The organism is Kitasatospora sp. NPDC101176 (assembly GCF_044768035.1).
Taxonomy (GTDB): Bacteria; Actinomycetota; Actinomycetes; order Streptomycetales; family Streptomycetaceae; genus Kitasatospora.
The window spans coordinates 1-56,685 of sequence record NZ_JBIWPA010000002.1; the positions used below are offsets into that span (position 1 = coordinate 1).

At 71.6% G+C, this 56,685-nt stretch carries 50 protein-coding genes and 2 tRNA genes (1 of these 52 only partly in view); 38 read left to right on the forward strand and 14 right to left on the reverse strand.

The window, feature by feature from the left end; translation table 11 throughout:
• Positions 1–632 precede the first annotated feature (632 nt).
• Entirely contained in the window at positions 633–830 is a 198-nt protein-coding gene (locus tag ACIRS1_RS02730) for a hypothetical protein (RefSeq protein ID WP_360211588.1), read from the forward strand.
• 33 nt (positions 831–863) lie between these two features.
• Here ACIRS1_RS02730 and ACIRS1_RS02735 read toward each other — a convergent pair whose 3' ends face one another.
• Positions 864–1,655 (reverse strand): DUF6348 family protein, encoded by a 792-nt coding sequence (locus tag ACIRS1_RS02735; protein ID WP_402836319.1) that lies wholly within the window; start codon positions 1,653–1,655, stop codon positions 864–866.
• 207 nt (positions 1,656–1,862) lie between these two features.
• On the opposite strand from ACIRS1_RS02735, the gene ACIRS1_RS02740 reads away from it, so the two are divergent.
• Complete coding sequence (locus ACIRS1_RS02740) at positions 1,863–2,423, forward strand: hypothetical protein (RefSeq protein WP_387897584.1); 561 nt, start codon at positions 1,863–1,865, stop codon at positions 2,421–2,423.
• Positions 2,424–2,525: 102 nt separating this feature from the next.
• On the opposite strand, the gene ACIRS1_RS02745 is transcribed toward ACIRS1_RS02740, so the two are convergent.
• Positions 2,526–2,596: transfer RNA gene (locus ACIRS1_RS02745), tRNA-Gly, on the reverse strand.
• 190 nt (positions 2,597–2,786) lie between these two features.
• On the opposite strand from ACIRS1_RS02745, the gene ACIRS1_RS02750 reads away from it, so the two are divergent.
• From ACIRS1_RS02750 to clpX, 5 genes are all read left to right on the forward strand, one after another.
• Positions 2,787–2,860: transfer RNA gene (locus ACIRS1_RS02750), tRNA-Pro, on the forward strand.
• A 294-nt stretch (positions 2,861–3,154) separates the two neighbouring features.
• On the forward strand, positions 3,155–4,546 hold the full coding sequence (gene tig, locus ACIRS1_RS02755) for a trigger factor (protein ID WP_360211582.1): 1,392 nt from the start codon (positions 3,155–3,157) through the stop codon (positions 4,544–4,546).
• A 280-nt stretch (positions 4,547–4,826) separates the two neighbouring features.
• On the forward strand, positions 4,827–5,444 hold the full coding sequence (locus ACIRS1_RS02760) for an ATP-dependent Clp protease proteolytic subunit (RefSeq protein ID WP_360211667.1): 618 nt from the start codon (positions 4,827–4,829) through the stop codon (positions 5,442–5,444).
• Between the two features lie 56 nt (positions 5,445–5,500).
• Complete coding sequence (locus ACIRS1_RS02765) at positions 5,501–6,163, forward strand: ATP-dependent Clp protease proteolytic subunit (RefSeq protein WP_359975274.1); 663 nt, start codon at positions 5,501–5,503, stop codon at positions 6,161–6,163.
• 249 nt (positions 6,164–6,412) lie between these two features.
• A complete protein-coding gene (gene clpX / locus ACIRS1_RS02770) occupies positions 6,413–7,702 on the forward strand; it encodes an ATP-dependent Clp protease ATP-binding subunit ClpX (protein ID WP_063347569.1) in 1,290 nt (429 codons plus the stop codon).
• 96 nt (positions 7,703–7,798) lie between these two features.
• On the opposite strand, the gene ACIRS1_RS02775 is transcribed toward clpX, so the two are convergent.
• Complete coding sequence (locus ACIRS1_RS02775) at positions 7,799–8,638, reverse strand: hypothetical protein (RefSeq protein ID WP_402836323.1); 840 nt, start codon at positions 8,636–8,638, stop codon at positions 7,799–7,801.
• A gap of 191 nt (positions 8,639–8,829) precedes the next feature.
• On the opposite strand from ACIRS1_RS02775, the gene ACIRS1_RS02780 reads away from it, so the two are divergent.
• Complete coding sequence (locus ACIRS1_RS02780; RefSeq protein ID WP_360211578.1) at positions 8,830–11,466, forward strand: valine--tRNA ligase; 2,637 nt, start codon at positions 8,830–8,832, stop codon at positions 11,464–11,466.
• 307 nt (positions 11,467–11,773) lie between these two features.
• The gene (locus ACIRS1_RS02785) at positions 11,774–12,298 is read left to right on the forward strand and encodes a hypothetical protein (RefSeq protein WP_387897589.1); all 525 of its coding nucleotides are present in this window, start codon (positions 11,774–11,776) and stop codon (positions 12,296–12,298) included.
• A gap of 25 nt (positions 12,299–12,323) precedes the next feature.
• Here the strand turns inward: ACIRS1_RS02785 and ACIRS1_RS02790 are convergent, their stop codons facing one another.
• The 3 genes from ACIRS1_RS02790 to ACIRS1_RS02800 form a co-directional block, all read right to left on the reverse strand.
• Positions 12,324–13,886: a chitinase gene (locus ACIRS1_RS02790; protein WP_402836325.1), complete on the reverse strand. Its 1,563-nt coding sequence runs from the start codon at positions 13,884–13,886 to the stop codon at positions 12,324–12,326.
• Positions 13,887–14,055: 169 nt separating this feature from the next.
• Positions 14,056–15,204, reverse strand: a complete 1,149-nt coding sequence (wecB, locus tag ACIRS1_RS02795; RefSeq protein ID WP_402836327.1) for a non-hydrolyzing UDP-N-acetylglucosamine 2-epimerase — start codon at positions 15,202–15,204, stop codon at positions 14,056–14,058.
• Between the two features lie 66 nt (positions 15,205–15,270).
• Positions 15,271–16,704, reverse strand: a complete 1,434-nt coding sequence (locus ACIRS1_RS02800) for a glycosyltransferase family 2 protein (RefSeq protein ID WP_402836329.1) — start codon at positions 16,702–16,704, stop codon at positions 15,271–15,273.
• A gap of 174 nt (positions 16,705–16,878) precedes the next feature.
• Here ACIRS1_RS02800 and ACIRS1_RS02805 point away from each other — a divergent pair, with 174 nt between their 5' ends.
• The 8 genes from ACIRS1_RS02805 to rodA all read left to right on the forward strand — a co-directional run bounded on the left by ACIRS1_RS02805 (position 16,879) and on the right by rodA (position 25,765).
• Positions 16,879–18,270, forward strand: coding sequence for a folylpolyglutamate synthase/dihydrofolate synthase family protein (locus tag ACIRS1_RS02805; protein ID WP_360211568.1), 1,392 nt, complete (start codon positions 16,879–16,881; stop codon positions 18,268–18,270).
• Position 18,271: 1 nt separating this feature from the next.
• A complete protein-coding gene (locus ACIRS1_RS02810; protein ID WP_402836331.1) occupies positions 18,272–18,622 on the forward strand; it encodes a DUF4233 domain-containing protein in 351 nt (116 codons plus the stop codon).
• Positions 18,623–18,731: 109 nt separating this feature from the next.
• A complete protein-coding gene (gene ndk, locus ACIRS1_RS02815) occupies positions 18,732–19,145 on the forward strand; it encodes a nucleoside-diphosphate kinase (RefSeq protein WP_360211564.1) in 414 nt (137 codons plus the stop codon).
• A 319-nt stretch (positions 19,146–19,464) separates the two neighbouring features.
• Entirely contained in the window at positions 19,465–20,490 is a 1,026-nt protein-coding gene (locus ACIRS1_RS02820) for a rod shape-determining protein (protein WP_030256393.1), read from the forward strand.
• Between the two features lie 95 nt (positions 20,491–20,585).
• Positions 20,586–21,533 (forward strand): rod shape-determining protein MreC, encoded by a 948-nt coding sequence (gene mreC / locus ACIRS1_RS02825; RefSeq protein WP_402836333.1) that lies wholly within the window; start codon positions 20,586–20,588, stop codon positions 21,531–21,533.
• Positions 21,534–21,536: 3 nt separating this feature from the next.
• Positions 21,537–22,178 carry a rod shape-determining protein MreD gene (gene mreD / locus ACIRS1_RS02830; protein ID WP_402836335.1) on the forward strand — a complete coding sequence of 214 codons (642 nt, stop codon included), beginning with the start codon at positions 21,537–21,539 and terminating at the stop codon, positions 22,176–22,178.
• Positions 22,179–22,235: 57 nt separating this feature from the next.
• Positions 22,236–24,569, forward strand: a complete 2,334-nt coding sequence (mrdA, locus tag ACIRS1_RS02835; protein ID WP_402836337.1) for a penicillin-binding protein 2 — start codon at positions 22,236–22,238, stop codon at positions 24,567–24,569.
• Positions 24,566–25,765, forward strand: a complete 1,200-nt coding sequence (gene rodA / locus ACIRS1_RS02840; RefSeq protein ID WP_402836339.1) for a rod shape-determining protein RodA — start codon at positions 24,566–24,568, stop codon at positions 25,763–25,765. The genes mrdA and rodA overlap by 4 nt, the downstream gene beginning before the upstream one ends.
• 122 nt (positions 25,766–25,887) lie before the next feature.
• Here the strand turns inward: rodA and ACIRS1_RS02845 are convergent, their stop codons facing one another.
• On the reverse strand, positions 25,888–27,180 hold the full coding sequence (locus tag ACIRS1_RS02845) for a M14 family zinc carboxypeptidase (protein WP_402836346.1): 1,293 nt from the start codon (positions 27,178–27,180) through the stop codon (positions 25,888–25,890).
• 480 nt (positions 27,181–27,660) lie between these two features.
• Between ACIRS1_RS02845 and ACIRS1_RS02850 the strand changes: the two genes are divergently transcribed.
• Positions 27,661–29,604, forward strand: a complete 1,944-nt coding sequence (locus tag ACIRS1_RS02850) for a TIGR03960 family B12-binding radical SAM protein (RefSeq protein ID WP_402836348.1) — start codon at positions 27,661–27,663, stop codon at positions 29,602–29,604.
• A 480-nt stretch (positions 29,605–30,084) separates the two neighbouring features.
• Here the strand turns inward: ACIRS1_RS02850 and ACIRS1_RS02855 are convergent, their stop codons facing one another.
• The 3 genes from ACIRS1_RS02855 to ACIRS1_RS02865 form a co-directional block, all read right to left on the reverse strand.
• The gene (locus tag ACIRS1_RS02855; RefSeq protein WP_402836350.1) at positions 30,085–30,930 is read right to left on the reverse strand and encodes a hypothetical protein; all 846 of its coding nucleotides are present in this window, start codon (positions 30,928–30,930) and stop codon (positions 30,085–30,087) included.
• Between the two features lie 441 nt (positions 30,931–31,371).
• Positions 31,372–32,085, reverse strand: coding sequence for a creatininase family protein (locus ACIRS1_RS02860; RefSeq protein ID WP_402836351.1), 714 nt, complete (start codon positions 32,083–32,085; stop codon positions 31,372–31,374).
• Between the two features lie 25 nt (positions 32,086–32,110).
• Positions 32,111–33,385, reverse strand: coding sequence for a tetratricopeptide repeat protein (locus ACIRS1_RS02865; protein WP_402836353.1), 1,275 nt, complete (start codon positions 33,383–33,385; stop codon positions 32,111–32,113).
• A gap of 284 nt (positions 33,386–33,669) precedes the next feature.
• Here ACIRS1_RS02865 and ACIRS1_RS02870 point away from each other — a divergent pair, with 284 nt between their 5' ends.
• The 4 genes from ACIRS1_RS02870 (at position 33,670) to ACIRS1_RS02885 (ending at position 35,708) form a co-directional block, all read left to right on the forward strand.
• Positions 33,670–34,020 carry an ATP-binding protein gene (locus ACIRS1_RS02870; RefSeq protein ID WP_402836355.1) on the forward strand — a complete coding sequence of 117 codons (351 nt, stop codon included), beginning with the start codon at positions 33,670–33,672 and terminating at the stop codon, positions 34,018–34,020.
• Positions 34,021–34,261: 241 nt separating this feature from the next.
• Entirely contained in the window at positions 34,262–34,642 is a 381-nt protein-coding gene (locus tag ACIRS1_RS02875; protein ID WP_402836357.1) for a hypothetical protein, read from the forward strand.
• Complete coding sequence (locus tag ACIRS1_RS02880) at positions 34,639–34,953, forward strand: hypothetical protein (protein ID WP_402836359.1); 315 nt, start codon at positions 34,639–34,641, stop codon at positions 34,951–34,953. The genes ACIRS1_RS02875 and ACIRS1_RS02880 overlap by 4 nt, the downstream gene beginning before the upstream one ends.
• Before the next feature lie 461 nt (positions 34,954–35,414).
• Entirely contained in the window at positions 35,415–35,708 is a 294-nt protein-coding gene (locus ACIRS1_RS02885; RefSeq protein WP_402836361.1) for a hypothetical protein, read from the forward strand.
• A gap of 80 nt (positions 35,709–35,788) precedes the next feature.
• Here ACIRS1_RS02885 and ACIRS1_RS02890 read toward each other — a convergent pair whose 3' ends face one another.
• Together ACIRS1_RS02890 and ACIRS1_RS02895 are read right to left on the reverse strand one after the other, a co-directional pair.
• The gene (locus ACIRS1_RS02890; protein ID WP_402836363.1) at positions 35,789–36,022 is read right to left on the reverse strand and encodes a hypothetical protein; all 234 of its coding nucleotides are present in this window, start codon (positions 36,020–36,022) and stop codon (positions 35,789–35,791) included.
• A gap of 840 nt (positions 36,023–36,862) precedes the next feature.
• Positions 36,863–37,651 (reverse strand): GntR family transcriptional regulator, encoded by a 789-nt coding sequence (locus tag ACIRS1_RS02895; RefSeq protein ID WP_402836365.1) that lies wholly within the window; start codon positions 37,649–37,651, stop codon positions 36,863–36,865.
• Between the two features lie 250 nt (positions 37,652–37,901).
• Between ACIRS1_RS02895 and ACIRS1_RS02900 the strand changes: the two genes are divergently transcribed.
• From ACIRS1_RS02900 to ACIRS1_RS02925, 6 genes are all read left to right on the forward strand, one after another.
• The gene (locus ACIRS1_RS02900) at positions 37,902–38,261 is read left to right on the forward strand and encodes a hypothetical protein (RefSeq protein ID WP_402836367.1); all 360 of its coding nucleotides are present in this window, start codon (positions 37,902–37,904) and stop codon (positions 38,259–38,261) included.
• On the forward strand, positions 38,261–38,467 hold the full coding sequence (locus tag ACIRS1_RS02905) for a hypothetical protein (RefSeq protein ID WP_402836369.1): 207 nt from the start codon (positions 38,261–38,263) through the stop codon (positions 38,465–38,467). Before ACIRS1_RS02900 ends, ACIRS1_RS02905 begins: the two co-directional genes overlap by 1 nt.
• Positions 38,464–39,768 (forward strand): FtsK/SpoIIIE domain-containing protein, encoded by a 1,305-nt coding sequence (locus ACIRS1_RS02910; RefSeq protein WP_402836371.1) that lies wholly within the window; start codon positions 38,464–38,466, stop codon positions 39,766–39,768. Before ACIRS1_RS02905 ends, ACIRS1_RS02910 begins: the two co-directional genes overlap by 4 nt.
• On the forward strand, positions 39,768–39,968 hold the full coding sequence (locus tag ACIRS1_RS02915) for a hypothetical protein (protein ID WP_402836373.1): 201 nt from the start codon (positions 39,768–39,770) through the stop codon (positions 39,966–39,968). Before ACIRS1_RS02910 ends, ACIRS1_RS02915 begins: the two co-directional genes overlap by 1 nt.
• Before the next feature lie 158 nt (positions 39,969–40,126).
• Positions 40,127–41,581: a replication initiator gene (locus ACIRS1_RS02920; protein ID WP_402836375.1), complete on the forward strand. Its 1,455-nt coding sequence runs from the start codon at positions 40,127–40,129 to the stop codon at positions 41,579–41,581.
• On the forward strand, positions 41,578–41,712 hold the full coding sequence (locus ACIRS1_RS02925; RefSeq protein ID WP_402836377.1) for a hypothetical protein: 135 nt from the start codon (positions 41,578–41,580) through the stop codon (positions 41,710–41,712). The genes ACIRS1_RS02920 and ACIRS1_RS02925 overlap by 4 nt, the downstream gene beginning before the upstream one ends.
• A 54-nt stretch (positions 41,713–41,766) precedes the next feature.
• Here ACIRS1_RS02925 and ACIRS1_RS02930 read toward each other — a convergent pair whose 3' ends face one another.
• On the reverse strand, positions 41,767–43,380 hold the full coding sequence (locus ACIRS1_RS02930; protein WP_402836378.1) for a recombinase family protein: 1,614 nt from the start codon (positions 43,378–43,380) through the stop codon (positions 41,767–41,769).
• A gap of 336 nt (positions 43,381–43,716) precedes the next feature.
• Between ACIRS1_RS02930 and ACIRS1_RS02935 the strand changes: the two genes are divergently transcribed.
• The 5 genes from ACIRS1_RS02935 to obgE all read left to right on the forward strand — a co-directional run bounded on the left by ACIRS1_RS02935 (position 43,717) and on the right by obgE (position 50,886).
• Positions 43,717–44,478, forward strand: a complete 762-nt coding sequence (locus tag ACIRS1_RS02935) for a TIGR03936 family radical SAM-associated protein (protein ID WP_402836379.1) — start codon at positions 43,717–43,719, stop codon at positions 44,476–44,478.
• 431 nt (positions 44,479–44,909) lie between these two features.
• Entirely contained in the window at positions 44,910–48,491 is a 3,582-nt protein-coding gene (locus ACIRS1_RS02940) for a ribonuclease E/G (protein WP_402836380.1), read from the forward strand.
• A gap of 228 nt (positions 48,492–48,719) precedes the next feature.
• Positions 48,720–49,037, forward strand: a complete 318-nt coding sequence (rplU, locus tag ACIRS1_RS02945) for a 50S ribosomal protein L21 (protein ID WP_188307842.1) — start codon at positions 48,720–48,722, stop codon at positions 49,035–49,037.
• A 14-nt stretch (positions 49,038–49,051) separates the two neighbouring features.
• Positions 49,052–49,309: a 50S ribosomal protein L27 gene (rpmA, locus tag ACIRS1_RS02950; protein ID WP_360211510.1), complete on the forward strand. Its 258-nt coding sequence runs from the start codon at positions 49,052–49,054 to the stop codon at positions 49,307–49,309.
• Positions 49,310–49,410: 101 nt separating this feature from the next.
• Positions 49,411–50,886, forward strand: coding sequence for a GTPase ObgE (gene obgE, locus ACIRS1_RS02955; protein WP_360211508.1), 1,476 nt, complete (start codon positions 49,411–49,413; stop codon positions 50,884–50,886).
• Between the two features lie 77 nt (positions 50,887–50,963).
• On the opposite strand, the gene ACIRS1_RS02960 is transcribed toward obgE, so the two are convergent.
• Positions 50,964–51,779 carry a hypothetical protein gene (locus tag ACIRS1_RS02960; RefSeq protein ID WP_402836381.1) on the reverse strand — a complete coding sequence of 272 codons (816 nt, stop codon included), beginning with the start codon at positions 51,777–51,779 and terminating at the stop codon, positions 50,964–50,966.
• A 305-nt stretch (positions 51,780–52,084) separates the two neighbouring features.
• On the opposite strand from ACIRS1_RS02960, the gene proB reads away from it, so the two are divergent.
• From proB to ACIRS1_RS02985, 5 genes are all read left to right on the forward strand, one after another.
• A complete protein-coding gene (proB, locus tag ACIRS1_RS02965; RefSeq protein WP_360221823.1) occupies positions 52,085–53,221 on the forward strand; it encodes a glutamate 5-kinase in 1,137 nt (378 codons plus the stop codon).
• 169 nt (positions 53,222–53,390) lie between these two features.
• Positions 53,391–53,915 carry a hypothetical protein gene (locus ACIRS1_RS02970; RefSeq protein ID WP_402836382.1) on the forward strand — a complete coding sequence of 175 codons (525 nt, stop codon included), beginning with the start codon at positions 53,391–53,393 and terminating at the stop codon, positions 53,913–53,915.
• A 181-nt stretch (positions 53,916–54,096) separates the two neighbouring features.
• Complete coding sequence (locus tag ACIRS1_RS02975) at positions 54,097–55,419, forward strand: glutamate-5-semialdehyde dehydrogenase (RefSeq protein ID WP_402836383.1); 1,323 nt, start codon at positions 54,097–54,099, stop codon at positions 55,417–55,419.
• 101 nt (positions 55,420–55,520) lie between these two features.
• Positions 55,521–56,093 carry a hypothetical protein gene (locus ACIRS1_RS02980; RefSeq protein WP_396316845.1) on the forward strand — a complete coding sequence of 191 codons (573 nt, stop codon included), beginning with the start codon at positions 55,521–55,523 and terminating at the stop codon, positions 56,091–56,093.
• Positions 56,094–56,197: 104 nt separating this feature from the next.
• Positions 56,198–56,685: the beginning of a hypothetical protein gene (locus ACIRS1_RS02985; protein WP_402836385.1), read on the forward strand. 574 nt of this gene lie beyond the right edge of the window; the window shows 488 of its 1,062 coding nt (coding positions 1–488); its start codon is at positions 56,198–56,200; its stop codon lies off the right edge, out of view.

The following is a 56,685-nucleotide window of genomic DNA, read 5'->3' on the forward strand; positions in this document are numbered from 1 at the left end:
TGACCTGCGCAATCTGGCACAACGACCACACTGGTCAGCCCGTCATGCGCTCGCTGACCGCCTACGACCACTAACCCTTCGCATCATTCATCTAGGACGCGTCCGGGACGGGTCCGGGACGCGTCCCGTGAACCACTGCCGGACCGCCGGAGCCGGCCCGGCCGCGGCGGCACATGCCGGGGGCAGGTGCTGTCAAGCCGGGCAGGTGATCTTCGGCCAAATCGGACGCCCCGTCGGCTGACCGGACCTGCCGCTTCCGTTACCCGCCGCCGGCCGCTTCCCGGCCGCTCAGCGCGGCCCCGCCGACGTTTCGTCAGAACGGCTCGGCTATCGTCCCGGTCGGCGGAAACTCGTCTCGCATCGCAGGATATCGGCGTTGGGCTGACTGTCAGACCTTTACGCAATCGGCACGGTCGACCACACTGAGTCCGGGCGGGACTGTTCAGGATTCGGGGGATTGGGGGCGCCACGTGCGGCACGGCAGACAACGTTCGACCGGACCGGGCCCCTTCGCCGGCGGCGTGCCGGTCGGTCCGGGATTCCGCCTCGGGACCGTCGGACAGGCCGGGGTCCGGCTTCGCAGGTGCCGCCGGGCGGCGGCACCACGCTATGAAACGAGGAAGTGAGTCCGGGTGGCACTCTCCGTCTCCGCGCTGGTCCTGTTCGCGATCCTGTGCATCATCTTCATCCGCAACAAGCAGATGAAGATCGCGCACGGCATCGTCGCCGCCCTGTTCGGCTTCATGCTGCACGAGACCACGGTCGCGGGCTCGATCAACTCCCTGCTGGCGAACCTCGCCCACAGCATCTCGAGCATCACCGGCGGCTGACCGGGCCGGGCCGTCCGCACCCCCGCGAGGGGATCACCGGCCGGCCCGTCTGGCCTCCCGCCAGCGGGCGAACAGCCCCCGGGGGCGGACCGCCGCCGGGGCCGGAGGACGCATCGGTGCGGGTGCCTCGGCACGCGCCGGCGCGGCCTCGACCGGTGCTGCCCGCTCGGCGGTGAGCAGGACGAACAGCCGCGCCCAGCAGAGTCGTTCGCCGCGCGGCCAGTCCAGCGCGCGCAGCGCCGCCGAGGCCGCCTCGGACACCTCGCCGTCGACCCGGACCTCGGCGACGTCGTCGCCGGCCTTCCCGCCCAGGAAGAGCTTCACCCCGACCGGCCCCGGCCCGGTCAACTGCGGCCGCAGCGCGGGCGCGAGGGCCGCCATCACCCGGTGCTCGGCGAGCCAGGCCGCCAGGTGCTCGTTGCCGAAGCCGAACACCGCCGCCGGCCCCTGCACGGCGTGCCAGCCCGGGAGTTCGGGGTGGTCCGCGTGGTCGGCGTAGACGCCGCGCCCGTCGGCCAGCTCGACCAGCACCGAGGCGGTGGTGGTCGCCCACATCCGCACCGCGTTGGCGAGCTTCTCCTCCTCGGTCTTGCCGAGGCCGGCCGCGCAGTCCCAGACCACCGGCCCGTCCGCGCGGCCCAGGTGCAGCACGTAGCCGAGGTCGACGTGGCCCGAGCCGTCGCCGCCGGGGTGCTCGCGCACCGCGACCGCCGTGGTCCCGGGGCCGCGCACCACCTCGCCGTCGGCGGTGAAGACGTGCCCGAGGCGTGCCATCTCCCGCGTCACGCAGCGCTGTATGACGGCCAGTCGCTCCTGGGGACGCACCGGGACTCCTCCACCTCGGAGCGCGGCGGGTGAGCTCGCGCTCGAACTGCGCTCGAACGCCGCCGAGGCTATCGGCCCGGAACCCAACCGGGAAACCGCCGGGGCCGTTCGGCCCTCCGGTCGCGGAAATGTCCTGAATGTCCCAGTTTGGAGAGCGTTGACCCCCCGGTTCTCGGGCCGGGGGCCGCCGTCCGGCTGGAGAGCCCCATGCCCCGCACCGACCTGACGCCCCCTCGACCCGTCCCGGCCCTCGCGCCGCCGTTCCCCGCCGGGCCGGACGGCTCCGGACTGGTCGCCGAGATCGAGGCCTACCTCGCCTCGCTGCCCGGCCCCGCGCGCCGCCCGGTGCCGTACGTCTGCCCGTACGGCGCCGCGCCGCAGCCGTGGCACGCCGGGTACCCGGAGCCCCGGGCCACCGTGGTCGACCGGGTGCTGCGACGCCCCGCCCGCCCGGTGCCGGTGACCGCGGCCGACCACCTGCGGCTCGCCTCCCGCTACATCGGGGCCGTCGGCTGGCTGCAGGGCGCGATGTGGGACGCGCGCGGCCGGGTCTGCCTGCTCGGCGCCCAGGCCGCCGTCCTCGGGCACGGCTACGGCACCCCGGCCACCGTCCGCACCGCCCGGGTGCAGCTGATGGAGGTGCTGCACGCGACCGGCCGCCCGGTGAGCTCCCCGGACGAGTACAACGACCGGCCGACCACCCGGGAGGCCGACGTCCACCGGCTGCTCGACCGGGCCGCCGCCCGGGCCGGCCGGCTGGGGCTCTGAGGAGGGCGGCGGGAGCGGTCGAGGGGGTGGGCCCGGGGGAGGGCCGCCGCGGAAACGACACCGGCCCCGGTGCGCGCAGGGCGCACCGGGGCCGGTTCGAGGAGCGGGCGACGAGAATCGAACTCGCGTGACTAGTTTGGAAGACTAGGGCTCTACCATTGAGCTACGCCCGCGCGATCCCCCGGACGTCTCCGGCCGGAAGTTCGGGGAACAGCGTACCTGGTCCGGTCGCCTCCGCGCACACCGCATTTCCCGTCCACCCGCTTCCGGGGCCTTCCGGAGTCCGTCCGAAGTCCTTCCGGGCCGCCCGGAACAACTCGGCGAGCCGCCAGGGCCCGGCGTGTACGCTTCCTCTCGGCACCACGGGGTGTGGCGCAGTTTGGTAGCGCGTCCGCTTTGGGAGCGGAAGGCCGTCGGTTCGAATCCGGTCACCCCGACAGTGCGGCAGGGTCTCGTCCAGGGGGCGGGGCCCTGTTCTGTGTGGGTGACGAGGTGGCGTCTGGCGTCCGCCTTTCGTGGTACCGGTAGGATGGGGCGCTGGCGGTAGTCCCTGCGGTCCCAACCCAGGTCCACCGCCCGAGGGCGAGGAGTCAACCTCACCGTCCGACCCCCGCGGGAGATGCAGCTCCAACCGCCCATCGCCCGTCTCGCCCGACCCGCTCGTACGGCCCCGGCCGGCCGCATGGGGACGGCGGAGGCAACCTGACCGCAAGCCCATAGGAGACCTAACCGTGAAGAGCGCCGTCGAGACTCTGAACCCGACCCGGGTTCGACTCACCGTCGAGGTGCCCTTCGAGGAGCTCAAGCCCAGCCTCGACGCGGCGTACAAGAAGATCAACCAGCAGGTCACGGTTCCGGGCTTCCGCAAGGGCAAGATCCCGGCTCGCGTCATCGACCAGCGTTTCGGCCGTGGCGCCGTGCTGGAGGAGGCCGTCAACGACGCCCTGCCGCGCTTCTACACGCAGGCCGTCGACGAGGGCAAGATCGAGGTCCTCGGCCAGCCCGACATCACCAACATCGAGGGTGTCGAGAAGATCGCCGACGGCGGTGACCTGAAGTTCACCGCCGAGGTGGACATCCGCCCGGAGATCACCCTCCCCGACTTCGCCTCCATCGAGGTGACCGTCGACCCGATCGCCGTCTCCGACGAGGACGTCGAGAAGTCCCTGGAGCAGCTGCGCGAGCGCTTCTCCTCGGTCAAGGACGTCGAGCGCGCCGCGGCCGCCGGCGACATCGTGGTCGTCGACCTCGAGGCCAAGGTCGACGGTGAGGTGCCGGAGGACGGCACCGCCACCGGCGTCAGCTACGAGATCGGCTCGGGCCGTCTGATCGACGGCATCGACGAGGCCGTGACCGGCCTGGAGGCCGGTGGCACCGCCACCTTCGCCACCGAGCTCAAGGGCGGCACCCAGGCGGGCAAGACCTCCGAGGTCACCGTCACCGTCACCGCCGTCCAGGAGAAGGAGCTTCCGGAGCTGGACGACGAGTTCGCCCAGCTGGCGAGCGAGTTCGACACCCTGGAGGACCTGCGCGCCGACTCCCGCAAGCGCCTGGAGCGCATGAAGGAGTACGACCAGGCCACCCAGGCCCAGGAGAAGGTGCTGGACGCGCTGCTCGGCCTGGTCGAGATCGAGTTCCCCGAGAAGCTGCTCGCGGACGAGATCCAGACCCGCAAGCACAACCTCGAGCACCACCAGCTCGAGCCGATGGGCCTGAACATCGACTCCTACCTGGAGACCCAGGGCAAGACCCGTGAGGAGTGGGACGCGGAGATCGAGGAGCAGGCGAAGAAGGGCATCAAGACCCAGTTCGTCCTGGACCAGATCGTCGCCGACGAGGAGCTGGGTGTTAACCAGGAGGAGCTGACCGAGCACCTCATCCGCCGCGCCGCCGGCTCGGGCCTCACCCCGGACCAGTTCGCGCAGCAGGTCGTCCAGGGTGGCCAGGTGCCGCTGCTGGTCGGCGAGGTCGCCCGCGGCAAGGCGCTGGCCACCGTGGTCGAGGCCGCCAAGGTCGTCGACACCGAGGGCAACGAGATCAACTTCGACGACGAGGACGAGACGGCCGAGACCGTCGAGGCCGCCGCCGAGGAGACCTCCGCCGAGGAGAAGACCGAGGCCTGATCGCCCCGGTAGCCCCTGAGGCGCGCAGCGGGCCCGGACGCCGTACGGTGTCCGGGCCCGCTGTCATTCCGCGTCATTCCGCCCGTGGCGGGGCGCGCGACCCTGCGCTCACAGCGAACAGTTCTGCGTGAGGGATTCTGCGGCCCGGCCTGCGCGTTAGGGTCCTTGGACAGCAACAATCACGACGTGATACCCGGAAGCTGTGCGACACCGTGACGGCCGCGGAGCGACCGTCCAAATCGACTGAGCAGGTGGCTAAGTGACGTTCCCGCAGATGCAGATGCCTGGCCCGATGGCGCCGCACGCCGCCTCTGGTGACGTGCTCGGCGGCCTGGGCGACCAGGTGTACAACCGGCTGCTCAACGAGCGGATCATCTTCCTCGGCCAGCAGGTCGACGACGACATCGCCAACAAGATCACCGCCCAGCTGCTGCTGCTGGCCGCGGACCCGGAAAAGGACATCTTCCTCTACATCAACTCCCCGGGCGGCTCGATCTCCGCGGGCATGGCGATCTACGACACCATGCAGTACATCAAGAACGACGTCGTCACCATCGCGATGGGCATGGCGGCCTCGATGGGCCAGTTCCTGCTGACCGCGGGCGCCAAGGGCAAGCGCTTCTCGCTGCCGAACGCCAACATCCTGATGCACCAGCCCTCCGCCGGCCTCGGCGGCTCGGCCACCGACATCCGCATCCAGGCCGAGCAGCTGCTCCGCACCAAGAAGCGGATGTCCGAGCTGATCGCCTTCCACAGCGGCCAGTCCTTCGAGCAGATCACCCGGGACTCCGACCGCGACCGCTGGTTCACGCCGGAGGAGGCCCTGGAGTACGGCCTGATCGACGCGATCATGCACAGCGCCGCGGACGTCCCCGGCGGCGGCGGCACGGGCGCCTGAGCCTCGGCCCGGCCCACGACACCACAGCCACAACGCCCCGGAGGACAAGGACCCCCATGAACATCCCCAGCCTGTCGGCCGCCCAGGCCCGCGTCGAGGACATGCGTGCCGAGGGCCGTTACATCGTCCCGCGCTTCGTCGAGCGCACCACGCAGGGCATCCGCGAGTACGACCCGTACGCGAAGCTGTTCGAGGAGCGCATCATCTTCCTCGGCTCGCAGGTCGACGACGTCTCGGCGAACGACATCATGGCGCAGCTGCTCTGCCTCGAGTCGATGGACCCGGACCGCGAGATCCAGATGTACATCAACTCGCCCGGCGGCTCGTTCACGGCCCTGACGGCCATCTACGACACGATGCAGTACGTGAAGCCGGACATCACCACGGTCTGCATGGGCCAGGCGGCCTCCGCCGCGGCCGTGCTGCTCGCCGCCGGCACCCCCGGCAAGCGGATGGCGCTGCCGAACGCCCGTATCCTGATCCACCAGCCGTACACCGAGACCGGCCGCGGCCAGGTGTCCGACCTGGAGATCCAGGCCAAGGAGATCTTCCGGATGCGCGAGCAGCTGGAGGAGATGCTCTCCAAGCACTCCAGCAAGTCGGTCGAGCAGGTGCGCGAGGACATCGAGCGCGACAAGATCCTGACCGCCGAGGAGGCCGTCGAGTACGGCCTGATCGACCAGATCATCTCCACCCGCAAGACCTCGCTGACCTCCTGAGGCCGGCACCCTCCGGAGCGGGGCGCGCATCGAGTCCGCGCGCCCCGCTCCGGCTCATCGGCGGCCTCCGTCACGGCATCTGTTCGGTATCAATTCGCCCAGGGCGTAGGGCAGACCCGGCGAAGAGGACGGAATCAGGGGCCCGGCAGAGTACCGTCGGATAGCGAGACCGATCGCCGACGGCGTTGACGGTCCACAGCACCAGGCCCCGGAACCCCTGCGGGGCCCCTGGCGAAGGGGAAGCACCTCGTGGCACGCATCGGAGACGGTGGCGACCTGCTCAAGTGCTCGTTCTGCGGCAAGTCGCAGAAGCAGGTGAAGAAGCTGATCGCCGGCCCAGGCGTGTACATCTGCGACGAGTGCATCGACCTGTGCAACGAGATCATCGAGGAGGAACTCGCCGAGACCTCCGAGGTGCGCTTCGAGGAGCTGCCGAAGCCGCGGGAGATCTACGAGTTCCTGGACCAGTACGTGGTCGGTCAGGACCTCGCCAAGAAGGCGCTGTCGGTCGCCGTCTACAACCACTACAAGCGGGTCCAGGCCGGTGAGGCGGGCCGCAGCGGCGGCAACGGCCGCGAGGACGCCATCGAGCTGGCCAAGTCGAACATCCTGCTGCTGGGCCCCACCGGCTCCGGCAAGACGCTGCTGGCGCAGACCCTCGCCCGGATGCTCAACGTGCCGTTCGCGATCGCGGACGCCACGGCGCTGACCGAGGCCGGGTACGTCGGCGAGGACGTCGAGAACATCCTGCTCAAGCTGATCCAGGCGGCCGACTACGACGTCAAGAAGGCCGAGACGGGGATCATCTACATCGACGAGATCGACAAGGTCGCCCGCAAGAGCGAGAACCCGTCGATCACCCGGGACGTCTCCGGCGAGGGCGTGCAGCAGGCGCTGCTGAAGATCCTGGAGGGCACCACCGCCTCGGTGCCGCCGCAGGGCGGGCGCAAGCACCCGCACCAGGAGTTCATCCAGATCGACACCACCAACGTGCTGTTCATCGTCGGCGGTGCGTTCGCCGGCCTGGAGCGGATCATCGAGGGCCGGGCCGGCGCCAAGGGCATCGGCTTCGGCGCCAACATCCGCTCCAAGCGGGAGTCGGACGCCAGCGACCACTTCCGTCAGGTGATGCCCGAGGACCTGGTGAAGTTCGGGATGATCCCCGAGTTCATCGGCCGTCTGCCGGTCATCACCAGCGTGCACAACCTGGACCGCGAGGCTCTCCTGCAGATCCTCACCGAGCCGAAGAACGCGCTGGTCAAGCAGTACCGCAAGCTCTTCGAACTGGACGGCGTGGAGCTGGAGTTCTCCCGCGACGCGCTGGAGGCGATCGCCGACCAGGCGATCCTGCGCGGGACCGGCGCGCGCGGTCTGCGGGCCATCATGGAGGAGGTGCTGATGTCCGTGATGTACGAGGTGCCCTCGCGTCAGGACGTCGCCCGCGTGGTGGTCACCGGGGACGTCGTCTCCAAGCACGCCATCCCCACCCTCGTCCCGCGCGACATGATCAAGCGCGAGCGGCGCGAGAAGAGCGCCTGACCCGCCCTCCGGACGGAGAGGGGCCCCGCACCGGACGGTGCGGGGCCCCTGCTCGTTCCGGGCCGGTGCGGCGTCGCCGCCGGCCGGCCCGGCGGGCTACTTGGCGACCTTCATCGCGTCGCGGATCGCCCGGGCCTTGTCGGCCGCCTGCGCCGGGGTGATCCCCTGCGCGCCGCCGGTCAGGCTGACCTTGCTGAAGGTGATCCGGCCGGTGGTGGAGTTGTCCGCCCACACGCAGATCGTCGGCCCGGCCTTGCCCGCGATGACGCTGACCACACCGCAGGCGAGCCGCGCCGAGGAGCTGTGGGCGTCCTGCGCCGGGTAGTCGGTCAGCGGGGTGGACCAGGTCGCGCCGCCGCTGTCCTTCTTGGAGTCGTCGATGACCTGCCCCGGGTCGCTGATGTCCCCGTAGACGCCGAGGATCGAGAGCGTGTCGAGCGGGTCCGAGCCCTTGGCGTAGCTGGTCGCCAGCGCGGTGAGGTTCTTGCCGAACTTCGCGGCCTCGGCCTTGCTCGGGTCGACGGCCTCCTCCTTGGAGGACTTCTGGACGTAGCCGTCCGGCAGCGACTGCGGCGCGGAGATCTTGTAGTTGCCGCCGGAGTCGCCGAGCAGGTACTTCCACGCGGCGAAGCCGCCGCCGCCCAGCACCAGCGCACCGACCACCAGGCCGACCACCAGACCGGTCTTCCCCTTCTTCGGCGGGGCCGGGTAGCCCGGCTGGCCGTACGGGGCCTGCGGCGGCACGCCGTACGGCTGCTGCGGGGCGCCGTAGGGCTGCTGGGGCGCGCCGTACGGCTGGCCGCCCTGCGGCGGGTAGCCGTACTGGGGCTGCGGCGCGCCGTACGGCTGCTGCGGCTGCGGCGGGCCGTACGGGGGCTGCCCCCCGTACGGCTGCTGGGGCTGTCCCTGCGGATACTGCTGTCCCTGGCCGTACATCTGCGTCTGTGCTCCCCCGCCGCACCCGCGGCCTGTCATGGTGTGGATCTGCTCCGTACCCGTGCGGCAAACCGGACGAGTGTCCGGGAACGGTACCGCACGGCGCCCGGCGGCGACCCGTTCGGGCGGCTCGCGTCCGAGGGGCGAAAGCGGTTCGTAACACGTGCCCGCGGTTACGTAAACTGTGCGTCGTGACCGACACGACGAACCAGCGCCCCGTGAGCACCACCGGGGACGAAGCAGCAACCCTCCCGACGACCTACACCCCAGCGGACGTAGAGGGCGAGCTGTACGAGCGCTGGGTGGAGCGTGGCTACTTCGCCGCCGACGCGAAGAGCGACAAGCCCCCGTTCACCGTCGTCATCCCCCCGCCGAACGTCACCGGCAGCCTGCACCTGGGCCACGCCTTCGAGCACACGCTGATCGACGCGCTGGTCCGCCGCAAGCGGATGCAGGGCTTCGAGGCGCTGTGGCAGCCCGGCATGGACCACGCCGGCATCGCCACCCAGAACGTGGTCGAGCGCGAGCTCGCCAAGGAGGGCAAGTCCCGCCACGACCTGGGCCGGGAGGCCTTCGTCGAGCGCGTCTGGAAGTGGAAGGCCGAGTCCGGCGGCCAGATCTCCGGCCAGATGCGCCGCCTCGGGGACGGCGTGGACTGGTCCCGCGAGCGCTTCACCATGGACGAGGGCCTGTCCCAGGCCGTCCAGACCATCTTCAAGAAGCTCTTCGACGACGAGCTGATCTACCGCGCCGAGCGCATCATCAACTGGTGCCCGCGCTGCCTCACCGCCATCTCGGACATCGAGGTGGAGTACCAGGACGACGACGGCGAGCTGGTCTCGATCCGCTACGGCGAGGGCGACGCCTCGATCGTCGTGGCCACCACCCGCGCCGAGACGATGCTGGGCGACACGGCCGTGGCCGTCCACCCGGAGGACGAGCGCTACCGGCACCTGGTCGGCACCGAGATCGAGCTGCCGCTGACCGGCCGTCGCATCCCGGTCGTCGCCGACGCCCACGTCGACCCGGAGTTCGGCACCGGCGCCGTCAAGGTGACGCCCGCCCACGACCCGAACGACTTCGAGATCGGCCAGCGGCACGACCTGCCGAACATCGCCGTCATGGACGAGCACGCGGTCATCACCGTGCACGGCCCCTTCCTCGGCCTGGACCGCCTGGAGGCCCGCTCGGCGATCGTCGCCGCGCTGCGCGCCGAGGGCCGGATCGTCGCCGAGAAGCGCCCGTACGTCCACTCGGTCGGCCACTGCTCGCGCTGCAAGACCACCATCGAGCCGCGGCTGTCCATGCAGTGGTGGGTCAAGGTCGGCCCGCTCGCCAAGGCCGCGGGCGACGCGGTCCGCGACGGCAAGGTCAAGATCCACCCGCAGGAGATGGAGAAGCGCTACTTCGACTGGGTCGACAACCTGCACGACTGGTGCATCTCGCGCCAGCTGTGGTGGGGCCACCGGATCCCGGTCTGGTACGGCCCGAACGGCGAGGTCGTCTGCGTCGGACCGGACGAGCAGCCGCCCGCCGGCGAGGGCTGGCACCAGGACACCGACGTCCTGGACACCTGGTTCTCCTCCGGCCTGTGGCCGTTCTCCACGCTCGGCTGGCCCGAGCAGACCGAGAGCCTGGCGAAGTTCTACCCGAACTCCGTCCTGGTCACCGGGTACGACATCCTCTTCTTCTGGGTCGCCCGGATGATGATGTTCGGCCTCTACGCGATGGACGGCACCCCGCCGTTCCACACCATCGCGCTGCACGGCATGGTCCGTGACCAGAACGGCAAGAAGATGTCGAAGTCCTTCGGCAACGTCGTCAACCCGCTGGACTGGATGGACAAGTACGGCTCCGACGCGCTGCGCTTCACGCTGGCGCGCGGTGCCAACCCGGGCGTCGACGTCCCGATCGGCGAGGACTGGGTCCAGGCGGCCCGCAACTTCGCCAACAAGATCTGGAACGCCACCCGCTTCGCGCTGATGAACGGCGCCACCGTCGAGGGCCCGCTGCCCGCGCCGGAGGAACTGACCGCGGCCGACCGCTGGATCCTGTCGCGGCTCAACAGCACCGTCGCCGAGGTGGACGGGCTGTACGAGGACTACCAGTTCTCCAAGCTGTCCGAGGCGCTCTACCACTTCGCGTGGGACGAGGTCTTCGACTGGTACGTCGAGCTCTCCAAGACCACCCTGGCCAAGGGCGGCCCGCAGGCCGACGCCGCGCGCCGGGTGCTCGGCGAGGTCCTGGACGTCACGCTGCGGCTGCTGCACCCGATCGTGCCCTTCGTCACCGAGACGCTGTGGACCACGCTCACCGGTGCGGAGTCCGTCGTCATCGCCGACTGGCCGACCGACAGCGGCTACCGCGACGCCGCGGCCGAGGCCGAGATCGCCACGCTGCAGCAGGTGGTCACCGAGGTCCGCAGGTTCGCCGTGAGCCAGGGCCTCAAGGACCGCCAGCGCGTCCCGGCGAAGCTGGAGCTGGACGGCACCGTGCTGGCCGTCCACGAGGACGCGATCCGCTCGCTGCTGCGGCTGACCGTCCCGGAGGAGGGCTTCGTGGCCACCGCCTCGCTGCCGGTCGCCGGCGCCACCGTCTCGCTCGACCTCTCCGGCACCATCGACGTCGCGGCGGAGCGCAAGCGCCTCGCCAAGGACCTCGCGGTCGCCGAGAAGGAGAAGGCGCAGACCACCGCCAAGCTCGGCAACGAGGCGTTCCTCGCCAAGGCGCCGGACGAGGTGGTCGCCAAGATCAAGGTCCGCCAGGAGGCCGCCGAGGCCGACATCGCCCGGATCACCGCCCAGCTCGCGGCGCTGCCGCAGGGCTGAGCCCGTACCGCCCGGTGAGGGGCCGCACTCCGCGACGCGCGGGGTGCGGCCCCTCGGCGTTCCCCGGCCCGGCGACCCGGCCGGGCCGCGCCCGTTCCCGTTACGCCTAATAGCGCAGCAACATTGCTCCCTTCCGGCGAATATTCATCCTGGACCGGGTGAGGTCTTATTCCGAGCGAATTCATTCCGGTCTTGCCCGCGCGGGTTCGCGGAAGTTTGCAGGTCGGATGTGTACGGTGTGCTCGGAGTTTCCGCTGAGCGTTTGTGCGGAGCGTTTCTGCTGAACGGACGGACGGGAGGGCATGGCGTGGTGGTGACCGAGGAGTTGGCCGACGAACTGCCTGCCGAGGCGGTCGAGGAGGCCAAGGCCAGGGCGGCGACCCTGCTGCTCGCCTTCCGGCACGGCAACCAGCTCGCTTTCGACCGCGAGCTGGACCAGCTGTTCGCCGAGCACGCCGGGCGCGAGGTGACCACCCTGCTCGCCTGGATCGCCGCCGAGGCCGTCCGCAAGGCGTACGCCCCCGAGGTCGGCGACCGGGTGCTGCGGGCGATGGCCCGGCGCGCCCCGGCCGACAGCGGTGCCGTCGCGGTGGACGAGGAGAGCGCGGACGCGGCCCGGCTGATCGAGGCGGTGGCGGCCGGCGAGGTGGCGGAGGTGCGCGGGCTGGTCGCCTCGACGGCCGACACCACCTTCCTGCTCGGCGGTCTGCTGCAGGGCGTGGCGATGATGCTGCCGCTGCTGCCCGAGGGCGAACTGGCCGAGATCACGGCCGAGCTGCGCCGCCGTCACGGGGGCGCGGTGCACGTCCCGGAGGCCCGGGCCGGGGTCTGAGGGCCCCGCCCCGGGCCCGCCGCCGTCAGGGCATGGCGTGCAGGTGCGCGCCGATGGTGGTGGCGACCGGGTTGCCCGCCCGGGCGTCCCAGTTGGTGGACCAGGTCATCGCCCCGCCGATGCCGGGCCAGGTGGTGTCCGGCCGGTAGCTGCCGCAGGCGGTGCCGGCCGCCAGGCAGTCCAGGGCGTTGGCGACGGTGCTCGCGGCGACGTACCCGCCGCCCGCCGCGCTGGTGGACGCGGGCACCCCGATCCCGACCTGGTCGGGCCGCAGCCCGCCCTTGAGCTGGATGCAGGCCAGGGCGGTGAGGAAGTTCTCGGTGCCCTGCGAGTAGACGTTCCCGTCGCAGCCGTTCATCGCGCCGGAGTTGTAGTACTGCATGTTGACGATGGTGAGGACGTCCTTCACGTTCAGCGCCAGCTTGAAGTACTCCGTGCCGGTCGACTGCATGTCGATCGTCTGCGGAGCCATGGTGAGGACGAATCCGGTGCCGGCCTTCGCCGCCAGGGCGTGCAGTGCCTGGCCCAGGTAGGCGGCGTTGACCCCGTTCTCCAGGTCGATGTCGATCCCGTCGAAGCCGTAGGACTGCATCAGTGCCCAGGCGGTGCTGGTGAAGGTCGCGGCGGAGGCCGCGTCGCCCACCCACACGGTGCCGTTCTGCCCGCCGACCGAGAGCACCACGCGCTTGCCGGCCGCCCGCTTGGCCGCGATGTCGGCCTTGAACTGGGCGTCGGTGTAGCCGCCGAGGCGGGTGGAGAGCGCGGGGTCGAGGGTGAAGCTCAGGCCGCCCCGGGTGGCGGTGGCGTCCGCGAAGGAGACCGCGATGACGTCGTAGGCCGCCGGGACGTCGCTGATCCGCTGGACGGTGGCGCCGTTGTCGAAGTTCTGCCAGTAGCCGGTGAGGATGTGCTTGGGCAGGCCGGGGGGCCGGCCGGTCGAGGTCGCGGTCGGGCTGCCGGTGGCGGTCGCGGTGGGGCTGCCACTGCCGGTGCCGGTGGGGGAGGGGCTGCCGGTCGCGGTCGGGCTGGGGGACGTGGTGGTGGTCGGGCTCTGCGAGGGCTGCGGCCCGCCGGGGCCGATGAGTGACACGTCGTCGGCCAGGAAGGCGGGCTGCCCGTACCAGCCGTGCAGGTAGACGGTGACGCTGGTGGTGCTCGGGCCGGTGGTGAAGCCGGTGCTGAGCCGGCCCCAGCCCGCCGAGGTGGTCCAGGTGCTGGGGTCGGTGCCGCCGGTGCCGCGGGCGCCCAGGTAGACGTACGAGCCCTGGACCCAGGCGGCGAGGGTGTACGTCGAGGAGGGCTTCACGGCGACGGTCTGGGTGCACTCGCCGGTGTCGCCCGCCCCGGGGGTGGACTGCAGGGCGTAGCGGCCGGAGTGCACGGTGGTGCTCTGGACGGCGCCGCTGCCGCAGGTCCAGCCGGCCGGGGTGCCGGTCTCGAAGCCGCCGTTGGTGATCAGGTCGGGGTCGGCGGCGCGGGCGCCGGGGCCGGTGGCGAGGAGGAGCCCGGTCAGGCCCAGGGCCATGGCGCAGGCCCCGGCGAGCAGGGGGCGGCCGGCGCGTGGGCGCCGGTGTCGGACAGGTGGCATGACTCCATCTCCGGTGGGGGAGGCCCGGCGGCGTCCCGGTGGTGGGGGTGGGATGCCGTCCGGGGTGTCGATGGTGCGCGTGCGGGAGCTACCGACAACTCAAGTCCCTGTCGGGGAAGGAGACTTGCCTCACAAGGTGGAGTAGACCAATCCGGCTGTCAAGAGGGCGCTACGCGGCCGCCAGCTGTACCGCGGCCTCGGCGGCCGACTCGGCGGCCGCGGCCGTCAGCGCGGCGATCCGGGCCGACGCGAGGCCGTCGCCGTACGGGCTCGGGGTGGCCGCGAGCCGGGCGAGCCGTTCGGGGGTGTCGGCCAGCCAGGCCCGGGCCAGCTCGCCGAGCTCCTCGCCGGGGCCCACCAGCGCGGCGAAGCCCGCCGCGACCGCCTCCGGGCGCTCGGTCGAGCGGCGCACCACGAGCAGCGGGCGGCCGAGGACGGTGCACTCCTCCTGCACGCCGCCGGAGTCGGAGACGAGCAGCGCGGCGTGGCGCGCCAGGCCGAGGAAGTCGGCGTAGCCGACCGGCCCGGTGACGGCGAGCCGGTCCAGCAGCCGCTCCAGGCCGAAGCGTTCGACGGCGGCCCGGGTGCGCGGGTGCATCGGGAACAGCACCGGGGTGCCGGCCCGGGCGATCCGGTCCAGCTCGGCCAGCACGGCGCCGAGCGCCCCGGCGGTGTCGGTATTCTCCGGGCGGTGCACGGTGGCCAGCACGTAGGCGTCCGGCCGCAGCCCGTGGGCGGCGAGCAGTGCGGCGCGGGTGGCGCCGTCCGGTAGCTGGCGGCGGACCACCTCGACGACGGTGTTGCCGGTGAGGGCGATCCGCTCCTCGGCGAGCGACTCGGCGCGCAGGTTGGCGACGTTGTCCCCGGTGGCGGCGCAGAGCAGGTCGGCGACGTGGTCGACCATCACCCGGTTGTGCTCCTCGGGCATCGCCCGGTCGAAGCTTCGCAGCCCGGCCTCGACGTGCACCAGCGGGATCCCGCGGGCGTTGGCCGCCAGCGCCCCGGCGAGGGTGGCGTTGGTGTCGCCCTGGACGACCACGGCGGCGGGTCGGTCTTCGGCGAAGGCGGCGTCCAGCTGGCCGAGGGACTGGGCGATCTGGCCCGCCCGCGGGCGGCCGCCGACGCCGGTCAGCAGCTCCGGACGGGGCAGGTCCAGGTCGCGCAGGAAGCGGCCGGACATGGCCTCGTCCCAGTGCTGGCCGGTGTGCACCAGGCGGGTCGCGTCGCCCAGCTCGTGGATGAGCGGGGCGAGCTTGACCAGCTCGGGGCGGGTGCCGAGGACGACGGCGACGCTGGCGGGGGGAAGACAGGTGCTCATGGGGGAGGGCTCCGCGGGGGTCGGGGGCTCGGGGGGCCGGGCGGGGGCCGGGGCGGTGGGGCCGGCTCAGGACTCGAGTGCGGTGGGGGCGCCGAGGGCGACCTTCTCGGCGTTGCGCCGGGTCTTGGCCCAGCCGTTGCGGCCGAGCGCGATCCGGACGGCGGCCCGGGTGGCGACGACGAACAGGTGGTAGGCGTACAGCCAGACCAGGACGCCCCAGAGCAGCCCGGTGAGCCGGCTGCGGTCGGGGTGGACGAGCCAGCGGTAGGCGAAGCCCCAGAAGACCATCGGCAGGGTGGCGATCACGAAGGCCAGCAGCATGTACGGCCCGAACCGGAGCTGGAAGTCGGCGGTCTCCGCGGGGAAGAGCACCAGTCCGGCCGCCGTGATCGCGAGCGAGAGCGGGGTCAGCAGGACGAGCAGCACGCAGACCACCGGCTGCAGGAAGGTGTACAGCACCTCGGCCTTGCCGGCCGGGGTGTAGTGGGGGGAGCGCAGCACCCGGCCGGTGTACCGCAGGCACTGCATGTTGCCCTGGGCCCAGCGGGTGCGCTGGGTGAGGAAGCGGCGCAGCGAGACCAGGCCCTCCTGGGAGACCTGGGTCTCGGTGACGTGGGTGAGCCGCCAGCCGGCCAGCCGGAGGTCGAGGCCGGACTCGTAGTCCTCCAGCAGGGCGCGCTCGGGCCAGGGGCGGCCGGCCCGGCCCTCCTCGGCGGTGAGCGCGTCGAGGGCGGTGAGGCGGACGAACTGTCCGTTGCCGCCGAGGCCGACGCTGCCGGTGCGGCGGCGCAGCAGCTGCATGCCGGCGTTGTTGGCCTGGAACTCGACGTCCTGCATCCGGACCAGGGCGCGGGCGAGCGCGTTGGCGGCGCGGCCGCGGCCGGGCAGCGGGAGTTCGTCGTCGGCGTTGCGCATGCGCACGCCGATCTGGACGGCGCCGGTGTCGGGGCGGCCGAGCGCCTTGGCGTTGCAGACCCGGGCGAGGGTGCCGGGGTCGAGCCGGCCGTCGGCGTCGACGACGCCGATCACCACGCGCGAGCGGTCGGCCGAGGCGGGGAGCCGGGTGGAGATCTCGCGGTAGGCGGCGTTGAGGGCGGCGCCCTTGCCGATCCGGGCGTGCGGGCGGCGGCGCTGGACGAGGTGGACGCGGTCGTCGTGGGCCGCGGCGGCGAGCACCAGCTCGCGAGTGGCGTCCTCGCTGTCGTCGTCGATCACCCAGAGGTGGGCCTCGGGTGCGCTCTCGCGCAGTCCGGCCAGGGTCTGGGCAACCACGGCCTCCTCGTCGCGGCAGGGGATCACCAGGTGCCACTGGAAGGCCGCGGGGTCGCCGGGCTCGGCGGGCCGGTCGTGCCGGAAGGCGTGCCGGGAGCCGGCCCAGTACACGAGGAAGCGCGCGAAGACGAAGGCCATGTAGCCGACGAGGGCCAGCGAGACGAGTCCGGCTAACCAGACCACGGAGTCCTGGCGGAGCACGATCCAGTCGTGCAGGGCGTCGGGCATGGCGCGGTTCTCCTCGTGAATCAAAGGCGGAGTGACTCCTCGGGGTGCGAATCGATGCTTCGTTGCGGATCAAATCGCCAAATCAATAGTAAAGGGGGCAAACTGGAAACACCGGCCAAAGTGGCCGTTCTCACCCCGTGAGGACCGCCCGCCGCCGCTCCGTAGACTGTGGTCGTGAGCGACAAGGCCGACCCGAACCCGTACACCCTCCGCCCCGCCGACGGCGACACCGGCGACGCCCTGCGCGACGTCGAGGTGGAGCTCTCCAAGCGCTGGCCGGAGAACAAGCTGGAGCCCTCGCTCGACCGGATCGAGGCGCTGATGGACATCCTGGGCCAGCCCCAGCGGTCCTTCCCCTCCATCCACATCACCGGCACCAACGGCAAGACCTCCACCGCCCGGATGATCGAGCAGCTGCTCAACACCTTCGAGCTGCGCACCGGCCGCTACACCAGCCCGCACGTGGAGACCGTCACCGAGCGGATCAGTCTCGACGGCGCCCCGATCACCCCCGAGCGTTTCGTCGAGGTCTACCGCGACATCGAGCCCTACGTGCAGATGGTCGACGCCCAGCAGCCCGTGCCGATGTCCTTCTTCGAGGTGCTGACCGGCATGGCCTACGCCGCCTTCGCCGACGCCCCGGTGGACGTCGCCGTGGTCGAGGTCGGCATGGGCGGCTCCTGGGACGCCACCAACGTCATCGACTCCGCCGTCGCCGTGATCACCCCGATCGGGCTGGACCACACCGACAAGCTCGGCGGGACCACCGGCGAGATCGCGGTCGAGAAGTCCGGGATCATCAAGTCGGGGGCCGTCGCCGTCGTCGCCCAGCAGCAGCTGGACGCCGCCCAGAACATCCTGCGGCGCGCCGTCGAGGTGGACGCCACCGTCGCCCGCGAGGGCATGGAGTTCGGTGTGATCCGCCGTGAGCTCGCCATCGGTGGGCAGCTGGTGACGCTGCGTGGGCTCGGCGGCGAGGAGTACGAGGACGTCTTCATCCCGCTGCACGGCGAGCACCAGGCGCACAACGCGGCGCTGGCGCTGGCGGCGGTCGAGGCCTTCTTCGGCGTCGGCGGCGCCCGCGGCGGGCAGCTCGACCCCGACAAGATCCGCCAGGGCTTCTCCGGCGTCTCCTCGCCGGGCCGCCTGGAGGTCGTCCGGCGCAGCCCCACGATCATCCTGGACGCCGCGCACAACCCGCACGGCGCCCGCGCCACCGTCGCCGCCCTCGGCGAGTCCTTCGGCTTCACCCGGCTCGTCGGCGTGATCGGCACTTCCGGCGACAAGGACGTGGCCGGCGTGCTGGAGGCCTTCGAGCCGATCCTCGCCGAGGTCGTCATCACCCAGAACTCCACCCACCGCGCGATGGACGTCGACGCGCTGGCCGCCCTCGCCGTCGAGGTCTTCGGCGAGGACCGCGTCCAGGTCGAGCCGCGGCTCGACGACGCCATCGCCGCCGCCGTCACCCTCGCCGAGGAGGAGGGCGACCTCGGCGGTGCCGGGGTGCTGGTCACCGGTTCGGTCATCACGGTGGGCGAGGCCCGCCTGCTGCTCGGGAGGAAGTGACATGAGGACGCTCTGTTCCTCGACGCTGATCGGCGAGGCGCTGCTGATCATGTTCGCCGCGCTGGTCGCGATGCAGCTCTCCGACGTCTCCACCGCCACCGTGTGGATCGTCAGCGGCATCGCGATGGCGCTCTGCGTGCTGCTCTGCGGCATGATCAACCGGCCCGGTGCGGTCCAGATCGGCTGGGCGCTCCAGATCGGACTGGTCGCCAGCGGCCTCGTGCTGCCGACGATGTTCGTGCTCGGCCTGGTCTTCGCCGGCCTGTGGTGGTGCTCGGTGCACTACGGCCGCAAGGTGGACGCGTTCAAGGCCGCCCGCGCGGCCGCGGAGGCGGCCGTCGCCGGCGCCTGAAGGTCCGGACCAGCGGGCGGACCCGCCGCTCACGCAAGGTAACCTCTGGCGTGTCGGCCCCCGCTCGTCGAACCGACTTCCGCCGAACCGAATCCCCAGGAGACGCACCGTGTCCCAGCGCACTCTGGTCCTGCTCAAGCCCGACGCCGTCCGCCGCGGCCTGGCCGGCGAGATCATCAGCCGCATCGAGCGCAAGGCCGGCTGGCGGCTCACCGCGGCCGAGCTGCGCACCTTCGACCGGGCGACGCTGGAGCAGCACTACGAGGAGCACGTCGGGCGCCCGTTCTACGAGCCGCTGCTGGAGTTCATGACCTCCGGTCCGTCGATCGCCCTGATCGTCGAGGGCGAGGAGGTCGTGAAGGGCATCCGGATGCTGGCCGGTGCGACCAACCCGCTGGAGGCCGGCGCCGGCACCATCCGCGGCGACTACGCGACGATCACCCGCGAGAACCTGATCCACGCCTCGGACTCCCCGGAGTCGGCCGAGCGCGAGATCAAGATCTTCTTCCCGGCCCACGCCTGAGCCGGTCCGGGCGACACGCCCGGGGACCTCGGGGCTGCCCCGGTCGGGACCATTGGCCCGGCCGGGGCATTCTTATCGTGAAATAAGCAACCAGGGGCGCCGACACGGCGTCCCAATGCTCGGAGAAGCGATCACGCTCCGGACAATGGACGGTATGCCCCACGTCGACGTCCGTACCGCGCGGCGTGACTACGATGGACGCGACTCAAGGGCCCGGTAAGGCAGCTCAGCTGGTCTCCGCCCCCGTGCGGGCGCGCGCTCTCGTCCACCCCCCATGAACTCCGAGCCCGGGAAGGCACCTCACCCCATGGCGAGCAACCTGTCGTTCATCGGCCGCGACTTGGCGATCGACCTTGGAACTGCCAACACGCTGGTGTACGTCCGGGGCAAGGGGATCGTCCTCAACGAGCCGTCCGTCGTCGCGGTGAACACCAACACCGGCGGCATCCTCGCGGTCGGCGCCGAGGCCAAGAAGATGATCGGCCGCACCCCGGGCAACATCGTCGCCATCCGCCCGCTCAAGGACGGCGTGATCGCCGACTTCGAGATCACCGAGCGGATGCTCCGCTACTTCATCCTCAAGATCCACCGCCGCCGCTACCTCGCCCGCCCGCGGGTCGTGGTCTGCGTCCCCTCCGGCATCACCGGCGTCGAGCGCCGCGCCGTCATCGAGGCCTCCTCCCAGGCCGGCGCCCGCCAGGTCCACATCATCGAGGAACCGATGGCCGCCGCCATCGGCGCCGGCCTGCCCGTCCACGAGGCCACCGGCAACATGGTCGTCGACATCGGCGGCGGCACCACCGAGGTCGCCGTCATCTCCCTCGGCGGCATCGTCACGGCCCAGTCCATCCGGGTCGCCGGCGACGAACTGGACAACGCGATCGTCCAGCACATCAAGAAGGAGTACTCGCTGCTCCTCGGCGAGCGCAGCGCCGAACAGATCAAGATGAGCATCGGCAGCGCCTTCGGCCTGGAGGGAGAGAAGGACGAGCACGCCGAGATCCGCGGCCGCGACCTCGTCAGCGGCCTGCCCAAGACCGTGGTCATCTCCGCCGCCGAGGTCCGCGAGGCCATCGACGAACCGGTCAACTCGATCATCGACGCGGTGAAGACCACCCTCGACCAGTGCCCGCCCGAGCTGGCCGGCGACGTCATGGACCGCGGCATCGTGCTCACCGGCGGCGGCGCCCTGCTGCGCGGCCTCGACGAGCGGCTGCGCCGCGAGACCGGCATGCCGATCCACATCGCCGAGAACCCGCTCGACTCCGTCGCGCTCGGCTCCGGCAAGTGCGTCGAGGAGTTCGAGGCGCTCCAGCAGGTACTGGACGCCCAGCCGCGCCGTTAGCACCGACGAGACATCCGACACTCAACTGAACGGGCCGCCGCCCGAGCCCCACAGCCCGGGCGGCCGGCCAGGTACGAAGGGGCAGTACCAGCACCGTGAGGGACACACGAGAGAGCCGGCTGCTGCTCATCCTGCTGGTGGCGGTCGCCTTCGCACTCATCACCGTGGACATCAAGGGCGGTGAGGACTCCCCGCTCGGCGGCGCCCGGCACGCCGCCGCCAGCGTCCTCGGCCCGGTCGAACGGGGTGCCGCCACCGTCGTCGACCCCGTCGCCGACACCGTCCGCGCCTTCCGCGACGCCGCCACCGACAGCGGCCGCACCGACCAGCTCGCCCGCGAGAACACCGAACTGCGGCAGAAGCTGGCCTCCTCCGACATGGCCACCGGGCGCACCAAGCAGCTCGACGACCTGCTGCGCACCGCCGGTGCCGGCGGCTACACCGTCAAGGCCGCCCAGGTCATCGCGATCGGCCCGGCCCAGGGCTTCTCCTGGACCATCACCATCGACGCCGGCAGCGACGACGGACTCGCCCGCGACATGACCGTCATCAACGGACAGGGCCTGGTCGGCCGGATCACCACCGTCGCCCCGACCACCGCCACCGTGCTGCTCGCCTCCGACCCCGGCTTCTCGGCCGGCACCCGGCTGGAGGGCAGCGGCGAGATCGGCTTCGCCTCCGGCGGCGGCACCAGCCCGATGAAGGTCTCGCTGCTCAACGGCAAGGCCCAGGTCAAGAACGGCGACCGGCTGGTCACCTTCGGCTCGCAGAGCGGCCGCCCCTTCGTGCCCGGCGTGCCGGTCGGCAAGGTGGTCGAGGTCGAGGCCACCCCGGGCCAGCTGACCAAGACCATCATGGTCGAGCCCTTCGTCCAGTTCACCCGGCTCGACCTGGTCGGCGTGGTGGTCGTACCGCCGCGCACCGACCCGCGCGACGGCGTCCCGCCGCCGGCCCAGGCCCAGAGCCCGGCCGCCGCACCCGCCCAGGGACAGGCCCCGGCCGCCTCCGCCGCCCCGCCCGCCAAGCCCACTGGGGGGAACTGAGCCATGCGCCTCGCCCGCATCCCCGTCTCCGCCGTCCTGATCCTGCTCGGCCTGATCCTGCAGGTCAGCGTCTTCGGGCGGCTCCAGCTGCCGGGGGCCACCCCGGACATACTGCTGCTCGTCGTGGTCGGCCTCGCCATGGTCTACGGGCCGTCCGGCGGCTGCCTGGTCGGCTTCTCGGCCGGCCTGCTGGCCGACCTCGCCCCGCCCTCCGACCACGCGATCGGCCGCTACGCCCTGGTGCTCTGCCTGATGGGCTACGCCGCCGGGCTGCTGCGCCCGGAGCACGGCCGCCAGCGGTCCGTCTCCAGCGCGCTGCTGGTGGTGGCCGCCGCGGCGGTCGCCTCCACCCTGCTCTACGCGATGGTCGGCGCCCTCGTCGGCGACACCGCCGCCCGGCACGTCGGCCTCGGCGGCCTGGTGATCAGCGCCCTGCTGTACGACCTGCTGCTGGCGCCCTTCGTGGTGCCGCTGGTCATGCTCGCCGGCCGCCGCTTCGGGCGCGACCCGGTGACCGCCGCCAGCGGCGACGACGAGGGCGGCCCCGGCCTGGGCACGCTGGCCCGCTACCGCACCACGCGCGAGGTCTCGACCGGCCCGTCCTACAAGAAGCGCCGCGTGCCCGGCTTCGCCAAGCGCCCGTAACCGGCCCCGCCCCGGCCCCCGACCTCCCGACTTCCCGCACCCAGGAGCGCACGAGACGTGAGCAACATCCCCGAGACCGGCCGTACCCGGCGGGTGACGATCCGTCTGGTGGTGCTGCAGATCCTGGTGCTGTCGCTGCTCGCCACCCTCGGCGGACGGCTCTGGTACCTGCAGATCCGCAACGCCAGCGTCTACACCGCCAAGGCGACCGGCAACCACATCCGCGAGGTCGTCGAACCGGCCGTCCGCGGCGAGATCCTGGACGCCTCCGGGCGGATCCTGGCCGGCAATGAGACCCGGCTGGTGGTCTCCGTCAGCCGCACCTCGCTGCTGCAGCAGAAGGACGGCGGCAAGGCCGTGCTCACCCGGCTCGCCGAGGTGCTGGGCATGCCCGCCAAGGACGTGCAGGAGAAGGTCCGGCTCTGCGACGCCAAGACCCCGCAGCCCTGCTGGAACGGCTCGCCCTACCAGCCGATCCCGGTCACCAAGGAAGCGACCACTCAGCAGGCGATGCAGATAATGGAGCGCCGCGAGGACTTCCCCGGGATCACCGCGCAGCCCACCGCCGTGCGCCGCTACACCGGTGCCGAGGGCGCCAACATGGCCCAGGTGCTGGGTTACCTCTCGCCGGTCACCGACGAGGAGGTCAGCAAGACCGCCGACAAGACCGGCCTGGACCGCTACCTGCCGGCCGACCAGATCGGCCGGGCCGGCCTGGAGTCGGTCTACGACCGCGACCTGCGCGGCACCGCCGGCATCACCCAGCTCGAGGTGGACAACCTCGGCCGGGTCATCGGCACCGCCGGCACCGCCGCCCCGCAGACCGGCAACAACCTGGTCACCAGCATCGACGCCCGGGTGCAGAAGGTGGTCGAGGACAACCTGGCCCAGGCGATGGCCGACGCCCGGAAGACCTTCGACAAGGTCACCAACCGCAACTACGAGGCCGACTCCGGCGCCGCCGTCGTGATGGACGTGCACACCGGGCGGATCGTCGCGATGGCCAGCGCGCCGACCTACGACCCCAACCTCTGGGTCGGCGGCATCACCGGCAAGGACTACCAGTCGCTGACCAGCAAGGACTCCAACTTCCCGCTGCTGAACCGGGCCATACAGGGTCAGTCCGCCCCCGGCTCGACCTTCAAGGTCATCTCCACCACCGCCGCCGTCCAGGCCGGCTACTCGCTCGACGGCCGGTACGACTGCCCGAAGAGCATGACCATCGGCGGCCGCGAGTTCAAGAACTTCGAGAGCGAGAACTTCGGCGCGATCTCCCTGGAGAAGGCCCTGGAGGTCTCCTGCGACACCGTCTTCTACGGCCTCGCCTACGACCAGTGGATGAAGGACGGCGGCATCAAGCCGAAGAAGGACCCGGGCGACTGGTTCTTCAAGACCGCCCACCAGTTCGGCCTCGGCGCCAAGACCGGCATCGACCTGCCCAGCGAGGTCACCGGACGGGTGCCGGACCGGCAGTGGAAGCAGTCCTTCTTCGACAACAACAAGGACGCCTGGTGCAAGCAGGCGGAGAAGGGCGGCACCAGCTTCTCCGACCAGATCGCCCGGGAGAACTGCGTCGACGGCTACCAGATGCGCGCCGGTGACGCCGTCAACTTCGCGATCGGCCAGGGCGACACGCTCGTCACCCCGGTCCAGATGGCCCGGATCTACTCGGCGCTGGCCAACGGCGGCACCTTCTACCGGCCGACCGTCGCCAAGGCCGTGATAAGCCCGAGCGGGGATCTCGTCCGCGAGATCGCCCCGCACGAGGACGCCAAGTTCCCCGGCGACCAGAAGCTGCTGAGCTACATCGACCAGGCCACCGCGGGCGTCATCACCAGCGGCACCGCGGCCTGGAAGTTCGCCGGGGCCGGCTGGCCGCAGAACAAGATCGAGCTGCACGCCAAGACCGGCACCGCCGAGGTCGAGGGCAAGCAGACCACCTCCTGGCTGACCACCTACAGCAAGGACTACGCGGTCGTCATGACGATAAGCCAGGGCGGCACGGGCTCCGGCGGCTCGGGTGACGCGATCCGACGGATCTACCAGGCCCTCTACGGCGTCGACGACAAGGGCAACATCGACAACGGCAAGGCGCTGCTGCCCGCGCCGCAGACCGAGCTGCCGAAGTTCAACCCGGACGGCACCGCCGTCATCAAGCCCGCCGCGTACACCGTCACCGCCGACCCCGCGCGCGGCACCGCCGCCGACCCGGCCCTGCCGGGCGCCGCGCAGGCCGCTCCCGCGCCGCTGACCCTGTCGGCCGTGCAGGACCTGCCGGCCGCGGCCCCGGCCTTCCTCGACCCGCCGCAGCCGGCCGACCGGCCCGTCCTCGGCACCGCGGCCGGCGACGCACTCGAACCGAACCGCGGCCCGGGAAGGGGGCGGGCATGACCTCCTACGGCTCGTACCGGCAGCTGCGGCTGGCCCCGCAGCGCCGCGGGGTCTCCAAGGCCCTCGCCAAGGACTCCCCGCTCTGGCGGCTGGACTGGATACTGCTGCTGGCCGCGCTGGCCCTCTCGCTCGGCAGCTCGCTGCTGGTCTGGTCCGCCACCCGCGGACGCGACTCGCTCACCCACGGCGACCCGCAGTACTTCCTGTACCGGCACCTCACCAACCTGGTGGTCGGGCTGGTCCTGTGCGCGGTGGTGATAGGCATAGGGAGTCGGCGCTTCCGCACGCTGGTGCCGTTCCTGTACGTCGGCGTGATCCTCATGCTGCTCGCCACGCTCAGCCCGCTCGGCTCGACCATCAACGGCGCGCACTCCTGGATCCAGCTGGGCGGCGGCTTCTCGATCCAGCCCGCCGAGTTCGCGAAGCTGGCGATCGTGCTCGCGATGGCGGTCGTGCTGTCGGACCAGGTGGACGCCGGGGAGCGGGAGTACCCCTCGCACCGGGCGGTGTTCCGCGGCCTGGTCTGGGCCTGCCTGCCGATGTGCATAGTGCTGCTGATGCCGGACGCCGGCTCGGTGATGGTGATGGCCGCGATCGTGCTGGGCATCCTGCTCGGCTCGGGCGCCGCCAACCGCTGGGTGCTCGGGCTGCTCCTGGCCGGCGCGGGCGGCTGCGTGGCCATCTGGAAGCTCGGCGTGCTCAGCAAGTACCAGATCGACCGCTTCGCCGCCTTCGCCAACCCGCAGCTGGACCCGTCCGGCGTGGGCTACAACACCGCGCAGGCCAGGATCGCGATCGGCTCGGGCGGCCTGACCGGCAAGGGGCTCTTCCACGGGACGCAGACCACCGGGCAGTTCGTCCCGGAGCAGCAGACCGACTTCGTGTTCACGGTGGCCGGCGAGGAGCTCGGCTTCGTCGGCGCGCTGGCGATCATCGTGCTGGTCGGCGTGGTGCTGTGGCGGGCCTGCCGGATCGCCCGCCAGGCGACCGACCTGTACGGGACGATCGTGGCGGCCGGGGTCATCGCCTGGTTCTCCTTCCAGGCCTTCGAGAACATCGGGATGTGCCTGGGCATCATGCCGGTGGCCGGCATCCCGCTGCCCTTCGTCTCCTACGGCGGGTCGTCGATGTTCGCGGTCTGGCTCGCGGTCGGGCTGTTGCAGGCGGTGCGCAGCCAGCGGCCGATAGCGGCCTGACCGGCCCGCCGGCGCGACCGGCCCGTTCACCGGGGCCGGTCCGGGAGTCCTCCCGGGCCGGCCCTCGGCGTTCCCGCCCCGGTCGTGCGCCCCCACGGGGGCCGGCGGCCGGGCGGGCGCGGTCAGAGCAGGCAGTCGGCGGCGGCCAGCACCGTCCTGGTCTGGTGGGCGACCTGCGTGCGCACCGGCACCCACTGTGCGCCGAACCCGGCCCGCAGCCGGTCCAGGCTCTCGGCGGCCACCGCCCCGGCGCGGACCCGGGCCGCCTCCACCGCCGGACCGCCGGTGTCCGCCAGCAACCGCAGCAGCATCGACGCCACCCGCAGCGGGATCCGGGCCGCCACGATCCCGGCCGCCGTCACCCGGGACACCGTGAGCGGCTCCGCGCACCAGCGCGCCACCCACTCGTCCGCCACCGCCGGGCAGACCTCCAGGGTGAACTCCGCCGCGCGCACCAGCTCGCCGTGCGCCGCCCGGGCGTGCGAGGGCACCAGCGCCAGCAGGCCGGACAGCTCCTCGGCGCGCTCGCGCAGCGTGCGGGCCGCGTCGCCGACCGTCCGCTCCACCGCCGGGTGCGGTCGGCCGTCGGCGACCGCCTCGACGGCCCACATCGGTACCTCCAGCACGGCCGTCACCCCGCCGTGGCGCCCGGCATAGGACCAGGTGGACAGCTCCGGGCGGTCCGGCAGCGCCCTGGATCGGTCGGCGCCGTCGGCCGAGGGCATCAGGTAGGTGCCCGGCGCGGGGCTGGCCCAGCCGATCGCGTCGAAGGAGTCGACGTCCGGCGGGATGCCCGCGCGGCGCACCGAGCAGGCGAACTGCTCGGGCAACCCCGGCACCGGAGCCGTCAGTTGGACGAAGGCACCGCCGAAGTCCACGCCGTGCAGCGAGCACTGCAGGAACGGGCGCAGCTCGTCGATCAGGCCGGTCAGCACCAGGCTCTCCGGCATCGGCGGGAGGCCGGAGCCGGGGGCCGGCAGCAGTTCGGGCTGCTCGGTGAAGGAGGGGCGGAAGAAGTGCTCGTAGTGCCGGTCCATGGTGAGCGGGCCGTCCAGCCAGCCCGCGTTGAGCGCGGCGCCGTCCGGGTCCAGGCAGAGCAGCAGGTGCCAGGAGACGCCCGGCCGGGCCGGGCGGTCCAGCAGCAGCCCGGCCAGCCGCAGCGCGCTGGCCGTCCCCACCGGCTCGTTCGGGTGCGGCCCGCCGACCACCAGGACCGCGCGTGGCCCCCGGTCGACGGAGAGCAGCAGCAGCGGGCGCCCGGCCCGGGAGCGGCCCGCCTCGCGCAGCCGGCACCGTTCGGGGTGGCGCAGCGCGAGCCGCCGTGCCGCGGCCTCCGTCTGTGCCGCGGTGGGGTAGCGGGCCGGCCGGGTGTCGAGGGGCCGGGAGGGACGGATCCGCCGGTCGGTGTCGGTCATGGTTCTCCTTGGGCGTCCTTCCGGTGCACCCGCGGGCCCCGGTCGCCGGGCCGCCGGGGAGCGGGCCGCACCGCTGGACGCGGCCTGCGCAGCCGGGGACGGGGGCGCTGCGGGCCGGGAACGGGTCGCCGGGGTGAGGGAGTCGGCGAGGGCCTGAGCGTACGGCCCAACTCCCCTGTCCGGAAGGGGTGCAGAGGTCTCTGACGGCGCCCTGTCAGTACCGCACGGGCGCTCCGGACATGTCAACGGCGGACGGCGCGGGCCGGCGGGCGCGCACTGCGCGTGCCGGGGGCGGGCGCCCGCGGGGAGGGTCGCGCCGGAGCGCGGGCGGGGCTCCGGCGCGGGAGCGGGGCGGGAGCGGGGCGCGGTGTGCGGCCGGAAGGCCGTTCCCCGGATTGGGCTACCCTTGAGGGTCACCCCTCCCAGCCGTCGCCTGTCGATGCGCGCGGCACCGAATCACGTCGTAAGGGTTCCTAGTACATGACTGTCGAATCGGTCTTCCCACGCCTGGAGGCCCTCCTCCCGCACGTCCAGAAGCCGATCCAGTACGTCGGCGGCGAGCTGAACTCGACCGTCAAGGACTGGGACGCCTGCGACGTCCGCTGGGCGCTGATGTACCCCGACGCCTACGAGGTCGGCCTGCCCAACCAGGGCGTCATGATCCTCTACGAGGTGCTCAACGAGCGCGAGGGCGTGCTCGCCGAGCGCACCTACAGCGTGTGGCCCGACCTCGAGGCGCTGATGCGCGAGCACCGGGTCCCGCAGTTCACCGTGGACGCGCACCGCCCGGTCAGGGCCTTCGACGTCTTCGGCCTGTCGTTCTCCACCGAGCTCGGCTACACCAACATGCTGACCGCGCTCGACCTGGCCGGCATCCCGCTGGAGTCCAGGGACCGCACCGACGAGGACCCGATCGTCCTGGCGGGCGGCCACGCGGCCTTCAACCCCGAGCCGATCGCCGACTTCATCGACTGCGCGGTCGTCGGCGACGGCGAGCAGGCCGTGCTCGACATCACCGACATCGTCCGCGCCTGGAAGGCCGAGGGCCGCCCCGGCGGCCGCGACGAGGTGCTGCTGCGCCTGGCCCGCACCGGTGCGGTCTACGTGCCGCGGTTCTACGACGTGGAGTACCTGGCCGACGGCCGGATCGGCCGCGTCGTGCCGAACGCCCCGGGCGTGCCGTGGCGGGTGTCCAAGCACACCGTGATGGACCTCGACGAGTGGCCCTACCCGAAGCAGCCGCTCGTCCCGCTCGCCGAGACCGTCCACGAGCGGATGTCCGTGGAGATCTTCCGCGGCTGCACCCGCGGCTGCCGCTTCTGCCAGGCCGGCATGATCACGCGCCCCGTGCGGGAGCGAAGCATCACCGGCATCGGCGAGATGGTCGAGCGCGGGCTCAAGGCGACCGGCTTCGAGGAGGTCGGCCTGCTGTCGCTGTCCAGCGCCGACCACACCGAGATCGGCGACATCGCCAAGGGCCTGGCCGACCGCTACACCGACGACAAGATCGGCCTGTCGCTGCCGTCCACCCGCGTCGACGCCTTCAACATCGACCTCGCCAACGAGCTGTCCCGCAACGGTCGCCGTTCGGGCCTCACCTTCGCCCCCGAGGGCGGCAGCGAGCGCATGCGCAAGGTGATCAACAAGATGGTGTCGGAGGAGGACCTGATCCGCACCGTCGCCACCGCCTACGGCAACGGGTGGCGCCAGGTGAAGCTGTACTTCATGTGCGGCCTGCCCACCGAGACCGACGAGGACGTGCTCCAGATCGGCGAGATGGCGAAGAACGTCATCCAGAAGGGCCGCGAGGTCACCGGCCAGAACGACATCCGCTGCACCGTCTCCATCGGCGGGTTCGTGCCCAAGCCGCACACCCCGTTCCAGTGGGCCCCGCAGCTGTCCGCCGAGGACACCGACGCCCGCCTGGCCAAGCTGCGCGACTCGATCCGCGGTGACCGCAAGTACGGCAAGAACATCGGCTACCGCTACCACGACGGCAAGCCCGGCATCATCGAGGGCCTGCTCTCCCGCGGCGACCGCCGGGTCGGCGGCGTCATCCGCGCGGTCTACGAGGACGGCGGCCGCTTCGACGGCTGGCGCGAGCACTTCTCCTACGACCGCTGGATCGCCTGCGCCGAGAAGGGCCTGGCCGGCACCGGCGTCGACGTCGACTGGTACACCACCCGCGAGCGGACCTACGAGGAGGTGCTGCCCTGGGACCACCTGGACAGCGGCCTCGACAAGGACTGGCTGTGGGAGGACTGGCAGGACGCCCTGGAGGAGGTCGAGGTCGACGACTGCCGCTGGACCCCGTGCTTCGACTGCGGCGTGTGCCCCCAGATGCAGACGGCCATACAAATCGGCCCGACGGGCAAGAAGCTCCTCCCGCTGAGCGTCGTCAACGGCGCTGACCAGCAGAAGTAGCCCGAAGCATGGGTGACACGGTCAGCGACCTGTGTGACTTAATTCACAGTCTCCCTGAGGGTGAGCGGCGGCTCGTCCTGGACGCGTTCAACCTGACGCGCGCCCCGGCCGAGCCCGCCACTCCCGCGAGGGAGGCCCGGCAAGGCGGCCAGAAGACCCCTCTGCCCGCCGCCCGGAGTGCCCCGGGCATCGAGTCCTCGATTGAGTGGGTCTGAGAAGCCGCAGGAGGCTCCTGTGGCGCCCTGAAATCCCGCCTGAGCCCCGAGTCAAGCAAGAAGCCCCCTGGCGTCGCTGGGGGGCTTCTGCGCGGCGCCCGTGCAGTCGCATCGTCGGGCGCGAGATCGTTACTCATTGTCGGCGTTGAGCCTGGCTGATTCAGCCTGCTCGTCGAATCCTTCCCCGCGCGTGCACTGGGATGCCCCATGAGGCCTTGGGCAGCAGACGCTAAGGCCGCAAGTCGGGTCCATCGTGTCAACGCCTTTAGGCGGCGGCTTGCTGGTTGTAGCGCTGCTCTTTTTTTTGGAGCGCCTGCTCGTACCTGCTCAGTGCGGGTACCGTGATTACGCGGGAAGTTATTACCGCTACGAGTAGGTTGTTTGCACTTTGTTGCCGATGAATGCCGCTCCGCATCATTATAGCTACCGGGGCGAGTAGTATCGCGTACCACAAGTTGCCTGAGGCGGCGGTGAGTGCGACGCTAAGGACGCCAATCGCCAATCCCACGTTAACTTTAAATGAGGCCTCGGAGGCCATGCGATCATAGTCCTGATATAGCTCTGGCTTCCCAATTTGGAGATGCATGGAGACGTCGGAAAGATTCTGAATGATGTCTTGCTCTGTGCCCTCCCAGCCCAGGTCTTCGCGCGCCGATCCCGCATAGAACTCAGGCGCAGCTTCCCGGGCCATTTCCCAAAGGTGGCCACGAAGATTATAAAGTGAACCATGATCAACAAAGGGAGGGACATGGCCTTGAAGGGGGACCTCAAGGGGAGGTTCATCCGGGCCCATGTCCTGGGCAAGTGGCACGCTTCGGAAGATCTTCCGGCCAAGGCTAAGGCCGCCCCATGTGAAGATCTGTTTGCGTAGCCTTCCCGGTGTAATTGACACGGAGCTGCCCACGACATACGCAACGAAGGAACCGGCTGCTAGCAGTGCCGGAGATCCGACGATGTCGATCAATTTATAGGCAGACAGTGCAATGCCGGTTGCTCCCTTTCGTGCCGGCGCGTGATCGCGGAGAAGAAACCACAGGCCAACAAGCCACACGTACCCAGCCGCAAGTGGCGTTCGCAAATCCCTGAGTCCAGGGAGGAGGTTCATCAGCACACTGGCATCATGGCGAACCCGCGGACGGCAAGGTGAGCATCTTGCTTAAACCGTAATCTTTGCTCACCCGCGTCGGAGCGCAGCCTCACACGGCCGACAAGCCTGTCCTCCTTCTCCGGCGGCTACCAGGGCTCCCAGGCGTCCTAGGCCGGGTAATGAGGGTGCTCCATCGGCCCTGCGCCCCTCTTTCGCAGAGCGTCTGCGGACGAGGGCCACGAGAGCCTCAGGGGCCCGGCCAGTAGTGTGCACCAGGAGCGCGGCCGTTCCGTTGCCGAGAGCCCCGATTTCATTCAGCACCTTCGGTCGGCTCGCGGAGTGGCATGCAGTTCCAGGACATGCGCTGAGGCCGATGGCCCTGCCCCGCGTCCTACCTCCGCCATCGTCCTGGTTGACATGTCCGCGCGACCTTGGTGTCCACTTTCGAGCCATACCAGGTTGTTCTCAGCTACCCCTTATGAGTGACAGGTGGGCGGCGGCCGACTTGGACAGGCTCTCCAGGATGGCTTTGCCCTTCTCGGCTGTTCCGAGCGACGGGCGGCCGATGATGCCGTTCTGGGTGTAGCCGGCCATGCCCAGAGTGAGGAGGTGGGGGCGCTCCGGGGCGTCGTGGTCGTCGCCCTCGATGCCGTCGCGGATGAGGTGGGGAGCGCCGTGGAGGAGTAGGGACACTTCCAGTTCGCCGCCGTGCATGTCCTCGGCGCCGGAGCTCTCCAGGGCGGCGGCCTCGCGGGCCTGGTGCCAGTCTTTTCGGACGGGGAAGAGGGCGACGCGCGGGCCAGCGGTGTTGGCTTCCTGGACGACGTTCGAGAGGACGTAGTTGCCGCCGTGGCCGTTCACGATCAGGAGCCCGGGGACCCCGGACGCCTGGAGGGACTTCCATATGTCGTTGATCACGGCGTAGAGCGTGGCGGCGCTGATGCTGACGGTGCCGGGCATGTGCGCGTGCTCATGCGAACAGGACATCGTGATGGGCGGCAGCAGGAACAGGTCGTAGTCGGTGGCGATCCGCTGGGCGATCAGGCTGGCGACGACGGTGTCCGTGGTGAGCGGCAGGTGATCGCCGTGCTGCTCGAAGCTGCCGACCGGCAGCACAGCGACCTTGGCGCCGCGTCGGCGTTCGTCTGCGGAAGTGGCGGCCGTGATCAGTGCGTCCATGGGCTCAGCCTCTCTCATCAAGTCGTCAGCGGTCGAGAGGGGTCCGCGCGCTCATCAAAGTCAAACGGCTGGTGAACATGGCTACTTCGGGTACCGAGTGCCAACGCTGGAGGGCTTTGCCTGCTGCCGATAGTTCGGACATGGCCCGGGCGGACTCGGTGTCGATGGCGATTGAGAGCGCCCGGCCGGCTGCGGTGGCTGCCTGCTCCGGCTCGCCGGTTCCCGCGTAGGCGCGTGCGAGTCTGGAGAGGTATACGCCTTGGTCGTTGCGGTAGATCGGGGGCAAGGATCGAAGTTCCGACTCGAACATGCCCACGGCCGTGCGCGGATCACCGAAGTCGATCAAGCAGTTCGCCCGTTGCATCTCGATGTAGGTCGGCGTGCAGTACGCCAGATCAAGCGCGTCGTCGGCGTGTGAGTCGTCCGGCTCGGCGGCGAGTTCGTGGGCCTCGTCGAACTTGGCCTGCGCGAAGCGGGGGTTGCCCATGATCGCGTGGCCCTGGGCCTCCTGCTGTGCGGCCAGAGCTCGGATGCGGTTCGTGGCCCCGACGGAACGTTGTGCGGCGCGAGCGAGGCTGACGGCCTTCTGGGCATTGCGTTGGGCGGTGGCCTGGTTGCTCTTCCTGAAGAGGACGTAAGCGGCCATGACGTCGTCGCCGCTCTCCTGGGCCCATTCCATCGCGCGGTCCGACCAGTAGAGGGCCTGGCCGAAGTCCCCGAGATCCTGGTTTAGCCAGCCCAGGAATTCCGCGGTGCGGGCGCCGATGGTCAGGAGTTCATCCCGGGAGCGGCCGCCGGCGTGCTGCTGGAGACGGTCGAGCAACTGGACGTGGCGGGTCACCGCGTCGAGCGCGTGGCGGGACCCGAGCAGGTTCGCGGCCCTGTAGTGGCCCGGCATGGCCGTGCGCAGGTGGCTGACGAAAAACTCCGGGTCGATCGGCGCGCTGAGTCCGTGGCCGCTGACGGCTGGCGCCTCGGCGTGGCCTCGGGGCCCAGCCGCCACGGCGTTCTGCTCCCACGCCCGGGAGGCCAATCCGAGCATGCGGCCCGGGATGTGCAGTCCGTCCGCGATGCGTTCGACAAGATCGATCTTCTCGATCTTGCGCTTGCCCGCCATGACTTCGCCGACCCGGCTGGGCGTCATGTCGCAGGCGCGGGCGATGAGCGAGGGGTAGATCCCGGCCAGCTTGAGCAGCCGGAAGACGGCGGCGAAGTCGCGTCCTCGGCATGCAGCGATCATCTCTGGGTTGGACAGCAGGACCACCGGGAGCCGGTCCGGATCGCGGGCCTCGGTCACCACTGCCCCCACTGTTGATCAGCAGTCGCCGCATGGAAGTTGATTACCTGTGAGTTTACCCACACTGGGTAATCAGCTTGGGTACGAAGTCCACATCCCCTCTCGGCAACCTGGTGTCAAAGGCCGGAACGTCCAGGTTCGGGCCTCCCTTTGGGCGCCGGGAGGTGGCGTGCGTGATCAGCTCGGGTGAACCCCAAGGCGGTACTGGGGCCGGCCAGCTGGCCGTTGGGACGTCCGTGTTCGAGGCGACACTCCCGCGGCATCGGTTGTCGGTTCCCAGGGCTCGTTTGCTGCTGCGGGACTTCATGATCGGCGTCCCGGGTGCGTCTGTGCTCCTGCCGGGCGGTCTGCTCGTGCTGTCTGAGCTGGTGACGAACGCCGTGGTGCACGCCCAGGTGCCCAAGGGGCGGCGCATCGCCGTCCGGTTCGAGCTGGTCTTTGACCACCTTCGGATCGAGGTGCACGACGCGAGCGGCGATCGGCCGGTGATCCGGCGGTCCACCTGCGCCGACCACGTGTCCGGCCGGGGGTTGTGCCTGGTGGAGGCCTTGTCGGTGGAGTGGGGCTGTCAGCCCCGGCCGGGTGGTGTCGGGAAGTTCGTTTGGGCTCTGGTGGGCCCGGAAGGTGGTGTGCGGTGAGGTTCGGGAGGGCGTCGGGGGTGGCGGGGACGCGGTGCTTCTACTGCGGTGCGGGGCTGCGGAAGGCGCTGGCGCGGTTCATCGTCGTGAACGGTCAGGCGGTTGGTGTGCACAGGTGGCACCCGCGCCGCGCGGGGGAGGTGGCGGCGTGACGGGCCTGCCTGTTGAGGCGGGTGCCGGGGCGCAGCCTCGTCCGGCTGATCGGTTTCCGCACCTGGCGTTCAGCCTGGGGCAGTGGCGGGTGGATGAGGCGTACTGGGCCGGGGAGGCGATCAAGGACGGGGTGCCGCTGGAGGAGATGGGGCACGCGGAGCTGCTGGCCACGGCCCGGGGCGCGCTGCTGCACGTGCAGTCCCTGGTCAAGCTGCTGGAGGCGGTGGAGCGCGGGTTCCCCGTCGACCAGCCGGCGACGCTGGGCGAGGCGATCGAACCGATCGGCGACTACCTGAGGTGGGCGCTGGACACGGACGCGCCGCTCAGGGGCGGTAAGGCGGCGCTCGTCGGCGAGGTGAAGCGGGTGCGCCAGCCCTCGGTGCGGGTCCGGGTCGAACTCGAAGTGATGGAACGCAAGCTCATCGGGCCGGCGTGCAAGCGCCGCGCGCGCAGGAAGGGAAGGTCATGACCGGAACCGGGCGCATCGCTCAGTTGAACGCGCCGTACCCGTTCCCGGTGGCGGTGGAGGTCCGGGGGGTCACGGAGACGGCGCGGTTCTCGCAGCTGTCGGACGCGCTGACCGCGTTGCTCGGCTCGCTGCGGGCGCTGCCGTTGGACGCGGAGCAGTGGAAGTACTTCGACGACCTGTTCGGACCGGGCGCGGTCCCGTCGATCGGGCACCGGCTTGCGATGTACGGGCAGGTTCGGGCGCTCGCGTTCGTCGGGATCACCCCGTACGTGGTCAAGCTCTACCCGGCCGATCCGGCGGTGCGCCCGTGATCCGGCACGACCCCCGTACCTGGTGGGGCAGGGTCGTGTGGTGGTGGTCGCTGTACGGCCAGTTCTCCTGGCCTGTGCGGGCCGTCTCCCCGAGCCGACGTGCGGTCCACCGCGACGTGAGGGCGTGGTTCGCCGAGCTTCGGTACGCCGACAGCTCTCAAGAGCGGTTGGCGCGGCGGATCTGGCGGGAGCGCACCGGGGTTGAGGATCCGATGGCCGGGCTGGATGAGGCGGAGCTGTTCCGGCGGATCTTCGGCCGCGACCCCGGTGCGGGCGAGGCCTCGCGGTAGGGCTCCTGGTCTGAGCAGGGACAACTGAAGACGTGCCGGACCACCCCGTGACCTTGGCGGGATGTGGGGTGGTCCGGTGGGTCGGAACCCGGTGCCGATGGTATCGGGCTCCTCGGCATGTGTGCGCACGGTTGGCCGGTTCGGTTGTGAATCAGGGGAGTTGAGGGACTGTTGTACGGGGACGACGACTTCAGTGCGGAGTTGGCGGCCGGCCTCGACCCGGACTCGTGGGTGTGGCTGCCGGGGGTGGATTACGCGGCCGGGTGGAGAGTCGCGCGGCGGACAGCAGACGAGCTGAACGGGCTGCTGGCCCTGTGCGGTGTGAAGCGCTCCGCCCTCCGGGCGATCGCCGACACCGACGCCCAGGGAGGGCCGGTGGTGCGGCTGGAGGGCATTGCTGAAGGGTGGCTGAGCCTCGAAGAACTGCTGTGCCTGGCAGCGCACGCGCGTGACGAATTGGCCTGACCGAGGCCGGTGCTGGCGCATGCCGCACAGGCCTCAGTCCAGTGACCTCAGCGAACGGTGCGGCATGCAGCCAGGAAGCGCTACTTGGCCTCTCTGCGGGCCATGATCCGAATCATCTCGATGGCCTGCCTGCCGGTCTTCTGGCTGTTGCTGTGTGCCGGCGGAATGATGGCGCCGATCAGCCAGATGATCCCGACGAATGCGATGACCATCGTCATAGGCAGCGACACCGCCACCAGCCGAATGGTGTCAGCGAGCAGGGGCGGTGCCATGTAACCCGGTGTTGCACCCTCGGGTTCGATCGGTACTGTCATAGTCGACCTCTCTGTCCAAACGCCAGGAGATGGTCCGAGACGGCTCCCGCTGCAACGGGGGCCGTCTCTTTGCATGACGGCCGCGCCCTCTCGGTGATGCTGAGCAACAGCATGTCCATCAGGAAGACAATCGGCCAAGGCGGTTATCCACAGGTGCTGTGGATAACCGGCTGGCGGCGCTAGTCTGGCGGGTTGGGTTGGAGCTATCTTGGGCCCCATCGGGCCGCTGACCAGCGGAAATTAACACCTCTTGCAAGGTGAGTGATTTGCGTCACAGTGAGTGACGGGATCTGTATTCGAGGCCGCCAGCACCCGCGAAGATCTCCATGGAGGTGCGGCGATGTGCCCGCTCGCTGTGAGCCGACTGCATGGGCCGCAGCCCTGCGTCCTTCTGGCTAGCGGTCGTTGAAACGGGAGCCAGATCCGGGCGGTGGAACGGTTTTGGTCGGTGTCCTGCCTGGTTTGGGGTCGGGCATGATCGGGGGGCCGTAAGCTGCTGCGACTCGGTCAGGGCTTTTGGGCCTGACCGCAGTTTGGCCGAGTGGCCCCCCGGTCTTGCTCGACTCGGGTCCCGGGCCGGGGAGGTGGGTAAAACCGTGGAGCCGCCCGTCCCCGGCCATCGCGCGGCAGCGAACGGGCCTACGCGCCTTCGGTCTTGAACGTGCTGTGCCTCGTGGGCGGGCCAGGCGCCCGGCCGGGACCGGCCGGCAGGCCGCAGCCCGGCCGAGGCGGCTGGGACCGCCCGGCGGCGCTCGGCGCCGCCGCTTGAGTAAGTGAAGGAAAGTTGCGACAGCTCCCGTGCCCTGTCCGGACGTGGGGGCTGGTCGGGATGGGCTGCGGCTATCGGGTTGCCTTGGCCGTTCGGGCGGTGTGCTTGGGCTTGGCGGCCTCGATGTCGTAGGTGAGTGCGGTGGTTTCGGCGCCGAGCCTGGTCTCTTCCAGGAGCAGGGGCAGGTTGGTGGCCTGGTCGTAGGTGATGCGGTGGGCGACCAGGAGGACGGCGGCTTCGGACAGCTGGAGGGCTTCGCGCTCGTCGGGCTGGGGGATGCGGGCGCTGACCCTTTCGCGCCAGGCGAGTTCGCGGCCGGCGGCGGCCAGCGTCGCGTACGCCTCGGTTGGTGTGGCACTGGGCTGCTGTACGAGCGGCGTCTCCTCGATACGTTCCATCGGGAGCAGGAGGCGGTGCAGGGCGCGGCCCTCGCCGGCGGGGTCGGTGATCAGGCGATCGACGCCGATCAACAGCTCGTCCTGTTCCATCTCCAGCAGCGGTGCCGTGACCGCGTCGGTGCGGGTGCGGTAGACGGTCGGGTCCTCGCCGTGGCCGAACCAGGCGTCAACCGGCGTCTCGAAGGCGCTGCCGCGGTGGGTGACGGTTCGCTCCATTGCGCCGGAGGGGCCGTTGACCGCGGTGCGGACGAAAGTGCCCCGGCCCTGCTTCACATCCAACAGGCCCTCGCTGCGCAGGGCGGCAACGGCAAGGCGGACGGTTGGGCGGGACACGCCGTACTTCTCGGCGAGATCGGTCTCCGTCGGCATCTGGGTTCCGGGAGGCCACTCGCCGGCGGCGATGGACTGTCGCATCGCCGCCGCTACCTGCTTGTGCAGCGGCTCGTTCCGGATGATCGCCATGGTGTTGACCCCTTGGTGCAGGCGCCGGGGGTGGCCTGCGTCGCGTGTGTCGTGTGGTTTTCGAGGATTCGTGAGTGGTCGTTTGCCCTGGTCGGGCGGCATCTGTAGGTCTGTCGTCAGTCGCTAGGCGTTAAACGTAAGCATGAATCGCTTGCGCCGGGTCGTCAAGGAGGGGCATCATCGAAGCGCAAAGGTAAGTACGTTTGACGACAGACGTTAAGCGGCCTTTGCTTCCTTGGAGTGTGCGCTCATGCAGTCCATTCCCGTGGATGGAACCCGGCTCGGCACGATGACCTGCATCGTTGCTCCGGAGGTGCGGATCGCGAACCGCGAGACCGGGGAGGTGAGGAAGGACCGTGAGGGGCAGACCGTGTACACGGTCGGTGTCGCGGTGCGGCAGGACGGCCGGCGGGCCTCGATCATCGAGATCAGCGTGTCGGGCGAGCCGGTCGGCGTCGTGGAGGGCGTGCGCGTGCACGTCACCGGTCTGACCGCCTTCTCCTGGGCGATGGGCGACCGGCACGGTCTGTCCTTCCGGGCCGACGCCGTCACCCCCGTCCCCGCCGCCGCCCCTGCGCCGACCGCTTCGCGCAAGGGTGGCGAGGCCTGATGAGCACGGTCACCCGCGCCCGGCTGCGGCGCTTGCTCGGTGAGCTCGGGGACCTGGCCGATGAGGTCAACCCGTTCGCCGGCGACGGCAGCGGCGCCCAGCTCTTCGACCACATCGCGACCCTCGCCGCCAAGGCGGCCGGCCAGGCGCGCGACCTGGAGACCGAGGCTCACAACACCGCCCTTGAGAACGGGGGTCGGCCGTGATCCTCGCCCAACTCCTGTGGGTGGCGCTGCTGGCCACGGTGCTCGTCCTGCTCGCCACGGCCCCTGGGCTGCGGCGCTCCTACCCCTACATCTGGTGGTGCGTGCTCGGCTACCCGGTCACCGTGATCCGGGTCCGGCTCACCTGGCGGCGGCTGACCACGGACCTCGGCCTCGCCGTCGCCAAGCGTCCCGGCCGGGCGCTGCTGGGGGACCTGGTGGTGAGGGGTGATCCGCTCAAGCCGGTCCCGCCCCGCCTCGGTGTGCCGAAGCTGCGGCGCGGCGGCCTGGATGTGGCGGTGCGAATGCACCCGGGGCAGGTCCCGGACCACTTCCTGTCCGCGGTCGAAGCGCTGACGCACGCCTGGCGCGTGCACGCCGTCCGGCTGTCCTCCGATGAGCGCGGATTCGTCACCCTCTCCGCGCTGGCCTGGGACCCGCTGCGGGCACCGGTGGTGCCGTACCAGCTGAAGCAGCGGGTGCTGCGGGCGGTCGTCGGGCTGCTGGAGGACGGGCGCGCGTGGGTGGTCGACTTCCGGCGCACGCCGCACTGGCTGATCGTCGGCGCCACCCGCTCCGGCAAGTCCACCCTGATCGCCTCTCTGGTGAAGGAACTCGCCCCGCAACGCGTCGCCCTTTTCGGCATCGACCTCAAGGGCGGCATGGAACTCTCGTTGTTCGAGGACCGGCTCTCGGCGCTGGCCTCGACCCGGGCGGAAGCGGCCTGGCTGCTCGCGGAGCTGGTGGCCGAGACGGAAGCGCGCATGCAGCTGTGCCGCTCGGTCGGCGCCCGCTCGATCTGGGACCTGCCCGCCAAGCTCCGGGTGCTGCCCGTCGTCCTGATCGTCGACGAGGTCGCCGAGCTCTATCTGATGGCGACCCGGGAGGACAAGGCGGAGGTCGGGGAGATCTCCACCAACCTTCTGCGGCTGTCCCAGCTCGGCGCGGCCCTCGGGATCCACCTGGTGATCGCCGGTCAGCGGGTCGGCTCGGACCTCGGCCCCGGCGTCACCGCGCTGCGGGCGCAGTTGGCCGGTCGGATCTGCCACCGGGTGAGCGACGCGGGTACGGCGGAGATGGCGCTCGGTGACCTCAACAAGGACGCCCTCGCCGCCGCGCAGCGCATCGCGCTCGCCGAACAGGGCGTCGCCATCACCGCGGACACCGACGGGCAGTGGCTTCGGGCCCGCTCGATCCACGTCACCCCCGACCAGGCCCGCCGCACCGCCAGGAAGTACGCCCGTCTCGCCCCCACCTGGCCCGGCCTGCACGTCGACGAGCCGACCGAAGGGGTCTACCTCTGATGGGCAACGGCGCCGCCCTCGTCCTGATCGCCTTCCTCGCCCTGACCACCTTCCTCCTGGTCCGCTCCGGCGAAATCAAGGCCTGGCACGTCGCCCTCGTCGGCGTCCTCGCCATCTACCTCGACCGCATCGGCTGGACCGACCCGATCGTCTACGCCGTGACCTGGATCGTCCAAGGCCTCACCCACACCGCCACCTGAAAGCGAGTGATCACCGTGCCAGCCAGCCCAGCCTCCACCGGCGGACCGACCCCGATCCGCCGGACCCCCTCCACCCGCCCCCACGCCACCCCCGGCCGCGCCAGCACCACCCTGGCCCGGCCGGGGCCCGGCCAACCCTGGCCCTGGAGACACCCACCATGACCGGCCCCAACCCCTACGCCGACCCCGCCGCACGCCGCGCCTACCTCTCCCGGGAGGCGCGGCTGCGCCAACTGCCCTCTATTGAACGGGACTTGGTCCGCCTCGGTGAGATGCCGGACCTGAACCGCTGGCTGGAGCAGATCCGCTCCACCGGCGGCTGCGCGCAGCCGGTCTACCTCACTGGGCACACGACTACGTTGGACCGTGAGACCGGGGAGGTCCTGCGGCACTACTCGACCGCCACCGAACCCGGAGGCCGACTCCCGGTCCGCTGCCGCAACCGCCGCGCCACCCGCTGCCCGTCCTGCTCACGCGAACACAGCGGCGACACCTACCACCTCGTCCGCTCCGGCCTCACCGGCGGCAAAGGCGTCCCCGACTCCGTCCGCACGCATCCGAGGCTGTTCGTCACCCTCACCGCGCCGTCCTTCGGCCCGGTCCACCGCGCCGGCGAATGCCACCGCGCCCGGCGCCGCCCCTGCGAACACGGCCGCCGACACGGCTGCGGCCAGACCCACCCGGACACGGACCCGCTGATCGGACAGCCGCTCTGCGCCGATTGCTACGACTACCCCGGCCACATCCTGTGGAACGCCACCGCCCCCGCGCTGTGGAAGGCCTTCCGCGACAACCTCTACCACCACATCGCCACCCGCACCGGCCACGGCCGCACGGCCATCCGCAAGCTGATCCGCGTCTCGGCCGCCAAGGTCGCCGAATACCAGAAGCGCGGCGCGGTCCACTTCCATGCCGTCGTCCGCTTCGACGGACCCACGGGACCCACCGACCCGCCCCCGCCCTGGGCAACGGCGGATCTTCTGATGGAGACCGTACGCTCCGCGGCTGCCGCCGTCGCCCTGTCATGCCCTGAATCTGCCGCATTCGGTGACCGACGGCTCAGCTTCGGTACCCAGCTCGACGCCCACCCCCTCACCGGCGGCGACGGCGCACGCCTCACCGACGACGCGGTAGCCGCCTACGTCGCCAAGTACACGAGCAAGAGCGTGGAGGCGGCCGGTGCCGTCGACCGCCGCATCGAATCCATCGACGAGATACGAGCCCTGCACGTCACGCCCCACATCCGGGCCCTCATCACCACCGCCTGGCGACTCGGCGAACTCCCCGAACTACGCCACCTGCGCCTGCACACCTGGGCCCACATGCTCGGCTACCGGGGCCACTGCCTCACCAAAACCCGCGTCTACTCCACCACCTACGGCCAACTCCGAGCCGACCGCGCCGAACACGCCCGCACCCTCGCCGGCGCCCCCGCCCTGTACACCGACTGGGACACCGACACCACGACCGAATCCGCCTGGCGCTTCGCCGGGACCGGCCACACCCCCGCCGAAGCACTCATCGCCGCCGGCATCGCCGAAGACATTGCCACCAATCGTGAGATGGCCCGCGAGGACGCCGGCAGCTCCGACCAGCAAGGGGAAGTGTCGTGATCATTTCGTCCGCCGCGCCGGATGCAGCGATCGGGGCCTTAAGGGAGGCGCAGCAGCCGGTTATCAAGAGCGAGATCGTCATCGTGGACGATGACGGCAATGAGGAACCGTACGACCCGGCCAAGCACTGACGGTGGCAGCCCCCGGACTAGATCGCCGGGGGCTGCCACGTGTCGGTCGCCGGGTCAGAGCTTGCTGGCGAAGTCGTCTTCCTTGACGATCAGGCGGTCACGGTAGTCCTTGGGGATCTTGAGTCGCAGCTTGATCGCGGGAGCCCGCTGGCCCTTCACCTTGGTTCGAGTGACCTCGCAGCGGACGCCCACCCGCAGAAGGTCTACGGTCATGGCCTCGATGCCACCTTCTTCCCACTGCTGCCGGAACGTCTTCCCGTTGGCCACGTTCACCCACCGGTCCTCGGTGGTCTCGGGGTCGATCTCTCCGAGCTCGGTGATCAGCTTGTCCAGTGTCTGTTCCGCCTGCTCACGGGTGAAGCGGGTCTTCGCGTAGCGGCCGTCGGGCTCCAGCTCCTTCATGTAGTAGGCGATGGACTCCTCAAGCTGCGCCACCTGGGCACGAACCTCGGCGCCTCGCGCGTACTCGCGGACCTGAACGGGTTCGTCGCCGAGCACCGACAGCACGTCGAGGACGAGCTTGGCGTTGATCGTGTCGGGGTTGGGTGCGCCCAAACCTCCGCCCTTGCAGCCCTGGCACCGTAGGTACTCGTACACCCGGTCCTTGACGCGGCACCGCTGGTTGAGCATGTTCGTCCGGCAGTCGACGCAGACGAGGACTCCGAGGAACTTCGTGGCACCGCCGGGTCGGCGCTGCGGCTGGTTCTTGCTGCGCTTGTCGAGGTCGGCCTGCAACTCGTCGAACTCGTCGTCCGTGAAGATGCCCGGTGCCACCCTGATGGGCTTGCCCTTCTGGTCCAGGACGAGCTTCGACCGGCGGGCTCGTCCCTTCATCTCGACCTCGACGCGGTACCCCTTCAGGCCGGGGTTGCGCAGTCGGCTCAGCAGCGTGGAGGTCGTGAGCTTCTCGCCCATCAGCTTCGAGCGCTTCAGGACCTTGACCATCCGTGTGGCGGGGACTCCGCGCCTGGCCATACGGCGGCACCAGTGCAGGGCCTTTTGGGCGTCCTCCTCTACATAGAGGACGACCTTTCCGGTTTCGTCCTCGCCGGTGACGTATCCGTAGGTGGGCTTGCCCACCAGCCAGTCACCCTGAGTCTTCGCGTAGTCCCACAGGCTCGCCACGCGCGTGCTGGTGTTGCTGGCCTCGATCTCGGCGATGCCGCCGATCAGCGTGACCATGATCTTTCCGACGACTGTGGTCAGATCGATCTGGTCGTTCTTGGAGACCAGGTTCTTCCCGTACTTCAACGCCCAGTCGATCATGGTGTTGAGGTCGGACAGGCGACGGATGAAGCGGTCGAGCTTCCAGAACATGAGGACGTCGAACTCCGGCGCCCGGTCGTTCAGCCACTCGCCCAGCTGCTTCCGCTTCCACGGCGGGACCTTCGTGGCGGAGACGTTGAGGTCGCTGGCGACGCCGACCACGCGGCAGCCCCGGTTCAGAGCTTCCCGCCGGAGGTCGAGCTCCTGGCGGACGGGGGAGGTGGTGTCCTCCGTCAGTACGGACAACCGGACCGAGAGCAGCGCGCGGGGCGCATCCGCGGGGAGGGCGGTCTCGGCTCTCTTCAGCTCTTCCAGCAGCGCCAGATCTGCCGGGGTCCATTCGGCTTCGACTGTGTACGCCTTCTGCTGTACGGCACGCGCCGTACGGGAGCGTTTTGCCATGTCAGGGAACCTATCGACGGTTTTACGGCCGTGTCCATATAGCCCCAGATGCAGACGGAGATCCAGATCGGCCCGACCGGCAAGAAGCTGCTGCCGCTGAGCGTCGTCAACAAGTAGTCCCCGGGTCCGACGACCCCCGGCCGGAACGCTCCGGCCGGGGGTCGTCGGCGTACGGCTGACCAGGGGCGGAGCGAGGGGGGCGGCGGGGCGCGTACCCTTTGAGGTGACAGAGTCCGGACCGTGGCGGCAGTTCGCCGCGCCGGACGGGGACAACTGACTAAGGACTGAGCGACCCTGGCACGCCGTACGCCCGACGGTCCGCCGCCCGCGCCGACGGTGCAGCGGATCCGTCTCCGCTACACCAAGCGCGGCCGGCTCCGCTTCACCAGCCACCGCGACTTCCAGCGCGCCTTCGAGCGCGCCCTTCGCCGGTCCGCCGTGCCGATGGCCTATTCGGCCGGCTTCACCCCGCACCCGAAGGTCTCCTACGCCAACGCGGCCCCGACCGGGGTGGCGAGCGAGGCGGAGTACCTGGAGATCGGTCTGGCCGCCCTGCGCGACCCCGAGGAGCTGCGGGCGCAGCTGGACGAGTCGCTGCCGCTCGGCCTGGACGTGATCGACGCGGTCGAGGTGCGGACGCCGAACTTCGTGGAGCGCCTGGAGGCCTCCGAGTGGCTGGTCCGGCTGGACGGCGTCGAGCCGGACGAGGCGGCCGGCGCGGTCAAGGCGTTCCTGGCCGAGGAGCGGGTCGAGGTCGAACGCACGACCAAGAACGGCGTGCGGGTCTTCGACGCGCGCGGCGCCGTGGCGGCGCTGGACCTCGTCCCGCCGCAGGTCGACGGCGGTGCGGACACGGCCGCCGGAGCGGACCGCGATGTTCGGACCGGCCGTCCCTGTGCGATACTGCGGCTGGTAGTACGACACGCCACACCCGCCGTACGACCCGACGACGTATTGTCCGGTCTCCGTGCGACGGCCGACCTGGCGCCGCCGGTCCCCGCAGAGGTGACCAGGCTGGCGCAGGGGCCGCTCGACGAGGAGACCGGCACGGTGACCGACCCGCTGGCGCTCGACCGCGCCGCGGCCCCGGCCGGCTGACGGCCGCCGGGGTTCGCGGGGCCGCGTCCGCCTGACGGGCGGAGGCCGGGCCCAGTGCCTCACTGGCCCGACGGTCCTCCAGGTTCCCGCGGCTCCCACAGGGGAGCGAGCGTCGTCGCAGCACAGGCCGGCCACCTGCGGCCCGCCGACCAGGACGGTCGGTGGGCCCGGGAACCCCGTCCGGGAGCCACCCGGGGTTGGGGGACGGCGCAGCTTGGGAAAACCTCAGAAGACTGGTCAGACCAGAAGACTTTCGACACCCCGCCGAGGGCGGGGCGCCGAGCGAGACTACGAGCCCCTGTGCGGCCTCGCGTCCGCGCGGCGGCACCGTGAATGGGTCCGGCCCGAGCATCGTCGCGATGCCGGCCGGCCGCCCGTGCCGTGCCGTGCCCGGATGCGGAGCCCGGGGGCCTGACGGGAGATCCACCCGCATGCTCGATAACACCGATCCGCAGCAGACCGCGGCCACGGAACAGAACGAAACCGCCCCGACCGGCGGCGAGGGCGCGTCCGCGGCGCCGCCGCGCCGCCGCCGTCGCGCGGTGTCCCGCCCCGCGGGCACCCCGCAGGGTGCGGCCACCGAGGCCGCCGAGACGGTCGTCCCGGCCGAGGCGCCCGCCGCCGGGGCCCCGGCGGCCGAGGCCGCTCCGGCCGCCGAGCCGGTGGCCGAGAAGCCCGTCCGGGCCCGTCGCACCCGCAAGCGTGCCGAGGCCCCCGCCGGGACCCCGGAGGCGGCCGAGGCCGTCGCCGCCGAGCCGACCGCGGCGAAGGCGGCCAAGGCGGCCGAGAAGGCCGTCGAGGAGCCCGCCGAGGCCGCTCCGGCCGCCGAGCCGGTGGCCGAGAAGCCCGTCCGGGCCCGTCGCACCCGCAAGCGTGCCGAGGCCCCCGCCGGTACGCCGGCCGCCGCCGAGACCCCGGCCGAGGAGCCCGCCGCCGCCCCGGCGCCGGCCGAGGAGCCCGCCGCCGAGGCCGAGGAGGCCCCTGCGGCTCCGGCCCGCCGGGCCCGTCGCCGCCGCGTGGTCGAGGCCGCGCCGGTCGTCGAGGCGCCGGTCGAGGAGCCCGCCGCCGAGGAGGAGCCGGTCGAGGAGGCCGCGGCCGTCGAGCCCGAGCCCGCTCCGGCGCCGGTCGCCGAGCCGACCGGCCGGGTGCGCCGCCGTGCCGTCCGCCCGTCCACCGCGATTTTCCAGGCCCCGGTGTTCCAGGAGCCGGCCCCCTACGTCGCGCAGCCCGCGGCCCAGCCGCAGCAGCCGGCCGCCGCCGCCCCGGCCCAGGCCGAGGAGCCGGCCGTCGCCGAGCGCGAGGAGGACGAGTTCGAGTACAGCGGCGTCGGCCGCCGCCGTCGCGTGCGCACCTCGGTGCGGGTGCAGCCGCCGGCCCGCTCCAAGGGCGGGCGGGCCGTGAAGGCCGCCGAGCGCGCCGCCGAGAAGGCCGAGCGGGCCGAGCGCGCCGCGGAGAAGGCCGCCGAGAAGGCCGCCGAGGCTCCGGTCGAGACGCCGGCCGTCGAGGCGCCCGTCGTCGAGGCCCCCGTCGCCGGTCCGGAGACCGAGGGTGACTGGGAGGAGGACGGCCGTCCGTCGCGCCGTCGCCGCCGGGGTGGCCGCCGCCGTCGCCGCGGCGAGTCCGAGGACTTCGAGAACGAGGCCCTCGAGACCGAGCAGCCCGCCGCCGAGGAGCCGGCCGAGACCGCCGACGAGGAGGGCGACGAGGACGACGACCTGGCCGCCGGCCTGTCCTCCTCGCGTCGCCGTCGCCGCCGTCGCCGCCGCAGCGGCGAGGCCGGTGCCGTCGAGACCGCCGAGACCACCGAGGACGGCGTCCGCACGGTCGTGAAGGTGCGCGAGCCGCGCCGCCGCTCCACCGAGCCGTCCTTCGACCCTGACGAGGTGCAGTCCATCAAGGGCTCGACCCGTCTGGAGGCCAAGAAGCAGCGCCGCCGCGAGGGCCGCGAGCTGGGCCGCCGCCGGGTGCCGATCATCACCGAGGCCGAGTTCCTGGCCCGCCGGGAGTCCGTCGAGCGCGTCATGGTGGTGCGCCAGAACGGCCAGCGGACCCAGATCGGCGTCCTCGAGGACGGCGTGCTGGTCGAGCACTACGTGAACAAGGAGCAGGCCACCTCGTACGTTGGCAACGTCTACCTGGGCAAGGTCCAGAACGTGCTGCCGTCGATGGAGGCCGCGTTCGTCGACATCGGCAAGGGCCGCAACGCGGTGCTGTACGCCGGTGAGGTCAACTTCGGCGCGCTGGGCGGCCACGGCGGCCCGCGCCGGATCGAGTCGGTGCTGAAGTCCGGCCAGTCCGTGCTGGTGCAGGTCTCCAAGGACCCGATCGGCCACAAGGGCGCCCGCCTGACCAGCCAGATCTCGCTGCCCGGCCGCTACCTCGTGTACGTGCCCGAGGGCTCGATGACCGGCATCTCGCGCAAGCTGCCCGAGAACGAGCGCGCCCGCCTGAAGCAGATCCTCAAGAAGATCGTCCCGGACGACGCGGGCGTCATCGTGCGCACCGCCGCCGAGGGCGCCTCCGAGGAGGAGCTGACCCGCGACGTCCAGCGACTGCAGCAGCAGTGGGAGGACATCCAGAAGAAGGCCGCGACCGGCAACGCCCCCGCGCTGCTGTACGGCGAGCCGGACATGACCGTCCGGGTCGTCCGCGACATCTTCAACGAGGACTTCACCAAGGTCATCGTCTCCGGCGACGAGGCGTGGAACACCATCCACGACTACGTCTCCAACGTGGCCCCGGACCTCGCCGAGCGGCTCCAGCGGTGGACCTCCGAGGTGGACGTGTTCGCCACCTACCGGATCGACGAGCAGCTGATGAAGGCGCTGGACCGCAAGGTCTGGCTGCCCAGCGGCGGGTCGCTGGTGATCGACCGCACCGAGGCGATGGTCGTCATCGACGTCAACACCGGGAAGTTCGTCGGCCAGGGCGGCAACCTGGAGGAGACGGTCACCCGGAACAACATCGAGGCGGCCGAGGAGATCGTGCGCCAGCTGCGGCTGCGCGACCTCGGCGGCATCATCGTGATCGACTTCATCGACATGGTGCTGGAGTCCAACCGCGACCTGGTGCTGCGCCGCCTGCTGGAGTGCCTGGGCCGGGACCGGACCAAGCACCAGGTGGCCGAGGTCACCTCGCTGGGCCTGGTCCAGATGACCCGCAAGCGGGTCGGCCAGGGCCTGCTGGAGTCCTTCTCCGAGCCGTGCGTGCACTGCAACGGCCGCGGCGTGATCGTCCACATGGAGCAGCCGAGCACCCACGTCCACACCCCGGCCGCGCCGGCCGGCGAGCCGGCCGCGGGCAGCGGCAAGCGCCGCCGCCGGGGCAAGGGCGGGGCGGCCCACGAGGAGCCGCAGGCCGTCGAGGCCGCGGTGACCGAGGCCGAGGTCGAGGCCGAGCTCGCGGTCGAGCCGGTGCGCGAGGAGATCGAGGGCCAGCTGGCCCTGGAGGTCCCGGGCACCGAGGAGCCGGCCGAGGCCCCGGCGGCCCAGCCGGACCTGGTCGAGATCCCGGCCGTCACGGCGGCCCCGGCCGGCCGCACCCGCCGCCGCGCGGTGCGCAAGGCGACGGCTCCGGCCGGTACGCCGGGCGGTGCCGAGATCGTGGTGCTGCAGGCGCGGGCCGACGCGGCGCTGGAGGCGGCCCTGGAGGCCGCCGCCCCGGCCGCCGAGCCCGTGGAGGCGGTCGAGGCCCCCGCGGCCGAGACCCCCGCCGCCGAGGAGCCGCAGGCCGTCGAGGTCGCGGAGACCGAGGCCGAGGCCGTCGCGGAGACGGAGGCCGTCGAGGCCCCCGCCGCCGAGGCCGCGGTCGAGGGGTCCGCGGTCGAGGAGTCCGCGGAGGAGGCGCCGGCGCCCAAGAAGCGGGCCGCCCGCAAGACCGCTGCGAAGAAGACCGCCGCCAAGAAGACGACCGCGGCGGCCAAGAAGACCACCGCCCGCAAGACCGCCACCAAGCGGACGAGCGCGGCGGCCAAGAAGGCCGCGGCGGCCGAAGGTGATACGGCCGCCGAGTAGTGCCCCGGCCCGGGGCGGGACCCTTCCCGCCCCGGGCCGTACGGGCCGGTTTGCCCCCCGGGCGGGCGGTCCGTATTCTTGACCCTCGGCGTGTCTACGCCACGCTCCCGAGCACATCACCTTCCCGAGGTGGCCGCGTCCGCGCGGTTCCGAGGGGAGAGGCCTCTGTGTCCGTACCCAGGTGGCTGGCGTCGGGAGTTCCGACCGAGCAAGGAAAGCAGGTACCGCATGTACGCGATCGTTCGCGCAGGCGGCCGCCAGCACAAGGTCGCCGTCGGCGACGTGCTGGAGATCGACCGTATCGAGGCCAAGCCGGGTGACTCGGTCGAGCTCTCGACCATCCTGGTCGTCGACGGCGAGGCCGTCACCTCCGACCCGTGGGTCCTCGCCGGCGTGAAGGCCCACGCCGAGGTGGTCGACCAGACCAAGGGTGACAAGATCGTCATCCTGCGCTACAAGAACAAGACCGGCTACCGCCGTCGCCAGGGTCACCGTCAGAAGCACACCGCGGTGCGCATCACCAGCATCGACTCGGTCAGCAAGTAAGGGGATAGCCGAAAATGGCACACAAGAAGGGCGCAAGCTCTACCCGTAACGGCCGTGACTCGAACGCCCAGCGCCTCGGCGTGAAGCGCTTCGGCGGCCAGGTCGTCTCCGCCGGCGAGATCCTCGTCCGCCAGCGCGGCACCCACTTCCACCCGGGTGCGGGCGTCGGCCGTGGCGGCGACGACACGCTGTTCGCGCTGACCGCCGGTGCGGTGCAGTTCGGCACCCGTCGCGGCCGCAAGGTCGTCAACATCGTGGCCTCCGAGGCCTGAGTCACACCAGACTCACAATGAAGGGTGGGCCGGAATGTTCCGGTCCACCCTTCATGCTTTACGCAGGTAGAAGCAGACTCATCCGTACTGGAGGCACACCCATGACCACCTTCGTGGACCGCGTCGAACTTCACGTCGCCGCGGGTAACGGGGGCCACGGCTGCGCCTCCGTGCACCGCGAGAAGTTCAAGCCGCTCGGCGGCCCGGACGGCGGCAACGGCGGGGAGGGCGGCAGCGTCATCCTCACCGTGGACGCCCAGATCACCACCCTGCTCGAGTACCACCACTCGCCCAAGCGCAAGGCCACCAACGGCAAGCCCGGCGCGGGCGGCAACCGCACCGGTGCGGACGGCGAGGACCTCGTCCTGCTGGTGCCGGACGGCACCGTGGTGCTGGACCGCAGCGGCAACGTGCTCGCCGACCTGGTCGGCCACGGCACCAGCTTCGTCGCCGCCCAGGGCGGCCGCGGCGGCCTCGGCAACGCCGCGCTCGCCTCGGCCCGCCGCAAGGCGCCCGGCTTCGCGCTGCTCGGCGAACCCGGTGAGGCCCGTGACATCGTCATGGAGCTCAAGTCCGTCGCCGACGTGGCCCTGGTGGGGTACCCGAGCGCCGGCAAGTCCTCGCTGATCTCGGTGCTCTCCGCCGCCAAGCCGAAGATCGCGGACTACCCGTTCACCACCCTGATCCCCAACCTGGGCGTGGTCACCGCCGGCGACACCGTCTACACCATCGCCGACGTGCCCGGCCTGATCCCCGGCGCCAGCCAGGGCCGCGGGCTCGGCCTGGAGTTCCTGCGGCACGTCGAGCGCTGCTCGGTGCTGGTGCACGTGCTGGACTGCGCCACCCTGGAGCCGGGCCGCGACCCGCTGACCGACCTGGAGACCATCGAGGCCGAGCTGGCCCAGTACGGCGGTCTCGAGGACCGGCCGCGCCTGGTCGCGCTCAACAAGGTGGACGTGCCGGACGGCCAGGACATCGCCGACCTCACCCGGGCGTCCCTGGAGGAGCGCGGCTACCGCGTCTTCGAGGTCTCCGCGGCCTCCCGCAAGGGCCTGCGCGAGCTGAGCTTCGCGCTGGCCCAGATCGTCGCCGAGGCGCGGGCCGCCAAGCCCGTCGAGGAGTCGACCCGGATCGTGCTGCGGCCCGTCGCCGTGGACGACGCCGGCTTCACCATCACCGAGGAGGACGGCGCCTACCGCATCCGCGGCAGCAAGCCGGAGCGCTGGGTCCGCCAGACCGACTTCTCCAACGACGAGGCCGTCGGCTACCTGGCGGACCGGCTGGCCCGCCTCGGCGTCGAGGACCGGCTCTGGAAGGTCGGCGCCCACGAGGGCGACACCGTCATCATCGGCCCGGACGACAACGCCGTGGTCTTCGACTGGGAGCCGACCATGGCCGCCGGCGCCGAGATGCTCGGCCGCCGCGGCGAGGACCACCGCTTCGAGAACCCGCGCCCGGCCGTCGACCGCCGCCGCGAGAAGCAGAAGGGCCGGGACGCGGCCGAGGCCGAGTTCCTCGCCTTCGAGGCGCTCTCCAGCGGCCGCCAGGCCGCCATCGAGGGTGACGACGAGGACTGAGTCCGCGCAGCCGCGAGCGGCCCCCGCCACCCGTCCGGGTGGCGGGGGCCGCTCGCGTGTTCAGCGCCGGCGGGACGTCACTTCGTCCAGGCCGCCTGGACCTTGGTGATGTCGGTCGAGTCGCCGTAGCCGACCATCGCCGGGACGCCGCCGGCCGGGAAGCTGACGATGTCGCAGCCCTTGAACTCGACGCCCTTGGTGGCACCCGAGAAGCTCGGGGTGGTGCACTTGGCGACGGGGGTGGAGCCGGTCGGGTTGGCGAAGCTGGCGGTGCCGCCCGAGGCGTCGTAGACCTTGAACTTGGAGTTGGGCGCCGCGAAGGTCAGCTTGGAGTCCCCGAGGTTCTTCATCGTCCAGCTGACGTAGTAGATCGCCCGGCCGTCCAGGCCCGTGGTGGGGGCCTTGGCGTCCTGGAAGTCCTTGAGCGAGCCGGGGGTCACGCCGGTGACGGTGATCTCCAGCTTGGCCGCGGCGTTGAAGGTCTTGTCGGCGAAGTCGACGGTGGCGGGCTGGCCGAACTTCACCGCGGTGCCGGCCTGCGGCAGCTTGCCGCCGCCCGCGCCGCCGCCGGTGGCCGCGCCGCCGGTCCCGCCGGCCGTGGCCGCCCCGCCCGTGGCACCGGCGGTGGCCGCGCCGCCCGTGGCCGCGCCGCCGGTCGCGCCGGTCGGGGCCGCGGTCGAGCCGCCGGCCGCGCCGCCCGTGGCGGCACCCCCGGTCGCGGCACCGCCGGTGGCCGCGCCGCCGGTCGCCGCGCCGGTCTGGGCCGGGGCCGCGCCCGTGGCGCCGCCCGTCCCCGCCGGGGTGTCCGCGTTGTCCGGGCCGCAGGCCGCGAGCGACAGCGCGGTGGCCGCCGCCAGGGCGGCGACGGTGAGCTTGGTGGTGTACGTACGCATGGTGCGCTTTCCTGGGCGCGCGACCGCGAACCGTTGCCGGCCTGCCCATTGCGGTGCCGCCCGATGACACGAGAGTCGAAGACGAATGGGTTCAGCGGGCAAGAAGCCGTCCCCCGATCTGGCTTGCGGTCAGGGACCATACCAGCCATCCGGATTGCCGGCCGCGCTGTGGCGAGGCCGTGACCGGGACGGGTCCAGCCGGTGAAACAACCGGAGGGCGACCTGCGCGGATCGCGTAGATTTCGGAGGCGACGGCCGGGCCCGGCCCGCCGCACCAGCACCACACCGGAAGGGCGTACAGCGAGATGAGCGAGGACTCACTGCGGCAGGAGGTGCTGACCGCGCGGCGGATCGTCGTCAAGGTCGGCTCCTCCTCACTCACCACGGCGGCCGGCGGCCTGGACGCCGACCGGGTCGACGCCCTGGTGGACGCGCTGGCCAAGGTGCGGGCCCGCCCGGACGCGCCCGAGGTGGTCCTCGTCTCCTCCGGCGCCATCGCCGCCGGGCTCGCGCCGCTCGGCCTCGACAAGCGCCCCAAGGACCTCGCCCGCCAGCAGGCCGCCGCCAGCGTCGGTCAGGGCCTGCTGGTCGCCCGCTACACCGCCTCCTTCGCCCGCTACGGCATCCGGGTCGGCCAGGTCCTGCTCACCGCCGAGGACGCCAGCCGGCGCGCCCACTACCGCAACGCCTACCGCACCCTCGACCAGCTGCTCGCGATGGGCGCGATGCCGGTCGTCAACGAGAACGACACCGTCGCCACCGCCGAAATCAAGTTCGGCGACAACGACCGGCTCGCGGCCCTGGTCGCCCACCTCGTCCGGGCCGACCTGCTGGTGCTGCTCTCCGACGTCGACGGGCTCTACGACGGCGACCCCTCCCGCCCCGGCACCAGCCGGATCGACCGGGTGAGCGGCCCGCACGACCTCGACGGCATCGAGATCGGCAGCGCGGGCAAGGCGGGCGTCGGCACCGGCGGCATGGTCACCAAGGTCGAGGCGGCCCGGATCGCCACCGGAGCGGGCATCCCGGTGGTGCTCACCGCCGCCAGCCACGCCGCCGACGCGCTGGCCGGCCGGCCCACCGGCACCCTGTTCCTGCGCACCGGCAGCCGCACCTCCGACCGGATGCTCTGGCTCGCCCACGCGAGCAGCCCGCGCGGGGCCCTGCACCTGGACGCGGGCGCCGTCACGGCGGTCGTCTCGGGCGGCGCCTCCCTGCTCCCGGCCGGGGTCACCAAGGTCGACGGGGAGTTCGCCGCGGGTGATCCGGTGGACCTTCTTGCCGAAAACGGCCACATCGTGGCTCGTGGACTGGTCAACTTTGATGCGAGGGAGTTGCCCCGCCTGCTCGGCCGGTCCACCCGCGACCTGGCCCAGGAGTTCGGCGCCGCGTACGAGCGCGAGGTCGTCCACCGCGACGACCTGGTCGTTCTGCGCGGCTGACCGGCCCACGCGCCGGCACCGGCCGGCCGGCGGAGCGCGGTCGGCGGGCCGCTCCGCAGGGGGAGCGGCCCGGCCGCGGGCGAGGAGGGGTGCAGCCGGACCGGTCGGCCGAGGGCCGACGGGACCGGTGCGGGGGGACGACACGACATCGCCGAACAGGAGGCCGCCGGTGGAACGCAGGCGCGAGACGGCGCTGACCGCGGGGACCGCGGGCCGGCGGCTCACCAGCATCGACGGCGGACGCGGGGACGCCCCCGCGCAGCCGGCCGGTCCGCCGCCGCAGGGGCCCCGAGGGGTGCGCAGGCCGCCGGCGCAGCGCGCCGACGAGGGGGAGCCGCCCACCGTGCCCGAGCAGGCCCGGCTCTGGCACGTGGTGCTGAGCGTGTCCGGGCAGGTGACCCCGCTGTCCTCGCTGCGGGCCTCGCTGGAGCGGCTGGCGCACGACCACTCGTTCTTCCTGACCGCGCGCTACGCCGCCGACCACGCGGAGATCCGGTACTGGGAGCAGGCCCGGGACCTGCACGACGCGGCGGCGATCGCGCTGCGGCTGTGGGGCGAGCACAAGCTCACCGCCAACCTGCCGCCGTGGGAGATCGTCGGCCTGGAGGTGGTCGACCGGGCGACGTACCACAAGCGGGTGGCGGAGGGATTCGGCGAGCCGTCGCCGCACCTGGGGGGCGTGCACCCGTACTGAGCGCCGGGCGGGCGCCGGGCGGGCGGCGGGTGCGGTGGGTCCGGGCGCGGTGCGTCCGGGCGGGGTGATCGCGTGGCCCGGCCGGCGCGCGCCGGCCGGCTGCGGCGGGGTGCGTCCGGCCCGGCGTTCGGATGGCGAAACGGCGGACCGGCACGGCCGGCGCAGTCGCTACCCTGGGCGCATGACCAGCGACCTCGCCACCGCCGACAGCCCCGTCCTCGCCGTAGCGCGCCGAGCCCGGGAGGCCGCCGCCGCGATCGCCCCGCTGCCGCGCCGGGCGAAGGACGCCGCGCTGCTGGCGATCGCGGACGCGCTGGTGGCCCGCAGCGCCGAGATCACCGCGGCCAACGCCGAGGACGTGGCCCGGGCCCGCGAGGCCGGCACCGCCGAGTCGGTGATCGACCGGCTGAGCCTCGACCACGAGCGGATCGCCGCGATCGCCGCCGACGTGCGGCAGGTCGTCGGCCTGCTCGACCCGGTCGGCGAGGTGCTGCGCGGCTACACGCTGCCCAACGGCCTGGACGTGCGCCAGGTACGGGTGCCGCTCGGCGTGGTCGGCATCATCTACGAGGCCAGGCCGAACGTGACCGTGGACGCCGCGGCCCTCTGCCTCAAGTCCGGCAACGCCGTACTGCTGCGCGGTTCGGCCTCCGCCTACCGCTCCAACACCGCGCTGGTCGCCGTCCTGCGGGACGCCGTCGCCGCCGCCGGACTGCCCGCCGACGCCGTCCAGCTGGTGCCGGGAGAGAGCCGGGAGTCCGTCCAGGAGCTGATGCGCGCCCGAGGCCTCGTCGACGTGCTCATCCCGCGCGGCGGCGCCTCGCTGATCCGCGCCGTGGTCGAGGGCTCGACCGTCCCCGTGATCGAGACCGGCACCGGCAACTGCCACGTCTACGTGGACGCGCGGACCGACCTGGCGATGGCCGTCGGCATCCTGCTGAACTCCAAGGCGCAGCGGGTCAGCGTCTGCAACTCCGCCGAGACGCTGCTGGTCCACCAGGACGTCGCGGACGCCTTCCTGCCGCTCGCGCTGGCCGCCCTCGCCGAGGCCGGGGTCACCGTGCACGGCGACGACGCGGTGCTCAAGGCCGCCGAGGGCACCGGCGTCACCGCGGTGCCCGCCACCGACGAGGACTGGGGCACCGAGTACCTCTCCTACGACCTGGCGGCGGCCGTGGTGCCCTCGCTGGACGCCGCGGTGGAGCACATCCGCCGCTGGTCCTCCGGCCACACCGAGGCCATCGTCACCACCTCGCAGGCCGCCGCCCGGCGGTTCACCCAGCTGGTCGACTCGACCACCGTCGCCGTCAACGCCTCCACCCGCTTCACCGACGGCGGTGAGTTCGGCTTCGGCGCGGAGATCGGGATCTCGACCCAGAAGCTGCACGCCCGCGGCCCGATGGGCCTGCCCGAGCTGACCAGCACCAAGTACATCGTCACTGGTGACGGGCACGTGCGGGGCGAGGCGACGCAGACCGTCGGCGGGGCCGCGGACGCCGGCTGACCCGGCCCGGAGCGCCCCGCGTCACACGGGCGACGGACCAACTGCGAGGAGCCACAGACAAATCGCCCGCCCGGTAATACGCTGAATCCGTGGCTGAGGATGTGGGGGGCTTGCCGTACCCCGACGGCGCCGACCACGGTGGTGCGGACGACGAGTTCGCCACCGTGGTCTTCGATGAGGCCTTCGTCCGGTCCGCCGCCGTGCACGAGCCGACGGCCAAGGAGCGGCAGCTCGCCGCCGCCGAGGCCCGGTTCGAGCCGGACTCCGCGGGCCCGGGCTGGGGGTATGACGTCACGGCCGGGGACGGGCTGCCGCTGGAGCTGCGCCCGTACCCGAGCGGACTCGACGACGACCACCACTACCCCGACCCCTGGTCGGGCCCGGGCCGGGCGACCGGCCGCCAGGGCCGCCGCCGGGGCGGGCGGGGTGCCGACCCGCTGCGCGGGCGCGGACGGTACGTGGCGCAGCAGCGCTGGCACCGGCCGGTGGCCTGGATCCTCGCCGTGATCATGGGCGTGAGCCTGGTGGCGGTCGCCGTCGCGGCGATCTACCAGGGCGTGGGCGGGCCGGCCGGCGCGCCCCGGCGCCCCGAGTCCGGCAGCAGCAGCGCGGGGACGGACCCGCGACCCGCGCCGGCCGAGCCGTCGCTCGTGGTCACCGCACCCGCGGGGTGACGTCGTAGCGGCGGTGCGGGTCGGGGCGGGTGGTCACGGAGCGCTCCCGGGAATCTGTGTGAGCACCCTCGTGGAGCGGCCCGGATCCGCCTTACCCTGGTGTCATGGGTGACCCGCGAGAACCTCCGGAGGGTACGCCCGACGGTGGTTCCGGCAACGAGGACGAATACCGGTCCGTCGTTTTCGACGAATCGTTCGTCCGGGCTGCCCGGATCCAGGAGCTGTCCGCCCGGGAGCGGCTGGCCGGGTCCTTCGGGAAGGCCACCCGGGCCCGGGTGCGGCTCGGTCCGCTGGGCACCGTCCCGCGGCAGGCGCTCGCCCTGCTGCTGCTCATCCTGCTGGCCTTCGGGGCCGCGGTGTACTTCGGGGTCAGCTCGCCGAACCGGATCTCGGCCCGGCCCGAGGGCAGTCAACTGACCGTCAGTCTGGTCGCGTTGAGCCCCGCCGCGGCGGTCAGACCGGTCGCCGATCCGGCCGATCCGTTCGCCGCGCTGCCGGTCGGCTACAGCGACGGTGCGATCGGCCTGGGCACCCCGAGCGGGGCCGCCACCGAGCACTTCAGCCGGGTCGAGGTCACCAAGGCGCTCGACAC

What these genes read in the sequence shown, in the direction of transcription:
- ACIRS1_RS02895 (WP_402836365.1), bottom strand. Translation starts at nt 37,651, where the DNA reads ATGGCGATCATCCGGAACGAGCCGCTGCACAAGCAGGTAGCGGCGGCG.
- proB (WP_360221823.1), top strand. Translation starts at nt 52,085, where the DNA reads ATGAGCGAGGACTCACTGCGGCAGGAGGTGCTGACCGCGCGGCGGATC.
- ACIRS1_RS02860 (WP_402836351.1), bottom strand. Translation starts at nt 32,085, where the DNA reads ATGGACGCACTGATCACGGCCGCCACTTCCGCAGACGAACGCCGACGC.
- ACIRS1_RS02850 (WP_402836348.1), top strand. Translation starts at nt 27,661, where the DNA reads ATGACTGTCGAATCGGTCTTCCCACGCCTGGAGGCCCTCCTCCCGCAC.
- rplU (WP_188307842.1), top strand. Translation starts at nt 48,720, where the DNA reads ATGTACGCGATCGTTCGCGCAGGCGGCCGCCAGCACAAGGTCGCCGTC.
- ACIRS1_RS02905 (WP_402836369.1), top strand. Translation starts at nt 38,261, where the DNA reads ATGAGCACGGTCACCCGCGCCCGGCTGCGGCGCTTGCTCGGTGAGCTC.
- ACIRS1_RS02800 (WP_402836329.1), bottom strand. Translation starts at nt 16,704, where the DNA reads ATGCCCGACGCCCTGCACGACTGGATCGTGCTCCGCCAGGACTCCGTG.
- mreD (WP_402836335.1), top strand. Translation starts at nt 21,537, where the DNA reads ATGCGCCTCGCCCGCATCCCCGTCTCCGCCGTCCTGATCCTGCTCGGC.
- rpmA (WP_360211510.1), top strand. Translation starts at nt 49,052, where the DNA reads ATGGCACACAAGAAGGGCGCAAGCTCTACCCGTAACGGCCGTGACTCG.
- ACIRS1_RS02765 (WP_359975274.1), top strand. Translation starts at nt 5,501, where the DNA reads ATGAACATCCCCAGCCTGTCGGCCGCCCAGGCCCGCGTCGAGGACATG.
- ACIRS1_RS02880 (WP_402836359.1), top strand. Translation starts at nt 34,639, where the DNA reads ATGACCGGAACCGGGCGCATCGCTCAGTTGAACGCGCCGTACCCGTTC.
- ACIRS1_RS02845 (WP_402836346.1), bottom strand. Translation starts at nt 27,180, where the DNA reads ATGACCGACACCGACCGGCGGATCCGTCCCTCCCGGCCCCTCGACACC.
- ACIRS1_RS02915 (WP_402836373.1), top strand. Translation starts at nt 39,768, where the DNA reads ATGGGCAACGGCGCCGCCCTCGTCCTGATCGCCTTCCTCGCCCTGACC.
- wecB (WP_402836327.1), bottom strand. Translation starts at nt 15,204, where the DNA reads ATGAGCACCTGTCTTCCCCCCGCCAGCGTCGCCGTCGTCCTCGGCACC.
- ACIRS1_RS02775 (WP_402836323.1), bottom strand. Translation starts at nt 8,638, where the DNA reads ATGTACGGCCAGGGACAGCAGTATCCGCAGGGACAGCCCCAGCAGCCG.
- ACIRS1_RS02890 (WP_402836363.1), bottom strand. Translation starts at nt 36,022, where the DNA reads ATGACAGTACCGATCGAACCCGAGGGTGCAACACCGGGTTACATGGCA.
- ACIRS1_RS02975 (WP_402836383.1), top strand. Translation starts at nt 54,097, where the DNA reads ATGACCAGCGACCTCGCCACCGCCGACAGCCCCGTCCTCGCCGTAGCG.
- ACIRS1_RS02760 (WP_360211667.1), top strand. Translation starts at nt 4,827, where the DNA reads ATGCCTGGCCCGATGGCGCCGCACGCCGCCTCTGGTGACGTGCTCGGC.
- ACIRS1_RS02740 (WP_387897584.1), top strand. Translation starts at nt 1,863, where the DNA reads ATGCCCCGCACCGACCTGACGCCCCCTCGACCCGTCCCGGCCCTCGCG.
- rodA (WP_402836339.1), top strand. Translation starts at nt 24,566, where the DNA reads ATGACCTCCTACGGCTCGTACCGGCAGCTGCGGCTGGCCCCGCAGCGC.
- ACIRS1_RS02810 (WP_402836331.1), top strand. Translation starts at nt 18,272, where the DNA reads ATGAGGACGCTCTGTTCCTCGACGCTGATCGGCGAGGCGCTGCTGATC.
- ACIRS1_RS02920 (WP_402836375.1), top strand. Translation starts at nt 40,127, where the DNA reads ATGACCGGCCCCAACCCCTACGCCGACCCCGCCGCACGCCGCGCCTAC.
- obgE (WP_360211508.1), top strand. Translation starts at nt 49,411, where the DNA reads ATGACCACCTTCGTGGACCGCGTCGAACTTCACGTCGCCGCGGGTAAC.
- ACIRS1_RS02960 (WP_402836381.1), bottom strand. Translation starts at nt 51,779, where the DNA reads ATGCGTACGTACACCACCAAGCTCACCGTCGCCGCCCTGGCGGCGGCC.
- ACIRS1_RS02940 (WP_402836380.1), top strand. Translation starts at nt 44,910, where the DNA reads ATGCTCGATAACACCGATCCGCAGCAGACCGCGGCCACGGAACAGAAC.
- ACIRS1_RS02930 (WP_402836378.1), bottom strand. Translation starts at nt 43,380, where the DNA reads ATGGCAAAACGCTCCCGTACGGCGCGTGCCGTACAGCAGAAGGCGTAC.
- ACIRS1_RS02900 (WP_402836367.1), top strand. Translation starts at nt 37,902, where the DNA reads ATGCAGTCCATTCCCGTGGATGGAACCCGGCTCGGCACGATGACCTGC.
- ACIRS1_RS02790 (WP_402836325.1), bottom strand. Translation starts at nt 13,886, where the DNA reads ATGCCACCTGTCCGACACCGGCGCCCACGCGCCGGCCGCCCCCTGCTC.